Below are 57,671 nucleotides of genomic sequence, written 5' to 3'. Positions count from 1 at the left end.
TTCTTGTGCTGCGACTGCTAACTGTGGCGGATGGGAAAACCTTGACGGTTGCTGAGGCCGTTCGCGCAGGTGCACTATTTGATATGACCGAAAATAGCGTGCGCGTGACCATGGCGCGGTTGACGCAAGCAGGGCTGGTCGAGGCAGTCGATGCTGCTATTTATCGATTGGGTGCTAAAGGGCAAAAACTGGGTGCTGATGTAGCGGCATGGTCTACGGTGGATCAACGTGTGACAGAATGGGACAGCACATGGATCGCCGTTACCACGGGCGGTCTACCACGTAGCGACCGTAAAGTGCTCCGTGCCCGTGCACGCGCGCTCTCCTTGTTAGGCTTTCGAGAGCTAGATACCGGTCTTTATCTGCGCCCCAACAATCTATCGGGCGGCGTCGATACCGTACGCGCACGACTGTTAGATCTCGGCTTGGGAGAGGAAGCTGCCGTTTTTAAAGCCAGCGTCTTTGATAGCGTTCGACAGGAAAAAGCCTTATCACTTTGGTCTGATATGCAGCTGGAAGCAAGCTATAAAGAAATCTCACAACGATTGAATGACTGGTTGGCCACCAAAGATAAGCTACCACGTGAGGCTGCCTTGCGTGACGTCTATCTGCTCGGTGATGCCGGTATCCGCAGCGTAATTTTTGATCCGCTGCTGCCCGCACCGCTGGTCAATGAGACCGAACGGCAACAGTTCTTTGCTACCGTCAGACGCTTCAATAATGAAGGTCGCCGCCTGTGGTATGCGTTTTTTAAGGAAAGTAATTTATGAAAAGGGTCGTTTTAAAAGTGATATTTTAAAATCGAGACAAGCCAGCCGAGTGTACGCGATACATGAGTATGGCTGGCGAGTTTGATTTTGTGGCAGTTTTATAGTGGACAGACGATAAATTATTTAATGCCCAAAGGTTATTTAATACCTAGAAATTCTAAAAACTCTGGACTCTCAAAGCTCGCTTGATAGAGGACGCCATCTTCACGATAAATAGCAGGCGTGGCCATCACTGCCAGTCCCGCCGCTTTTTCGCGATTGGGCGTCACGTAATCAACATTACAGCTGGCAGCGGCTGGCGTCATTTTCCCAATTAACATGGCTTTATCAAGGGCTTTGCGGCGGCTGTCCTTATCAGCTTGGCACCAAATGGCACGCATTTGCGCAGGTGACTGTTCATATATCGGATAAGCGATGGTTTTTACTGTGACACCTTTGGTATTGAGCATAGGAAATTGTTGATGTAGCTTACGGCAATAAGGGCAATTGACATCGGTAGCCACATAAATAATGGCTTTTTCTGCGCTGATAGCGGGATAAGTAATCAATTGCGACTCATCTAAAGCCACGAATACTGATTGATTTTTGCGCATTTCAAACGCTTCATCAAGTCCGATAAATTGACCGTTTTCGATGACGGATATCTCACTGTCAGTGATGTATTGCGCATCGTCCGATAGCAAGAAAGGCACCCCTTCTAACGTTGCTCCCCAGATAACGCCCGGCACTGCCGTATAAAAGAAAGGTGTTTTAGCGCTCATATTTTTCAGCGCACTCATATTGGCGAGTAGCGATGACTTGACGGTAGCACTGACCGGCTTGCCTATTTGGTCACGATTACTACGGACTGGCGTTTTTGTCACGACCCGCTTGCTGGGGTTTTTCTGTAGCTCGCCTTGGATGACATAATTGCCATCCTTAGTGATATGCAGTGGTAGCTGCCCTACTAGGTTGACTTGATACATATTAGGCAACTTAGAAGGCACAATCGAGGTTATCTGTGTCTTAATCCCTGCTTGCGTTAGTAACTGGCGTAAGCGCTTGTCCACCGACTGGCCTACCGTACCAGCGGCTGGCGTGGTTTGCACGCTTGAGCTGAGTTTGTTATTAATGGCATCAGTGGCACTCGGCTGGGCACAGGCTGTCGTCGCCAATAGTATCGCGCTCATCAAACCAGCAGACTTTAATACAAGTTGTTTCACGGAGACAGTCCTATTTGTTATAAAAGAAGTGTTTTAACAGACGTGTTCGGCAAGTTTCTCTAACAAGCATCCACTTCATTATGCAAAAAAATAGATTAAAAAGATAACGGGACTTTAGCATATGCGCTAACTTTGACAGCGATTAAAAGGCCAAATTTGCAAAATTGCTACTGAGCTTTAAGAGACAGGCAATACAAATATAGATAAGTTAGGGTCTGTCGGCGTAGGCACAGCAAGCCCAAGAAATTTGTACCAGCTTCGTGCGTTATATCTTTTATCTATTTTATTCAGTATTGACGATAGCAGACAGACATAACAGGCAGCAAAAAGCAGCGCACTTTAATAGTGGCTGCTCATGTTAAATCTTATTTTCACAAATTATTTTAGGGTTCAATAAGGCGAAAATTTAGAATTTGGCGACTTCTTCTTCGGTTAAGAAGCGACTATCGCCTTTTTCCAAACCGTCTAAAGTGATATGACCAATACTGGCGCGATGCAGCTCAGTCACTCTATTACCAAAATAACCCATCATACGTTTTACTTGGTGATACTTGCCCTGCTCTAAAGTTAAACGCGCATGAGTCTCATCGATGAACTCAAGAACCGCAGGCTTGGTTTCTTCATGTTCGCCTTCTAATAAGATACCTTCAGCCACTTTTTTAACAGCATTGGCTTGAGCGTCGCTGTCCATCGCTTCAGCCAAGGTCAGCTCATAAATCTTGGCATGGGCATGTTTAGGGCTGGTGACACGGTGCAACCATTTGCCATCATCACTGATGAGCAACGCACCAGTCGTATCGACATCGAGGCGACCCGCAATACGTAAGCTGCCAAGCTCTGGTACCGAAATCAGCTCGGTGACGATAGGATGTTCTTTAACTTTTAAGGTACATTCAAAACCTTCAGGCTTATGCAGGAGTATATAGCGATTGCCCGCCGCGACCGATAGTGGCTCGCCTGCCCACATGACATCATCGTTGACGATATCGACATGGACGCCAGGATCTTTGATTATCTGATCATTGACCGTGATTTCACCCGCGTGCATAATCTTTTTGGATTCTTTGCGCGACAGCTCAGTGGCCTTACTAATAAATTTATCTAAACGCATACGATTGACTACCATCAGTGTTATGTTACCACTCCCAACTCTGCCGCTAACGGAATGAACTTAACGAAATCGCTAATTCTATCCGCCGCGCCAAGGCTACTAGATTAGCACTTAGGCGCGACTCGCTCGTTATCTTTAAGCGTGAGAAATGGTACTATAATGAAAAATTAAATGAACACTGCGCCAAATATGGACAACAGTGAAAGTTAGACAAGTTTACCATATCCTACCTAGACCTGATGAAATATGAGCTATCAAACGCTAAAACGTGCCGTCACTGCCCGCCTAGAAATCAAAAAATCTGATTTTATCGCTTATGCGTATCCGGTGCACTCACGTGAGCAAGCAATGTTTCACGTGGAACAACTACGTGAGAAATATGCCGATGCCCGTCACTACTGCTGGGCCTATATCATTGGTGACCCTGATAATACCACCAGCGCTGGATTTGACGACGATGGCGAGCCGAGTGGTACCGCAGGACGTCCGATATTAAATGTCTTACAACACAAATCTATTGGCAACGTCATCATCATTGTGGTGCGTTATTTTGGCGGGATTAAACTGGGCGCTGGCGGTCTGACCCGTGCCTATGCAGGTTCTGCGCAAGCGGCGGTCGACCAGATGATTTTAAGCCCTTATGTAGCCATGAGCCGAGTGCAAATACTCGCAGAATTTGCGACCGAAGCGCAATGCCGCTATGTGGTTGAGAGTCTAAACGGTCGTATTGATGAGGTCGCTTACAGTAAGCAAGTCACCTTGACCGTGACGCTTGCTGAGGCAGATATTGAGACTTTAAAAGAACGCCTTGCGATGGATGGGCGGGTATTGGATGAAACATGAATTCAACCTCAAACCATCAAAAAGCCATCAAAAATTTGAGTAACCATGCGTTCACTGAAAGTCTTTGGTTTTCAATATATCTATCGGTATTATACGCTTACTCTCAACACTAACGATAAGATCACGCCATGCAAACCTACAACCTCCCCGACCATTTCAACCCCACGCCTTTTAAGCCGCCATTTTGGCTCTCTAACCCGCATCTGCAAAGTATCTTGCCCAAGTTTTTTGCACCAGCAGCACCGACGTATCGTCGGATGGTGATGCAAGACTCTCTAGGTGAGACTGATATTGCTTATGACTTTTATGATGCGCACCCTATAAAAGCAATCGAAAATGATGAGCGTGAACAAACACCTTTAATCGTCTTGTTTCATGGTATGGAAGGCAGTAGCGACAGTCATTATGCGCGGGTTTTGGCGTATCAAATGCACGCGCAAGGCTGGCACTTTGTGGTGGCGCACTTTCGCAGTTGTGGCGGTATCCCTGCGAATGGTCGAGTCTTTTATAATGCCGGTGACACCGATGAAGTGCATCACGCGCTACAAAATCTCAGCGAGCGATATGCCAATATTTATGCGGCTGGGGTGTCACTAGGTGGCAATGCCTTGGCAAAATACATGGGCGAATATGGGGATAAAGCCATCTGCAAGGGTGCTGCGGTCATCTCTGCACCTGTCGATATGTCATCGGCGGCGCTCAATATGCACAGCTTTTTGAGCCATCGTATTTATACACCATATCTACTCAATCCTATCATCAAAAAAGCACTGGCAAACGACATCACCAAAGAAGAAATCGATGCCATCAAAGCGGTCAATCGTATCAGCGACTTTGATGACATCTTTACCGCACCGCGTCATGGCTACCGCTCCAACAATCACTATTACCAAGCGTCCTCTGCCCTTCCATACTTGATCAATGTGACCAAGCCTTTATTATTAATCAGTGCCAAAGACGACCCTTTTATTGGCTTTACCGCGACGCCAAATGATGTCTCTGACAGCGTCACTCTCATCGACACCGATCATGGCGGGCATATCGGTTATTTGCGATATCGTTCAGATAAAGATAAATCTACCCATCTTTATAAAAAATCAAGATTTGATATTAATTGGATACCTGAGACCGTCAGCGCTTACTTTCACTCTATTGGCGTGCCTTTTAATAATAAATGATACTCTAGTAAATGAGACTTTGGCACGCTAAATACTATTGTTCAACTTTTGAGACTGTTCTATGTATCCTTTTCTACGCTATAGCAAATCTATCGTGAGTGCGGTTATCGCGAACAAAAAAGGTCGGTCTTTAGATCTGGCGCAGACTAGTGAAGTGATGGTTCGTTGTAGCCTCACGGATCTCGATCCTATGCTAGAGATGAATAATGGTCGGGCATTAACCGTCTATGATATAGGACGTACTGATTTTATTATCCGTACTGGTCTTGGGCGTTTATTGCTCAAACAGCGTTGGGGTATGGTAGTGGCTGGCAGCACGATTCAGTACCGTAAACGTATTCGTCTGTTGGACAAAATCACAATTAGGACGCATATCGTCGGTATAGACGAGCGCTGGATATATCTGGAGCATTCTATGTGGGTAAAGGGCAAGCCATGCTCGTCTATGCTGCTAAGAACTGGCGTCACGGAAGGTGGTAGAGTGGTAGATACTGCACGGGTGTTAGAAGGACTAGGTAAAGCAGACTTAAAATTGCCACCGACTGGTTATGTGGCAGAGTGGATTGAGAGTGATGGTGACCGTCCGTGGCCGCCAGTGGGTTAGGTATCTACGTCGAAAAAGTTAGACAGTTGAGAGCGGAGTAACTTACTTATAAGTTTCTAGAAACCTTATAACGACTATTCTATAACAATACATTATATAAAAAAGAATAATAAATGCTAGGATAGTAGTCTGTTCAATAGTCAAAATAACTTATAAGGAGAATAATATGGTTAATAATACGGATTATGTCGGTACGCTATTTGATAATAGTGACTCAAACCCAAGTAAAATTACCTTAGCCTTTACCATGGCAGGCGTGGCACTTAAAAAAGGTCACTCTGCATCCGTGATATTGATGGTAGATGCGGTACATTTGGCATTACCCAACGCTTTAGATAACGTCAATATTGGCGCACCATTTGAACCTGTGGGCGAATTGCTAGAAGCCTTTATCGAAAAAGGCGGTAACGTGCTAGTTTGCGGCGCTTGCATGAAACATAATGGTGTCGAAGAATCCGCTATCGATAAGCGCTTCGAAGTGATTAGCGGTGATGATGTGGTTGAGCTGCTGATGCATGCGAAAGGGTCGTTGCAGTTGAATTGATGCTTAAATCTCAATAATTAAAAAGGTCATAACTTAGTCTCTAAAACTGAGTTATGACCTTTGTTTTATCTAAGCGTAATTAACGCGATACTCTTCGACCTTTTGTAAGATCTCATCTACAGTCCCTTTTAGCTCTGGTCCCATACGTAAATACTCTTGCTGACGTTCGTCTTTGAGTAATGAAACTGTAGCGTAGTAAATAGGTTTGAAATACTCTTTTATTCCAAATTTATCTAATATGTTCAGAATAGTTTCATATTGATTTTTAGCTAAAAGAAATAAAAGAATATCTTCAAAAAAAGTAATCCTTATCATATCCTCAGATAATTCTACTTTTGACATCGGTGGTTGGCTTAGTAATTGTTTTACAAAGACTTTATCTATAACTTCTATAAACTTCTCAAGCTCATTGTTCCATAAGCAATAAATACTATATAAACTCATAAAAGGTAAGTTCTCCCAAGAAGCACCTTCATCAAAGTTACTATTTTTCATAACTTGGAATAACTCCTTCTTATATCCATTAAGAGAGAAGTGGAAAACAGTTTCAAATATGTGTATACCTTCAATGAACCCAGTATTTTTTTCAGTGAATAATCTTAAAATTATATTTAATGAATCAAAGTATATTGAATCCAATACGAACAAATTATGTGAATACACTAAATACTCTAATATAGTTAGTTTATCTAAATTTTCTTCCAACAAGTCGAATAGCTTTCTATCTTCTCCCTGATCTGTGAGCCTTTTTATATTCTGTATAAGTTCTTCATACTCTGCATCCGTATCATGAAAATCTATTGACTTAACATTTTTAGATTGACTTAAAGCCATTATTTTTTTGATGTTATTATCTATTTTCTCAGATGCTAATAGTGCATCTAGAAGCATATGACTAGCTCTATTATCAGCTTGAGTTGATAATTTGTATGATACTTCTACTAATATATTTGATAAGTTTTTATCACCATACCAACTCTCTAAAAATCTTGTAAGCCATAACACACGACGCTTGTCATTCTGATTGCCATAGCGCATCAAATACCAAATATTAAAAAAACGCTCTTTAACTATATACAGGTGATTTTTAGTATCCGTTTCAACTTTATCAATTATCCACTGCTTTTGAAGTTTGACCAGTTGTGCGGATACTGTCTTACTCGGTAAGCGCGTTTGTTCCGCAATTTCTTTGGTGCTCATCGCATCCCAATTCATCGCTATCACATGTACAATCGCTTTTTGCTGCCGTGATAAATCATCCATCCGATGTTTATATAAAGGTGTCGTTTTATCTATGGTTTCTTCTAAATAAGCATAGCTACTCTCTTTTGCCCCTTCCATAATAATTTGAAATAGCAAAACAATGGTACGCGGTACACCATCCGTTAAGCGCCTGACTGCTTCTATACGTTCAGGATGCTCAGTAATGATTTCTTCAATCGTTTTCACTGCTTCTTCACCAGTTTGTTTCGCCAGAGAGCGTAACAACTCGTGCATTTCGTCTTCACTGATTGGTTTTAAATTAACCAATTTAAAGAATTGATAAAAGGGCGCTGCACCGTCAAAATGTGCTTCCAGCAACTGACTGGAACCACCAATTAGACGAATGTGTGGATGTAAACTCAGTACTTCACGAAGCTGTGCATGTTCAATGTCATCAAAATCTTTAAATAACTCTCCTAAATTATCAACGAAGACGATTATTTTTTGCTTATTTTTAACTAAATGGCTTTGTATCAATTCCCAAGCAATTTCGGCACTGTCATCTAAACTTGAGACTTGCTCAAATAGTTCCGTGTATATATCAGCACTTTGCTCTGCAAGCTTTTCAGTAATACGTAACCAAAAAGTGAATAGTGACAAGATGCCATACTCTTCTTCATTGAGTAGAATAGGAATTAACCAGCTATTTAACTCTTCATCTTCACCCACTTCATTTGCTAGGCGTGATAACAGTGTTGTCTTGCCAGCGCCACGTACACCTTGGATAAGATAATGTGTCTCGGGCTTCGCCATTGACCCTTTTTGAATATCTTTCCAAATTCGCTGATACTCTTTTTTACGTATGCTAAAACCTGCTTTTAACAGCTGGGCATCTATATTTTGCGTGTTATAAAGTAAGACTGAATGACTTTTCGTATTATTTTCCATAACGAATCCACCAGCGTTTTAGGAGAGGAGAGGTAAATTGATAGGTACTATCATCAGGTTGATAGAGGTAACCATCGTGTAGCAGGCAGTTAATGACATACCTACTATCCACTTGGTCTTTAAAGTCAGCCTGCTGTGATAGGTTAAATAACTCGCCATAAACCACACTGTTATTTACTTGGCTTACCAAGTCTAGAACTTGTTGGGCATAAGAACGCTCAATTTTTTCTAGTCGGTTTAATCTATCACGCCAATGAGAAAAGACGGTTTTCATTGCTGGACTAAACAAATTATCGATAGCTACTTTTACATCGCTATGTTCGATTTGGCGTTCTTCTTCATCAAAAATTTCAATAAGCTGTTCACATACTAACCCTAAATAATAGGGCATATTCCAACTCACTTCATCAATGATAGTTTGCTTAGTCTCTTTGTCTAGAACAATTTCTGGACAATGCTTTTTAATATAAAATTCTATAAACTCTATGGCTCGGTTATCTTTAAAAGGACGAACACTCATAGTCACTAGCATATTAATCAAGTCAGTAACTGCCAACTTTTCTGCTAATGTGTCTAACCCTATTGACCCTGTTAAGATAAACTGAACTTTCTCGTTGAACTCAGGGTCTTGACATAGTGCACGAATACCAGATAAAAACTGCTCTACACCTTTTTTGCCCTGTTCATTAAATATCTTTTCTAGTACATCAGGGAATTCATCAATCGCAATAATGATAGTCTCTTCACTCAATTTCAGACTCTCATACAATACATCTCGAATCATCTCATGAGTAATGATTTTGGTAACGCTCTGTTCTTTACTCATCCCAACTTCAATATTTGCTGGACTAACTGATAGGCTAAAATTTATGCTTTTTGCCCACTCTACAAGTTTGCCCTTTATCTTGTCAGATTTTTTTATGTGATTGGACTTATATATTTCACGTAACATTTTTTGATAAAAACTCTGCTCGTTATCACAAGCTTGTACGAAAACATATATAACAGCGTATCCTAATTTAGGCTGATCTTTAATATGAGTAATCAGTGAAGACTTTCCCACCCGTCTAGGTGCAAGCAATAAAACATGAGCACCATCTGACAAGTGTCTCCATAGTTTTTTTTCATCAGCAGGTCTTGGAAAGTAATTATCGCCTGTCGCTATGTTTCCTGTGCTCATCTCTCATCCAATTATGACTACGATTTTATAGTCATAATACTTAACTACAAAATCGTAGTCAAATATTTTAACTACAAAATCGTAGTCAAAATCCATCACCCTATTCAGCAACTAAATAAACACTATCCAACATACTCATTGCTTACCTCTGTTAAAGTAAGTGAGATAAAAAACCTAACAAAACAAAAAGGACGCCAGTCATGACCTTAATGAATACCCTTAATCTGATCCATCCCATCGTGCAAGCACCGATGGCAGGCGCAACCACCCCTGAGCTGGCAGCAACTGTCAGTAACTTTGGTGGACTGGGGTCGTTAGGGAGTGGGACGACCGCACCAGATGTTTTGCATGATCACATTAATAGCCTTAAATCGCTGACCGACCGCCCCTTTATGGTCAATCTAATGGTGTTGTCTGAGCATGATTCTACTACGTTGGATAGCGCAATTCCTGCTTGGCTAAGTGATTATTATCAAGAAAACAATATAGACATGGCGCTACCTGACCGCCCCGCGCCAAACTTTGCAGAGCAGCTAAAAGTGCTCTATGACAATCCTGTCCCTGTCGCTAGTTTTACCTTTGGCATTATTAGCGCCGAGCAAGTGCAAGGCTTAAAAGATTTAGGCACACGTGTCATCGGTACTGCCAATCACCCATTGGAAGCGAAAGCATGGGCAGAGATTGGCGTCGATGCGGTATGTGTGCAAGGGGTGGAGGCTGGTGGGCATCGCGGTGGTTGGTTGCCGCAAAGTGAAAACGATCCATTGGGATTATTGACGCTAATAAGTCAAACGCGTGCCTGCACCGATATTCCTTTAATTGCGGCTGGTGGCATTATGACGGGACAAGCGATCAAAGCAATTCAAACAGCCGGTGCCGAACTGGCGCAAATCGGCACGGCGTTTTTGACCACCGATACATGTGGTATCAATGACACTTATAAACAAGCATTGCTCGACGCTAGCGAGAATAAACGCAGTAGCGAGACGCGCTTAACACAACTATTCTCAGGTAAGCAGGCTCGCGGTTTATTGAACGATTATTTGCGTGACTTCGCTCAATTTGAAAGCGCGTATGAACTACCGCCCTACCCTCAATTAAATGCAATGACCAAAGTTTTACGTGCACATGCGAAACAAAACCTAGATGCAGAATATCAGTCTCTATGGGCAGGGCAAGGCGTGGCTTTGGTCAGACAAGAACGGACGATTGAATTATTAGAGCGGCTGGTAAAAGAGTGTTAGTTTTCTTGATGTAGAAACAATATTCTAACCAAAAAAAAGAAACACCAGTCTACCTGATGTTTCTTTTTTGGTTTAGAACAAGTATTTTTGACCTAAACAACTACTTCTTTAGTCCTTTTCGAAACGCTTTATAATCATCCGCTGTTTGGTCAAGCGCTTCGACCATCGGTACATGACCGACTTCTGGCATCATAATAATCTGTGATTGTGGGATGATTTCTTTTATCACCTTGACCGTTTCAGGCTTAATGACTTGATCTTTATCACCCCAAACCACTAGCGTCGGAATATTATATTGCGCGATGACTTTGGCACGTTCCTCGACACTATCTGTGACGATTTGCTCAAGGATTTTGGCGTGTAGCTCTTTATTAGCGATACGTTCTTGGGCAAATACTGCTTTGACAGACTTAGGCAAGTAAGGCGGCTTATACATCACAAAATCAAACATTTTGTAGAAGTCTTCTTTGTTATTGACCAGTAGCGGATTGTTCTCTAAAGTCGCGCCTTCTAGCGATTTAGAAATACCTGCTGACCAAAACCCTGCTGTGTCCACTAACCATAGACTTTTGACGTCTTTAGGGTACTTTGCCGCATAAGCGACACTGATCGCCCCGCCCATCGAATTGCCACCGACATGAATGTTTGACGCGACACCTTTGGCTTGCAGCAACTCATGCAAACGCGTGGCCTGCGCCTCCGAGCGATAATCTGCGGTCATAGGCTTGCTAGACTCACCAAAGCCCAGCAGATCAGGAATGATCAGATGATAGCCCTCTAGCTGACTGGCGATGCGCGTAAAGTTATCTTTATTACCGCCAAAGCCATGAATCAATAGTAACGGCTCGCCCGTCACATTCGCGTTTTCGGCATAAACCATTTTGTCGCCAGAAGCTAGGGTCAACGATTTGACTTCTAAATCTGACTTATTGCGCTCATACTGGATAATTTTTTGCGTGGTATTGACCGCTAAAGAATTGGGGGCAGTCGTACAACCCACCACTGATAGACTGAATAGAGCGGCAAGGCCTAAGCGTTTTAATAGCATCGAAACATCCTTATTAAGAGGTAATATGAAAGTGTCTTGTAGACCATGATTCTAACGGCAAACTTATGCTTATATTTTTTAATTGATAACTTTGCAGTCAAAACATTATCCCTTTGCATTTGATAAACAAGACTACCGCTTCCCTGATTACCTTTCTAATCAAGATGCCACACACATTGTCATTTATAATGAGCGTTTTTATTACATTAACGTTTATTTCATTAGGGTCTGTTGAACATTCAAATATCAGGACTGCTGATTGCTAAAATCGTCCCAAACCTTTTATCAAATCAGGCGTAAACCGACAATAATGTCGAGACCTTAGCTAGGTTTACAACAACGTTTGGGGTGATTTTAGTATCAGCCTTTCAGGGCAGGGCTATTTTTTGCCAATACATGGCTAAATTATCTAACCTAGAATGACTAGGCGTCAAAAATTTCACTGCGTATTGTCTAAAAAATAACCACTGCCAGTGCCACATTTGAATGTTCAACAGACCCTACTATTAGATTAGCTACTTAATCTTCTGTTAGGACTCTTTTTTACCATCAACCGAAGCCCATTTGGATGGCGCAAAAGGATGCACATTGAGCGACACTATTACTTCCACTGACAAATCGCGTGACCTTACCGAGGGGTCGATTGCCAAAACCATGCTGCTGTTTGCCTTGCCAACCCTTGGCTCCTCGGCACTACAGTCATTAAACGGCTCGATCAATGCTGTTTGGGTCGGCCGGTTTTTGGGGGAAGAGGCACTTGCCGCAACGGCGAACGGCAATATCTTAATGTTTATCATGATTTCATTCGTGTTTGGTTTCGGTATGGCGGCCACTATTTTTATTGGTCAAGCCATGGGTCAAAACGATGACGTTAAGGTTAAGCGTACCATGGGGACGGCGCTAGGGAGCATTATTCCAATCAGTATATTGTTATCAGCAATAGGCTGGATATTTGCCCCAACGCTACTCGATCTGCTCGGTACGCCGCCAACTGCTTTTGAGCTTGCTTTGACTTATCTGCGGATGATCTTTATTGCGATGCCCGTCACCCTAACCTTTACGCTGATGATGATGGCACTGCGCGGTACGGGGGATTCCACCACGCCGCTTTGGTTTATCGCGATGTCGGTCGTGATTGATCTGATTTTGACGCCGACGCTTATTTTGGGTTTAGGCCCTTTTCCTGAATGGGGTATCTTTGGCTCAGCCGTTGCAACGGCAGTTGCTAATACGTTAGCGCTTATCGGTATGGTCGTCACTATGTACTGGCGTGGTTCGGTGCTGACACTCAGTATGCCAGAGCTGCGCTTTTTGCGGGCAGACCTTGGCATCTTAAAGTCGATGTTTTCCAAGGGCTTGCCGATGGGTTTGCAGATGATCGTCATCTCTACGGCAGCGCTAACCATGCTATCGCTCATCAACCGCGAAGGCGTACAGACGACCGCTGCTTATAGCGCCACCCAGCAACTTTGGACTTACGTGCAGATGCCCGCCATGGCGCTAAGTGCCGCCGCTAGTGCGATGGTCGCTCAGAATATCGGTGCCAATCAATGGAGCCGAGTGGCAGGGATTACCCGCTGGGGGCTTATCTTTAACGTGATATTGACAGGCACTATGATTGGGATACTGACTATTTTTGATAAAACTATTTTAAGCTTGTTTTTGGGTAGTGACAGTGCGGCGGTGCCGGTCGGTCGGCATATCCAAACCATGGCGACGTGGGGCTTTCTCTTTTTTGGGATAGCGCAAGTGTTCTTTGGCACGATGCGTGCCAACGGCTATGTGATCTGGCCACTGTTAGTCATGGTAATTTCGATGTATCCTGTGCGACTTGGTTTTGCTTTTGGCATGTATCCACTACTGGGTGCCGATGCGCTTTGGTTATCATTCCCTGCAGGTATGGTAGCCACCGCGGTCATGGGGGCAGGATTATATCTATACGGTGGCTGGCGCAAAGGCGAAAACTTGTCAAAAGAAGAAGCCGCGCAAGGGTGCGAGGGCTATCGTGCTCAGATAGGCACTTCGGCGTCGTGCCGTGATCTGGCACCGACCACTTCATGGAAGCGCTTACCTTCACTCAGTGTTGCAAGCTTGCGCCAAAAATTTCAGGGTAGCGATTAAACGAATCATAATAAACAGTAGTAGTGATGATCTGGCTTTAATATTACCCAAGTAAAAACCTGACTGCCGCTGCTGCATGAATGGCAGTGGTATCAAAAACTGGAATCAGGCTGTCTGCTTGTTTAATGAGCAGTCCAATCTCGGTACAGCCCAAAATCACACCTTCGCATCCTTCATCCGCTAACTGCTCAATGACCTTTATATAATAGGCTCTTGAGCTGTCTTTGAATGCCCCTACGCAAAGCTCGTTCTTAATAATGCGATGCACTTCTGTACGCGCATCACTCTCTGGTATCGCTACTTGTAAGCCTGCGTCAAGCAAACGTTGCTTATAAAAATCCTCAGTCATCGTAAACTGAGTGCCCAGTAAGGCAATTTTCGTCAGACCTTGCGCCTTAATTGCTTGAATAGTGGCATCAGCGATATGAATCAAAGGTAAGTCGGTCACGTCTTGCACCGCATTAAACAGCTTGTGCATAGTATTAGAGGCGATCATTAATCCTTGGGCATCTGCGGCTTGTAAACGTTTGGCACTATTAGCCATGAGTACGCCCAACTCTTCCCACGCTCCTTGCTCTTGCAGCTCATTAATGGGGCCAAAGTCTACACTATGTATGAGCAAATCTGCTGAATGTAATCCGCCCAGCTTATCCTTTATCCCTTCATTAATCAGACGATAATAGCTCTCGGTACTTTCCCAACTCATACCGCCGATGATGCCTAATGTTTTTTGTTGAGAGTGTCGTTGCTTTTGAACGGCCATTTTACTGCCTTATTGGTTTGTGGTGATCGATTTTATCTTAGCAAAACTAGCAGGCTTTAGTACGCTAATTATCAAAAATATGCTTTCTCAAGAAAAAAACTAGAGTCGTTAAGATATGGCAAACTTTAAGATGAGTAATAACGATTTTACCAATGCCTCATCCCACGATATGATAGTCGCCAATAATTAATAAAGTGGCACAAAACCCTTTACTCCATCAAAAAATCATGCTGATTCAGCTATTTAAGCATGATGCTAACTGTGTAGGACTACATAATATTATGGCAGAGACCTCTACCTTTAAGATACGTACCCGTCGTAAGTACTATCGACTAATTTTTACTGGACTCATGGCATTGATGATGTCGCTCATTATCTCGACGGCATTGATATTGGTCAAAGTAGGCTTTATAGATGGTTTCTTTACGGAGCTCTTGCACTCATGGGGGCTGGCCTTTATTTTTGCTTGGCCCAGCGCTTATATCTGCGCCTACCTAGTGCAAGAGCATGTGTTGAGTAGAATTGAGTTTTATTGAATTAAACGAGCAAGATGAATTTTAAAACTTAAGTCCACCCCTACCATATAAAAACAGCTAAGATAAGCCATACCATTTTTATATAGAGGGCGCTATGACCCAATCAAGGCGTACAATCGAGCAGTTGCTCAGCCAAGGTACACTGCCCATAGAAAAGGCAGATACCGCCGCACTATTTTTAGACGTTTATCCCAGCAAGCGCACATGGCTGCAGTTTTTTGATAAAGCGCTATTGATTATCGGCGCGGTAGCGTTGGTATTATCCCTTGTGCTCTTTATTGCCTATAACTGGCTATATATGGGCAAATTGGCCAAGTTCGCTTTGGTCGAAGGCGCTTTGGTCATCACTATCGCGCTGTATGTGGCGCTGTCCTTTCGGCGTCGTTTTGCCTTTGTTCGGCAGTTGTTATTGCTGATCGCTAGCATCATTACTGGTAGCTTATTAGCGCTGTTTGGGCAGGTGTATCAGACTGGCGCTGATACGTGGCAGCTGTTCTTTGGTTGGGCCGTATTGATTACGCCTTGGGTCATCATCGCCCGTTTCCCTGCGCTTTGGCTGCTGTGGCTTGGGCTTATTAATTCTGTAACTTTGTTTTATATCGACACCTCATTGTTTTTTGGCATAGGTTACTACTATCAAGATTTTTGGCAATTCACCGTAATCACAGTTATTAATGTTATCGCTTTTTATTTATGGCTGATCTGCTTTGAAGACAAACGTGGTTCAGGACTTTCTAATTTAAAGACATCTAATTTAAGCCTTTCTGACTTGAGCCTGTCTAGCGTTACTACTGATATCACTACCAATAGCAAATTAGACACCTTCAATCTTGCCAGCACTGCCGCCAAATCCAGCCTACATTGGAGTACCTATGTCGTCGGTCTACTCAGTACGTATACCATCACTTATCTGACGATAAGCACTTTTTTTGATAATAAAAATATTCTGCTGTTCTTAGTCGCGATTTCTTTATGGCTAGGTTGGTGTGTGTTTATGCATTGGCGTTTTCGCAAGCGTACGACTGATTTGCTGATGTTGACTTACTTGTCAGGCTCAGTGATTGCGGTTGTTGTCTTTATTTTAGGCAAAGCACTGCTGAGTGATTTTGACGCTGGCGGTTTTTTATTATTAGGGCTGGTACTGATCGGTATGAGCTCCTACGCCGTCGTCTGGCTACGCAAAGTTGCTCGTCTTAAAAAAGAAAACAATGTGCCCCATACCATCGTTAAAGGGGAGCAATTATGACTAATGATATGAACGATGAGCAACGTCGTCGCCTTTTGCTATTACAACAGCACGGATTAATTAACAAGCAAAATGGGAACGATAGCTTGTTAAACCAGACTGAATCTGGAGAGCATACTCCTTGGTTTATCAACATCCTTTTTGGTTTTAGTGGGATATTTGCCAGTTTATTATTCATTGGGTTTTTGACGTTGATATTATTTGAGACTGAGATTTTTGACAGTATCATTGGAGTATTGCTTACTGGCAGCATATTGAGCGCTATTGGCTGGTCTTTATTTTATAATGCCCATTTACGTCATAGCCCATTCTGGAACAGCTTAGCCTTTGCGATTACTGTCGCTGGTCAAGCGTATATCGCCTTTGCCTTATTGACTAATGAGCTTGAACAGCCCGTAAATGTAGTCATCTTGCTACTTATACAGCTATTTATGACCATCGTCACGCCCAATTTTATTTACCGTCTATTAAGCGCTATGGTAGCGCTGGGCTGTGTCATCTATCTACTCAACTTCTATCACCTGCCCGAGTTAAGCTTAGGGCTACTGGCGCTTATGACTGCCGTTGCCAACTTACAACGCTATTCAATATTACAGCGCATTTCTGTTAAATGGCGGTCGGCGGCCTTTGATATTAGCAAAGCGCTCTCCTATGCCAGCGCTTTGATGTTGCTCAGCGTTTCGGTATATTTTATCGCCGCTGAATATGGGGGTAGCCCTGATAGCTTTGGCAGCCTTGATAGTTATGGCGACACCTTTAGCTATAATTACTACCTCGCACAAGGGTTACTGACGCTCGCCAGCCTTTATGCGGCTTTGCTTATCCTTAAGCGCTATCAAGTCAAACTGCTATCAGCAGCAGGGTTCATCATTATTTTCGCCATTGCTATATTGGGCGTTATGTCGATCTATGTCTCAGGATTGCTGACGACCAGCCTTATCATCGTCATCGCGGTTGCCAACAGTCAGCGCGTGCTATTAGGGCTAGGTATTACAGCATTAGTCGGCTATATATTTTGGTATTACTATCAGCTCGATACCTCTTTATTGATCAAATCCGCCTCCCTGCTAAGCATCGGTATCGGTTTACTATTGATGCGCTGGTTACTCATAAAACGTTATTTTGCGATTAGTAAAAGGAGTAGCGAAGCACTGACAGTGGCTAACGAGAAGGAGCGCTTGTCATGAGTAAGATAAATAATCCATTGCTGGGGCAAAAGTCTGTAGCCAAGCCGCTACCGTGGTGGCAAAAGCGTACATTTACCATCGGTGTTGCGCTACTGGGTTTGATCATAATATTAGTCATAATGACCGTTAATGTCGCAAAGTTTGAGACCCATTTAGCTACTGGCGACACCGTGCTATTAGAGCTTGCGCCCGTTGATCCGCGCAGCTTTATGCAAGGCGATTATATAACCCTGAGCTATGCGTTAGAAGGTGAGGTACTCAACGAATTAAACAAAAAATTTCCAGAAAACGAATACTATATTGATGCTAGTGAAGGCTACGTCATCGTCACTTTAGATGAAAATAACGTCGGTACGTTTACCCGTCTAGTCAATGTCATACCGAGCGATTTAGCCGCTAATGAGATGGCGCTTTACTACCGCGTGCGCAATAACGAATTGAAGCTGGCGACCAATGCTTTCTTCTTTCAAGAAGGTCATGCTGAAGCGTTTGAGATGGCAGAGTATGGATTGTTTCGCGTGAATGATAAGGGCGAGCCGCTACTCACAGATATGGTTGATGGAGTGTTTAAAGTGATTGAGCCTGAAGTTAACGACCTTGAGACCAATAATTTCGAGACTAATCGCTTTGACAATGAAAAAGTCTTTGATGATGACAAAACCTTTGATAATTAAGCCTGGTAAATGCTCAAAAATTTAACCTCTAAAACTAGTCTCTAAAAAACCAGTGACAACATCAGGTAACCAAAGTTGCCTTGTTAGTCCTCAGGACAACTTGCTAAGGTAATTGCTACTTATTTTTATTACTTATAATGATAATAAAGGAACATCTTATGCAAGCCTACCTTCTCCATAAAGCAGGCGGTATTGAAAACCTAATTTTGAGCGATGTTGATAAGCCGAAGCCAAAAGCCAATGAGCTATTGATTGAAGTCAAAGCTATTAGTATCAATCCCGTCGACGTAAAAATACGCGAGATGCCCAAGCTCCTCGATCAAGTCTATGGCACTGACAGACCGCTGATTTTAGGTTGGGATATCGCAGGCGTAGTCACTGCTATAGGAGACGACGTTACCAATTTTAAAGTGGGTGACAAGGTCTTCGGACTCGTCAATTTCCCTGGTCACGGCAATGCTTATGCCGAATATGTTGACGCGCCAGCTGAGCATTTAGTCAAGATACCTAATGGCACTTCCTTTGCAGAAGCGGCCGCTACCACACTCGCCGCTTTGACTGCACTACAAGTATTAAGCCCAAGGATAAAGGCGGGTGATAAAGTCCTCATTCATGCTGGTTCTGGCGGGGTTGGCCACTTTGCGATACAGATTGCCAAGGATATTGGCGCTTACGTTATCTCAACCTCTTCTGCTGATAATAAAGACTTTGTATTATCGTTAGGTGCGGATGAGCATATCGATTACGAAACTCAGGATTTTGAAGAGCTGGTCTCGGATCTAGATTTTGTATTAGATGCTATTGGCGGTGACGTGCTTGAGAAGTCATTACAAGTCACCAAGGATGGTAAATCGATCATCTCTTTACCGACGCCGCAGTTCTCCGATAAAGCAAAAAGCTATGCTAAGCAGCATGATATCGATATTGCGTTTTTTAACGTGACCTCAAACGGCGATGATATGCAGACGCTAAAAGAGATGCTGGAAAAAGGGACACTAAAACCACACGTATTCAAAACCTTTGCCTTTACCGATTTAGCACAAGCACACCGTCAAGTCGAGACCAATCGTACCGTAGGTAAGGTGGTGGTTGAGGTTTAAACCTTCAAACTGCTACTAATCTAAAAATACTTATAAACAATAAATAAAGGATTTATTATGCGTAGTGCAACTTATAACGAATTTGGCAAACCAACTGAGGTATTAAGCCTCGGTGACCGCCCTATCCCAGAGCCCAAGGCTAATGAAGTGCGTGTCAAAACCATTCTTGCCTCCATTCACAACCATGACTTACTCACCATTCGTGGTCAATATGGCTTCAAACCAGAATTGCCAGCGATTGGTGGCTCTGAGGCAGTTGGTATCATCGATGCAGTTGGCAGTGAAGTCAAAGGCTTAAAAGTCGGGCAGCGTGTGGCAGCGGCGAGCGTACAAGCGACGTGGGCGGAATACTTCGTCGCCTCAGCTAATATGATATTTCCTGTACCCGACAGTCTGAACGATGAGATGGCCGCGCAACTTATCGCGATGCCGCTCAGCGCTCTAATGATGATTGAATTCCTAGAATTACAACCGGGTCAGTGGGTCATCCATAACGCTGCTAATGGCGCGGTCGGCAAGTCACTTGCGATGCTGGCAGCGGCGCGCGGTATCAAAACCATTAACGTGGTGCGCAATAGTGACGCAATAAAAGAATTGGAAGCGTTGGGGATTAAAAACAATATCGATACCTCAGATGAAGACTGGCAGGATCAAGTCCGCCATATCGTCGGTGATGAGGCCATCAGTGCGGCGGTTGATTCCGTCGGCGGCGAGAACAGTGGCGAGCTATTATCCTTGCTGGGTCATTATGGTACTTTGGCCTCTTTTGGTCTGATGTCAGGTAAGCCCATGGCCATCAATCCTACCGATATGATTTTTAAACAAGCCACAATGAAAGGCTTCTGGGGCAGCAAACTCAGCCAAGAGATGAGCGTGAAGCATAAGCAGCGCCTAGTGAATGAACTCATCGAACGGGCGGTCGATGGCAAATTAAAGCTACCTGTTGAGGCCACTTTTGATTTGGCTGATATCACCAAAGCAGTCGATGGCGAATTGCAATCAGGCAAAAAAGGTAAAGTACTGCTAAAACCTTAAACTGTCGTTAACTTGTCATTTAGCCAGCCTTACTTTTATTGATAATGGCAGCGTTCTTTACAGTGAGAGCGCTGCCATTTTTTATGACAGTTTTTTATAGCTTACCGCTTATAACTTACCTAGTAGTATATTGATAAACAGCGGGCAACGTTCATTTACCAAAGTCAGGTTGCGGGTATCAAGCCCTACTTGTTAAGGTTGATGAGTGATTAATCATCATTTCAAAATGAACAATCAACGATATTTATCTAACAATAAAAAAGGATATAAAGATGCGCAGCGCAACCTACAACGAATTTGGCAAACCGTCAGACGTACTCACCATCACTGACAGCCCGATGCCAGAGCCAAAAGAAAACGAAGTCCGTATCAAGACTATTTTATCCTCCATCCATAACCACGACCTCATCACTATCCAAGGCCAATATGGCACCAAGCCAAAACTGCCCGCACTTGCTGGTAGCGAAGCCGTGGGTACTGTTGATGCTATCGGCGATGGCGTCAAAGGTATGGAAGCGGGTCAACGTGTGGTGGTCACCGGTGTCGAAGGCACGTGGGCCGAGTACTTCACCGCGCCTGCCAGTAGCGTCATTCCTATACCGGACGCCATCGATGATGAAATGGCCGCGCAGCTTATTGCCATGCCGATGAGCGCCTTGATGCTCATTGAGTTTTTAGAACTAGAAAAAGGTCAATGGGTCATTCAAAACGCCGCCAATGGCGCAGTTGGTGAATCGCTTGCGATGTTGGCAGCTGAGCGCGGTATCAATACCATCAACGTCGTGCGTAGTAAAGAGTCAGCAAACGAGCTGACCGAAATTGGTATCACCGAAAACAACGTGGTGAGCGATGATGATGACTGGAAAGATCAAGTCCGTCAACTTATCGGCGATGCAAAAATAAGCGGTGCGGTCGACTCTGTCGGCGGTCAGTCTGGTGGTGACTTACTAAGCTTGCTCGGTCATGGCGGCATCATAGCAGCAGTGGGTGCGATGTCTGGTCAGCCACTCGCGCTCAATCCGACTCATCTCATCTTTAAGCAAGCGACACTCAAAGGATTTTGGGGCGGTGCATTGATGCAAAAGATGGATGCGGATAATAAAAGCCGTTTAATAAAAGAGCTTATCGAGCGCGCCGCTAGCGGTAAGTTAAAGCTACCAACAGGCGGCATCTATACGCTGGATAATATTAAAGAAGCAGTATCTGGTAAGGTGCAATCTGGCAAAAAGGGCAAAGTATTGTTAAAACCTTAATATAGTTCGTTATAAATCCACTCAAATAAAAGAGCAATACAAGAGGATCCAGACAATGTCTAATAACAAAACCTTTAAAGCCTTAGTCGTCGAAGAAACCAGCGACGGTACGTTCGATAAAAGCATTCAAACACGTAACGTCAGTGATTTACCTGAAAATGATTTATTAATCGAAGTGCATTACTCATCGTTAAATTTCAAAGATGCGATGTCAGCCTCGGGAAATAAAAGAATCACCAAAAACTACCCGCACACCCCTGGTATTGATGCGGCAGGCGTCGTGGTCAGTGATAAGTCTGGCACATTTAAAGAGGGGCAAGAAGTCGTGGTCTTTGGCTATGATCTCGGCATGAATACCGATGGTGGCTTGGGGCAAATGATTTCTATCCCTGCCGATTGGGCGCTTCCCTGCCCGTCGTCGCTGACATTAAAAGAAGCGATGATTTACGGTACGGGCGGTCTAACCGCAGCATTAAGTGTGCAAAAGCTAGAAAAAATGGGCGCAAAACCAAGTGATGGCCCAGTCGCTGTCACAGGCGCAACGGGCGGCGTGGGCAGCATCAGTATCGCGATATTGAAGCAGCTCGGCTACGAGGTGATTGCATTCTCAGGTAAGCCAGAGCAAAGCGAGCACTTAAAAGAGCTTGGCGCAAGCGAAGTGCGTCATCGCGATACCATCAATGACATCGGTGACAAACCTATTGGTCGTGAACTGTGGGCAAATGCTATCGATACGATAGGCGGCGATTACTTAGCCAATTTACTTAAGCAAACCAAATCTGGCGGCGCGGTCACTAGTTGTGGTTTGGCTGGCGGTGCTGAGTTTTCGATGTCGGTCATGCCTTTTATTACTAGAGCCGTTTCTCTACTCGGTATCGATTCGGTCTATATTCCACTAGCGGATAAAAAGGCTATCTGGGAGCGTGTCGCCACTGATATGAAGCTACCTGATTTAGAGAAATATTGCGAAGAGATTACCCTTGAGCAAACGCCTGAGTACTTAGATCGCTTTATAGATAGTAAAACCGTGGGTCGTTATGTGGTGAATGTGCGGGGTTAGGTTTTTGGGTTAGAAGTTAAAACTTACAATTAGTATCGGCGGTGTTCTTTACTTTGAAGAGCGCCGCTGTTTTTTTATTTTAAGAGTAGTGAGAAAAACTTTATCAATCAATGTACAAGGTTATTGTAGTCAGTTCAACATAATTTGAATACAAGGAAGGCGATTGAAAGTACTACCAATGGTAGGCTAAGCGAGTCTGACATCGTATCCGATTTATATAGGATTGACTATATTGAGAATGAAAAGCAGAAAAACTATTTTCAACTATAGTAAACTCTTTTTTCTTAATAAAATAAGGAAGCCTCAGTGTTTGAAATAGGAAAAATTTATAACCGTCGTTCTGACATACACGGTATATACAAAGGCCAACAATATGGTGGTATAGCAACGCCTGCCGAGCATCCATATATATTTATTTTCACCGGCGATGCTGGTGGTGAGTACGGCTATATTGATGACTTTGATCCTAACGGTACTTTTAAATACACTGGTGAAGGGCAAGAAGGTGATATGAAAATGACCAAAGGTAATTTGGCAATTCGTGATCACCAAAGAAACAATAAAGAAATTCTACTTTTCGAATCAACATCACAAAGCTTTGTACGATTTTTAGGTTATTGTAATTACGTTTTCCATCATATTGAAGAGCGGCCAGATAGAAATGGCGAACTTCGTGACGCTATCGTTTTTCATCTAGATATAGTTAATAATCAAAATATCGATACAGCTCAAACTCTAACTTCCAAAGTAGTTGAAGCGCCTAAAGCTGTTTATATAACTAAGCCTAGTAAAGGTAAGACATTACAGCAGTTACGAGAGATTGCCTTGAGCTCAACACCAACCCACGCAAGCATTCAAGAAAAAATTCAATCTATTCAAAACCGTAGTACAGCAATTAAACTTTATGCCAAGAAAAGAGCTAACGGTATATGCGAAGGATGTGAGGAGACAGCTCCATTTGAAACTAAATCTGGACCTTATCTGGAAGTCCACCACCTAACTAGATTAGCAGATGGTGGTGCGGACTTGCCTCAAAATGTCATTGCGCTTTGCCCTACCTGTCATCGTAGAGCTCACTATTCAATAAATCATTTAGAGTTTAATAGTAAATTAATAGGTAAAGTTACTGCTATCGAAGCACTTCTTAGCCAGTAAAATAGTTAAGATTAAACTAAAGAAATACCCAATCAAGTTGAGTATTTTTTTAGTTCAGCTAAAGACTAAGTAGAAAGCTACTCCCACTCAATCGTCGCAGGTGGCTTGCTCGACACATCATAAGTCACACGTGACACTTCTTTATAGAAAAACTCACTATATAATCAAATACCAAGCAGGTGCAAATAGGTAGGTTATACCACCTGACATCATTATAAGCAGCAAAGTAACACCGATTGCGCCAACCCATGAAGTGCCGCCTTGCTTGATCAACTGCTGCTGAGCCATAGCTGGGTCTGCTGTAGCAGCAGTAATCTTTCTGATCTTTTCGACACTATATTTCCAATAAAAATAATTACCAAAAAACCCTGTAATCACTATCCATACAATCATGAAGGTATACTGGCCAAGCATGTTATATTTCTCCATGCCCAACAAATACATAAGTATTAAATCAATAACGGTTATTGCTAGTATTACAAAAAAGGCAAGTTTGTACATTTTTCGATAGCATAACCAAATGGCGCCTAAAAATAGACCAGCCACATTAGAGCTACTAAAATAAGAGTCTTTTTTATCAGTACCTAGATTAGGTATGCTGTCTTTAAACCATCTTTCACGATAATAACTGTCATATTTCTTACCGACAAAAGCTGCCAATAAAGCATCAGCACTTTCAGAGCTGGGAGCCGACTGGTTTTGTATGCTTTGCGCATCTTTAGAAATATTAACTGGCGTTAATGGTGGCGGCGTTTGGGCTTGAACGTCAGACAGGCGTTGTTCACAATTTGAGCAGACGATAGCATCATTCGAGTTTTCTTGACCGCAGTTATTACAAAGCATCTTATACCTTAGAGTTATCAATAGTTGCTATTCTCAGTTCCATTAGTCTTTAGCTTAAAAAAAACCAATTAAAGTCGGCACTATTATAAGTAATAAAAACAAGTGTTCAATAAAAAACTGAATTATTCCTGTCTTAATTATTTTAAGCAAAAAAAAACACCCAACAAGTTGAGTGCTTTTTTGTTTTCATACCGAGATAATTTACTTACTGATGAGCCGTATATCAATTCAAAAAATTTGAGTAGCGAGGAAAACGAGTCATAGCGCTCCAACATCAACCCACTACTTCTTCTTTTTCTCAGCACGTTTTTTCTCAATCAGGGTTTGAGCGGTAGTATTTTCTTCCCACCAATCGCCCATATCTTGCCAGTAGAGATAAGCCTGCTCTTTACCACCAATTTCGATACCATAACTATTGATACCCATACCGCGTGGTCTAGGATGACGCTTTTTAAGAATTTCATGCGCCACTTCAGGCAAGTTATCTTTTGCGATATCCCACTCTTTTTCAGCCTTATCTAATTTATCTTGATAACAGTAAGCCAGCACCTTACCGAAAGCGATATTTGCAAGCATATCCTCAGGATAGCGGTCACAAAGTTGAATGATTTTTTGGTATTGCTCGGTGAGCATATAAAAATCTATCATGCGTTCGCGAATGCCTAGATTATCATTAGGGCAGACTTGTAATAGCTTTTCACCTTCTACGCATGCTAAGTCAAATTGACCATTATCGGCATATAAGTTGACCAATTGAAACAATGCTCGCAGAAAAGGGCGGTTTTCTAGGATACCCCATGGTAGTTTGCTTTTTTTCCAATCAAACTTATTAGGAAAGCACTGTAAATAAAGACGCATACATTCGCGACTGCTCAGCAATGCCGTAAAGCTTTCACCAACTTGTTCACATAAATACGCTGAGTTAAAGTAGGCATCAGGATCATCTAGATTCTCTAATACCAAGAATTCTGCTAGCTCTAAAGCTGCCTCATAACCCTCTTTCTCCAAAATCATTTGGATCATTTGAAACGAGGTTGGCGGCTGCTCATCAAAGTCTTGCACGATTTCATGCTGAAACTTAGTCATGACTTCATTCATAATGTCATTGATATCACGACCCTTTTTTACCTCGGCATCCACAAATGCTTTTACTTTAATATTAAGTGCTCTACCAGCGCCAAGCACATTTGATCTATTGTCAGCCAAATTATCGCTAGCTTCATCTTCAAACATCCACTCGTTTTGTCCCACATGCACCAGTTTCATAGTCCATCACTCCTTTGCGTTGATATTACAATCATAGCATATGAATAATTATTCCCACTCAATAGTAGCCGGCGGCTTGCTCGACACATCATAAGTCACACGTGACACATCAGCGATTTCGTTCATGATGCGGTTCGATACCGTCTCGATCAAATCATACGGCAGATGGGCAAAGCGCGCCGTCATAAAGTCAACAGTCTCAACCGCACGTAGCGCGATTACCCACGCATAGCGGCGGCCATCACCGACCACGCCGACTGATTTGATTGGTTGGAATACGGCAAAGGCTTGCGCCGTTTTGTCATACCAGCCTGAACGCTCAAGCTCTTGCATAAAGATAGCATCAGCCAAACGCAAGACATCCGCGTATTCTTTTTTCACTTCACCCAAGATACGCACGCCCAAACCTGGACCTGGGAACGGATGACGATAGATCATTTTTGCTGGTAAGCCTAAAGTAACACCCAGTTTGCGCACTTCATCTTTGAACAAATCACGTAACGGCTCAATCAGCTTAAATGCCAAGTCATCTGGCAACCCACCGACGTTGTGGTGGCTCTTAATGACGTGGGCTTTGCCTTGATGTGATTTGGCAGATTCGATGACGTCTGGGTAAATCGTACCCTGTGCTAAGAACTCAACAACTTTACCATCGCTCTGCTCGCTCACTTGACGCGCACTATCAGCGAATACGTCGATGAAGGTTTTACCAATGATTTTGCGTTTCTTCTCTGGATCAGACTCGCCTGCTAGTGCATTTAAGAATAAATCTTCAGCATCAACACGGATGACTTTAACGCCCATGTTTTCTGCAAAGATTTGCATCACTTGGTCGCCTTCGTTCAGACGCAGCAAGCCGTTGTCTACAAATACACAGGTAAGCTGATCGCCGATTGCTTTATGCAATAACGCTGCTACCACTGAGCTATCAACACCGCCTGATAGACCGAGCAAAACTTGCTTGTCACCGATTTGCTCTTTTAACTGGGCGATACGCATATCAGCGATATTGTCTGGTGTCCAGTCGCCTGCACAGCCGCAAATCTGATGCACGAAACGACCAAGCAATTCTTGTCCTTGTAGCGTATGCGTGACTTCTGGGTGGAACTGTAAGCCGTAGTACTGCTTGCTGTCATCAGCCATAATCGCAATCGGACAGCTTGGCGTACTAGCAACGATGTCAAAACCTTCCGGTACTTCAATAACCTTGTCACCATGACTCATCCAGACATTGAGCTGAGTAGTCGCCTCTTCCGTCGTCTTGTCCTCTATGCCATCGGTCAGCTGCGAATGACCATTGACGTTAATCGTCGCTGCGCCAAATTCATGGATATCACTGGCATGAACTTGCCCACCAAAACGATCTGCCATCGCTTGCATACCGTAGCAGATACCCAGTACTGGCACGCCTAGCTCAAACACCGCATCATTGATACGTGGGCTGTTTTCTGCATGGACGCTCTCAGGGCCGCCTGACAAGATGACGCCTTTTGCGCCAAAATCGATGATGCGCTGAGTGTCGATATCATAAGGGAACATCTCACAAAACACCCCAGAATCGCGCACACGGCGGGCGATCAGCTGGCTATATTGCGAGCCAAAATCGAGGATTAAGATGCGGTCTTGCTTGATAGTCGGTATTGTAGAAGTGGCAGCGGCAGTGGTCATAAATCGATGTCCATCAATAAATAAATTGGTGGCCTATTTTAACAAGTTTACGCCCTCTATTGGCTATTAGATGGTTAATTATTGACGATTTTTGCTAGTTATCAATAGCGATGACCCGTTATTAGCGAATATTGACGATTATTTGAATGTCAGAAGGCAAGCGTGGGAAAAAAAGAGACAGCAAGCTCAATAAATAATTCTTAATAAATAAATAGCTAGGTGGAGATGACATTTATATTCGAGTAAGTCCTAATAATAGAACTGTTTAACAAAAATGATAATTTTTTATTATACAAATGACGAGTACGTATAAACGTTTTGTTTATATTGTGATATGCTCAAATGATAAGCAGTTTAACGTTAGCACGGTAGATATATAGTTATTCGCAAATGATATCAATATATATTAATACAAAGCAATCGAGTACAAGCTATACATTAGTACGGTCAGCGAGGTTGACGTTGTAATGATTTGATAGTAGGTAGGTTATAGCATCGCTAGCTGTCGCTCACTATCTGCCGTTAAGCGATCGTTATATTGGCTCTAATGATTAACACCAGATCTCTATCCAAACCTAAATAAAAGTGATAGTCGGTTCAGGATAATTTGGATACAGGGAAGACGAGTGAAGTGTCTACAGGATAGTAGACTGAGCGCGCCTGACCTCGCATCCGATTTATATAAAATGTGACTATATAATAAATCGAAAGGCTAAACTTCTATGAGCAAAATCAAATCCCTTATCCGTAAAAGCCCTAAATCTGACCAGTCTGCACCTATCGCCGTAAATTCTGATAATAAAAATATCGATAACATCAGTGTAGATAGCGTCTCAAAAGATAATACCTCCTTAAATACACCCATCGAGCAAACGCGCTGGAATGGCTGGGGCAATGTCAGTATCAATAAAAAAGTCTCACCACACGGTGCGAAATTAATCAAATCACACATCGGCAAAACCAATAAGCTAAAGTCTGTCAGCTTGCAGCAAGTACTTAAAACCGTCCCCAAATCACGACTCCCTGCTGAGCTTACCGATCTCAATATGGTATCGACCGATCAAGAGGTCAGACTCAGACACGCCCGTGGGCAAAGTTTTCCCGATTGGATCGCTATGCACGGTGGTGACTTTGAAGTCTTCCCTGATGGTGTCGCTTTCCCTGAATCGACTGATGATGTCGAGCAATTACTTAAATTAGCCCAAGAGCATGATCTTATCGTCATTCCTTTTGGTGGTGGTACTTCCGTCGTTGGTCATATCAATCCACAAAAGGGCTCGCGCCCCGTATTGACCGTCGCTATGAGCAAGATGGATCAGCTGATGGACTTAGATAATGAGAGTCAAATCGCAACCTTTGGTGCGGGTACGCAAGGGCCTGCGGTTGAGGCACAATTGGACGAGCATGGCTATCGCTTGGGACATTATCCGCAGTCTTGGGAGCTGTCAACCCTTGGCGGCTGGATTGCCGCGCGCTCTAGTGGTCAGCAGTCGTTGGGCTACGGGCGTATCGAGCAGATGTTTGCGGGTGGTACCTTAGTCACGCCACAAGGCGTACTAAATATCGCTGATATTCCCGCTTCATCCGCAGGGCCTGATTTGCGTGAGATGATGATGGGCACCGAAGGTCGCGCCGGCATCTTTACGACAGTAAAAATGCGCGTACAGTCACAACCAGAAGAAGAGCTATTTAAAGTTGCCTTTTTACCCAATTGGGCAGCAGGTAAAGCCGTACTAAAACAAGCGGTGCAGAGTAACATTCGCCTGTCTATGCTACGCCTAAGTAATGCGGTCGAGACCGATGCACACTTACATCTGGGCACTACGCCGAGTCAGTTTTTAGCGATTAGTACTTATCTAAAAGCACGCGGGCTTAGCTCAGATAAAGTCATGCTGACTTACGGCGTCTCAGGCGATAAAGCGCAGAATAAACTCGCGCTGACCCAGTTCAAAAAACTACTAAAGCAGCACGGTAGTGTCACGGGTAAGCTGACCGATATCATGGGCAATATCTGGGCACACGGGCGTTTTAAGTTTCCTTATCTTCGTGGCACTCTGTGGGAAAAAGGCATCATGGTCGATACCTTTGAGACCGCGACCAACTGGATTAATATCGATGAGCAAATGGCGCAGATGCAGGATGCGGTGAAAACTTCGCTCGCGGATGAAGGCGAGGAAGTCATGGCCTTTACTCATATCTCGCACGTTTATAAACAAGGTGCCAGTCTTTATACCACTTACTTTTTTAGAGCGGCAAAAGATCACGCTGCTACCTTAAAACGCTGGCAAAAAATCAAACATGCCGCCAGTGTTAGTTTGGCTAATGGTACAGCCACGATATCGCATCAGCATGGCGTTGGTCGTGATCACGCCCCTTATCTTGGCGCTGAAAAAGGCGCGCTTGGCCTACAAGTCACCAGCGATATGATCAAAAGCTTAGATCCTGAACAACGTATGAATCCGGGCGTTTTACTTGAAGAATGATTGCTTAAAAAGAGGAATGATAAGTACTATAGCGATATTTTTAAGCAGCCTCTTCTGGCGCAGCACGCAAGAAAAAATATTGCTGTCGCACACCGTAATCATGACGCTTTTTTGTTTAAAATTGCCTATGTCATATCAATGGATAACTAAGATGAATCACCTATGAACCAAACCAAACAACGTGAGCAAGCCCTAGCGCCCTTATCTCAAACGCAGCCTTGGGATATGCTCATTATCGGCGGTGGTATCACGGGCGCAGGCATTGCTCGTGAGGCGGCAAGGCGTGGTCTTGCGGTATTACTTATCGAGCAAAAAGACTTTGCTTGGGGCACGTCCAGCCGCTCTAGTAAAATGGTACATGGCGGACTACGCTATATTGCCTCGGGCGATTATAAAACGACTTTGCTTAGCGTGCGTGAACGTGAGCGCATGCTGAGTGAGGCTGGCGGCTTAGTCAACGAGATGCATTTCGTTATGCCGCATTATAAAGGCAAGTTCCCGCCGCCATGGATATTTAATACTTTGCTTCGCGTCTACGATAAGCTGGCAGGCAAGCGCTATTTTACCTACTTTAAAAAGGACGCTTTTTTGCGTCTGAATCCTCATATCAAGCAAAATAATTTTTTGGGTGCCAGTCAGTTTAGCGATGCGGTGACCGATGACTCGCGACTCGTGATGCGCGTGCTGGACGAAGCCATACATGACGGTGCGCAGGCGATTAACTACTTAAAAGCTGAGTCGTTACTCACTAATGAGCAGGGCTTAGTCGTTGGTGTAGATCTTAGAGATACCTCTTCTGAAAATAGCAATCAGACTTATAAAGTTCATGCCAAAGTCGTGGTTAGTGCCACAGGTGCTTGGGCGGACACCTTACGGATGCAAGCCAGTAAGCAAACGGAGCAAACCTTTAATAAGCAGATCCGTCCCTCACGCGGCAGTCATTTGGTAGTCAGTCAAGAGCGCTTGCCTATTCATCAGGCCTATACTTTTTTACACCCTGTCGATAAAAGAGCGGTGTTCGTCTTTCCGTGGGAAAACCGCACCGTCCTTGGCACCACCGATTTGGATCATCCACCATTAGGCGATGAAGAGGTCGGTATTACTAGCGAAGAGGTCGATTACCTACTAGCGGCGACCAATGCGCTGTTTGATGATGCCGATCTCAATCGAGAGGATGTCATCAGCACGTGGGCGGGCGTGCGTCCACTGATTTCAGAAGGTGGCGACGGTAAGCGCGTCAGTCCGAGCAAAGAAAAGCGCGATCATAGCGTGTGGCTAGATAATAATTTAGTGACCGTCAGCGGTGGTAAGCTCACGACCTTTCGCCTCATTGCGCTTGATGTCCTTAAAAAGTGTCAAGAAGTGCTCGCCCTTGATGAATCAGTTGTTCAAAACAACAACCTAGACAGCGACCAAGTCTTTAGCAATCAAATCCCAACCAACCCCAAATTCGCCACTTTACCAAAATCTCTACAACAGCGCTTACAAGGGTTTTACGGTCTACAACTTGATAGGTTGCTTGAACTTGCCCATGACGACGATTTGGCTTATGTCACCGACAGCAATACCATTTGGGCGGAGATTCGTTTTGCTGCACGCTATGAGCAAGTCATTCATTTGGATGACCTACTACTGCGTCGTACGCGCTTAGGGTTGATACTGCCGCATGGTGCGATGACGCCATTAATCAGTGCCAGACTGAAGCAAATTTGCCAGCAAGAGCTTGGTTGGGATGAGCAAAAGTGGCAGCAAGAAGTCGCTCGCTATCAAGACTTATGGCAGCATTATTATCATCTGCCTGCGGCTTAATGTTTTTTATCACCACATAGTTAAGGACGACTATGACCACCCTTGATGACCCTATTTATTTCTTAGCCATTGATAATGGTACCCAAAGCGTCAGAGCGCTTATCTTTGATCAATTTGGCACTGAGATCGCCAAAGCCCGTGTGCCTATCGAGCCGTATTTCTCCGAGCAGCCCAATTATGCCGAGCAGCACGCCGACTACTATTGGCAAAAGCTATGGGAGGCCTGCCAAAAGCTGTGGCAAAGCTGCGATATTAAACCTGAGCAAATCGCCGGCGTCAGTCTCGCCACTCAGCGTTATACGATGATTTGTTTGGATAAAGACAAACAGCCGCTTCGCCCCGCTATCGTCTGGATGGATTTGCGCCGCGCTGAAACTCATGACATTGGTTTTTTAAACCCGCTGACCAAAATCATCGGCATGGGCGAATTAGTCAAAGACGCCCAGCAAAAAGCGCGCTGTAATTGGCTGGCGCAAAACGAGCCTGAGATATGGGCAAAGACTGCGCACTACGTCAATCTCTCCGCCTACCTCACCTATCAACTCACAGGCGAACTCGCTGATTCGACAGGCCATTCGGTTGGCTACCTGCCTTATGACTACAAAGCGCAAAAGTGGTTAAAAGCCAAAGATTTAAAGTGGCGCTTATTCAGCTGTCGACCAGAGCAAATGCCCAAAATCGTCTCACCAGGCCAAACTCTCGGTGAGATAAGCGCCAAAGCTGCCAAAGTCACAGGTATCCCAGAGGGCACGCCAATGATTGCCGCCGCCAGTGACAAAGCCTGCGAAGCCCTAGGCGCAGCGGGACTGTCCGCCGATACCGCATGCCTTAGCTTTGGCACCACCGCCACCATCAACACCATCTCCCCCGATTATGTCGAGATTCTCAAACACATGCCCGCCTACACCGCCGCCGCCCCGCATTACTACAATCACGAGTACATGATTTATCGCGGCTTTTGGATGGTCAGCTGGTTTAAAGAACAATTCGCCCACTATGAGCAAGCGCTTGCCAAAACCCAAGGCATAGACACCGAAAAGCTCCTCGACGCCGCCGTCAAAGGCATTCCAGCAGGCAGCATGGGACTCATTATGCAGCCCTATTGGTCGCCGGGCGTGCGTCATCCTGGACTTGAAGGCAAAGGCTCGCTTATCGGTTTTGGCGATGTGCACACCCGCGCCCACGTCTATCGCGCTATCTTAGAAGGGCTGGCTTACGAGCTTAAGCTTGGATTTGATACGATTGAAAAGCGCACCGGCAAACCCATCAAACACCTGCGCGTCTCAGGCGGCGGCTCCCAAAGCGACGCCGCTATGCAGCTCACCGCCGACATCTTTGCCATGCCCGCCTACCGCCCGCACACTTTTGAAGCCACTGGCCTCGGCGCTGCCATCAACTGCGCGGTGGGTCTCGGCGTCTATCCTGACCACGCTGCTGCCAGCGACGCCATGACCCATTTAGGCGACGAATTCTTACCTATTGAAGCCAACGTGCAACTCTACAAGCGTCTGTATAACGAGGTCTATCTGAAGATGTACGAGCGCCTAAAACCCTTATACCAAAGCATTCAAGACATCACAGGCTACCCCGCCAAGTAGTCTGTGCAAGTTTGAGGTGTGGATGTATTGGGAGTGGCCAAAAGGTGGGATGCTTTTGGTTGGTATGTTGTGGGAGCTAATCGCGCCTTTTGCTTGTATCTGTACCCCTAAGCGTGGCGGGCACTAATGGCTGATGGCATTCCTGTATTCTCGATACTACCCTCAGCCAAGTGCCCGCAACCCGCTTAGTCGCACAGGATACCGCGTCAGTCACGGCTAAAACGCGTCACAAGACAACTATTATTCATCAGAAAGCACACGGGTTTGTAATCTTGTAGAGAGTATTTTCTTGCCAACTGGATTACCTTTTGGTCTTGTTGGCTTAATAACTTTCATTACTATTTGCTTAAGATTCAACTCGTGTATTAAAGCTCTATTTTCATCAGTGTTTTCAAACTCTACTGCTTGACCGTTAGCTAGTTTCTGATAAGGCTCGTCCAACTGTCTGAGTATTCCTAAGATTTCCTGCTTATCTAAATACTTAATTTGTTTTAACAGTAACTTTTTTAGCTCCTCAGAGTCAGCATGTTTAAGAAGCTGGTCATAAACAGGCAAAGACATTCTTTCACTTTCATATATTTCAATAATTTTCTTACGAACAATGTCATTACTTACTATAAGGTTGATAGCTTTAGACTCAGCTAAAACTTGCTTGTGCTGGTTAATAATTTCATCAGAACAAAATAAGGCTTCGATATCTTCTGGACGAAGCTCAATAGAATCCAAATCATGTATTACTGTTTGATGATATTTAACTAAAAAATCCAAGATCACTTCTTTTGATGCATATCCTTTGACTTGTTCCCAGTTTTCAGGAGTTAAACTTAGCTTTTCAAGAGATATTAGAGTCTGTATTTTTTCTTGGCTTATACCCTCTAGATCTGAATTATTCCAGTCATTATCAGTTATACCTATTAATTTTTCATATGCTTCATTACTTAACTGATAACTTAAAAAAAGATGTCTATCAAACTCAGTTTTAATACTCTGCCAGTCCTCATTTTCTAAAACGTCCAACTCTATATAATCAGTAGCTTGCAGATCACTCTTTCCATTTTCTAAGAACTTGATAAGTGCAGCATCTATTTCTCGATAAACACCTTGATCGTCTTGATCTTCATAAGACTCAGAAAAATATCTAAAGACATTTGACCACGAGTAATAAACTTTCAAATTTGCAACAAGATACTTTCGAATCTGCTCGTTCTCAACCTTGCTTATATCTTTAATTTTAGTAGAAGTGATGTCAATAAATCTCTCTATTATTGAATTTGGACTACCAAACACATTTAAGGCTTTTATATAGACATCTTCATCTTCAGAATACAAAGTATGCTCATCTGCATCTAACAAAATAATTCTTATGTATTCTGATAGGTTTTCAGACCAAACATCTTCAACTAAATAACCTATTTCAGAATGACATATCGTTGTTAATGGTGAATTTTTGAGCCTATTTTCTAGCTCATCTGATGGTAGTGATAAATTCGCCATCAAAGAAGCCTTGATTACATCCAACTCGACAGAGAAAAACCCTTGTTCACCAAGCCAGTTAAATAGATCAAGATTTGTAGCATCTAGGCGAGAGAATTTAGGTTGTATGGAAAGACTGATCTGTTTGAACTTTTCTTTACTTACTGATAGAGAGTCCATTAAAAAATCAATGTAGTCTTCCTTTTTAGATAAAAATCTATTGATTTTTTCAGATAGATAGCTAGAGGCTTCTAAAAAATCAATACCATATCTGATAATTTTTGAGTAATTATTAATTGTCTCTTCGTCTTCAATATCATCCAGTATCTCATCAAAAACAGTATCATCTTGCTCTATAAGTATAGGAATAAGTAAGCTTAGATAACTGATGTCCTTATTGAACAAAACAGCTAAAAACTCAACTGAAATATCTGATTTATCAGAAATTTTATATAAAAAATTCTGCTTATGCTTAACAAACTCAGTAGTCTGCAACAAATATCCCAGCATGCTAATATTTAAAACACTAGATGTACTCATCTCATTTTCTGATAAGTAACTTGATAACAGTTCGCTGTGATGGGTTAACTCTAGCTCAAACTTAGGCATTTGACGTCCATTAACAACCATCGCATAGTTTTTATCTGATCTCGATATAGACGACTCAAAAAATAGAGAAATATAATCAGGATAGTTCTCATTAATATAGCCATTTATAATAAAAAATATTAACTGTTCAGGAATATCTGGTATTTCTTCATCCTGAAGTAATTGTTTTATATCTATATCCTGAAGTAGATTCTTTATAGTATTATTTTTAATAGTGTAAAGCTCCTCCTTGAGTCTGCTTAAGCTATTAGATATATCTTTTTGCCCTTCGTTAGTTTTAGCTCTTATAATAGCTAAGCGCTCACTATAGATGAGCTGCGAATTAGTTGAATCCTCAACATCCGAAAAAGACACACCGCTAGAACTAAACCAGTGATAGCTAGCATTTTGAGAGTTAAATTCAATTTTATTATTTTTCAAGCTTTCAAGTTTTAGAAATACATTTTCGTCATACCCATCAATATCAACTGCCTCACCATCAACCTTTATGTATTTAACAACATCATGTTTCTTGCGAATCAAACTATTTAAATAGTAGCTATAAACAGCATTAAGCTCATCAATAGACAATAACATTTCATTTGAAAGTTCTGACTTACTTTCCTCTAGTTCATGAATATTCTCGGTAATTTGCGTTATACTCTTATCTATCAAACTGAGCTTTACATCATTAAATATATTGTATATCAGACCTCTGTTCGAATTCAGTTTTGAAAAATCGTTTGGATAGTAGTTTTTATATACAACTATAGCAAAAACTTGGTTCTTATCTAGCTGTAAATATTTTAAATGATTATCATAGTCTTGATATTCATTTAAAATATTTTTCACCAGTCTCATATCATCAAAATATAAACAAGCATTCCTCAGAAAACGTTTATCTATATCTTTTACCACTCCTTTATAATTCTTTTGGATTAAATCATATGCATTTGTTGAGTTAATAATCGGAATAATAGGGATGATATACTCAAAGAATTTACTTCTCTCAGTGTCAGTAAACATATCGTCTTTAATAGCATATAAGAAGACCACCCTATCTTCACAATATTTGTTTATCATAGAGTTGAGTTCGCGCAGCCTTACAAAAATTTCGTTATTATTGAACCGATCTAAATCTTCAATAATGACAACATTTTTTCCAGTAGCTTCAAAAAAATATAAAATTTCATCTAAGTGATCGTTAAGAATAGACTTTTCTTTTTCATTCTTTATATTAAATTCTGAGTTATGAAAGTTAAGCTTAATCTCAGATAACTCAAAAGATACACTTAATAACTTATATAACAATAATATAAAGCATATCAAAAAGCACCAAAATGCTAGTTTTGGTAGCCAATTAGGTAGAGAGTATACAGCTTCAATATAACCAACCTTATCAAAAAATACTAATCCACTTATAATTAGTGTTATTACTAGAAAGGCTGTAACCTTATTCGTTAAAGCATTACCAGTAATTCGTTTAAATCTTGATAAGGGAATTTTATTTTGAGGTACAGCATAAAAGAACTGTTGTAGTATGCTTCTTTCTATAAGCTGAATCTGCTCAGGCGTTAACTCCCCTTCTATTTTTATATCACTGTTTTTTTCATCAATAGCGTTCGAGTCTTTGTCGTCTGAAAAAGTATCTTTATTGATCTGAAAAGAAGAAAGAGAGATATCTAAAAAATCCCATTGGCTATTTTCTTTATATTTTTTCTTAAATGTATTTAAGACACTACTTTTCCCTGAACCATATATTCCTGTTACAGCTATATTGAAGATACTTTCTTCATTCAGTGCAGATATCAATCTATTTTCATACCTTTTATAGCTCTCTTTTCCTTCTCCTTCATCTAAGTTGTTTAAAGGAGATAGAGAATGAATTTGATGTTCATTCTCTACTTTAGAATTACTGATTTTTTCTAATTTTATTCTATGATTGAGTATTATTTTTTCCACTAATTGAATTTCCTTTTTCAGGGGCTTGCTATAGAATTTCAAAGAAAGGTTTAATTTCACTGCGTTACAAACTTAGCCTTATAAAAACAGTAAGTCTAAACCCCACCACTAAACGCCTCATAAACCCGATTTAACCCCTCACGTAGCAGCGCCTCAGGACACGCCACATTAATACGCATTTTTAGATGCCCCTCGCGACCGTATTTAATACCCGAGTTTAGCTCAACTTTCGCTTCTCGCAGTTTGTCATAAAGCGCCTGATCATCTTGCGCATAGGCCGAGCAATCGAGCCAAATCAAGTACGACGCTTCTGGGCGCATCACCTTGATATCAGGCAGATGCCCTGCTAAGAAGTCTAGCGTGATCTCGATATTTTTCTCAATATAAGTCAGTACCTGCTCTAGCCACTCTCCGCCCTCTTCATAAGCACTTTGCATCACCGTATAAGCAAATAAATTCAGCTCGTATTCATCATTTAAATTCTGCTGCTGACTGATTTTTTTCAGTAACGCTTCATCTTTAGCAAAGATCATCGAGCCTTTGACACCCGCTATATTAAAAGTTTTAGTCATGGATGTCAGGCTGACGACGTTATGCGCGTAGCTTTCGGCTTCTGCTAATTTCAATAAAGGCGTAAATTTATGACCATTTAACGTTAGATCTTGATGAATCTCATCACTGACAATCGCTACATTGTGCTTTTTACATAGCGTAAGCAGCGCTTTAAGCTCCTCTCTCGTCCACACCCGCCCGCCCGGATTGTGAGGATTGCACAGTAAATAAAGCTTAACATTATGCTCAATAATTTTAGCTTCGATATCGTCCAAATCCAGTTGATATTTACCGTCAATTTCCTTTAATGCCGACATCACTAGCGTACGATTATTTTGCTTCACCTTAGTCATAAAGGGCGTATAGATAGGATCATTGACCAGTACCGCCTCCCCTGTCTCGGTGAATATCTGCATCATTAGCGCAAGACTCGGCACGACACCCGGCGAAAATAAAATGTTCTGCTTATTCATCTGTAAACCATAACGACTGCCATGCCAGTTAATAATCGCATCAAACAAGGCCGCAGTGGGTTTGGTATAGCCCAATATGCCATGCTGTGCGACTTGCTCAACCGCGTTTAAGATTGGCGCGGCAGCCTTAAAATCCATATCCGCGACCCATAGCGGAATCGTGTCATCAAAGTAATGCCATTTGACCGATCCCGTATCTCGTCTGTCGATTATTTCATCAAAATTATATGGCACTGACATTTTCCTAAAAGATAGTGGACACTTATTATAAGTCTAGATAATAGCGTTGTCTTTACTGTTTAAATGATTAGGGCCTATCTTCAATCTGGACGAAAGCGCCTAAATGAGCTAAAAATGAGGACACGCCTTAGAAATCTAAGCTTTACTCAACCGTCATTATCTATCCATCGGCTTAAACGACCTTTGGAGGAATAATACTAACAATAGTTGAATTGCCCTTCACCATTAGTGCTACATTTAAACTGCGAACTCTGAATGGTTTTCAGTTGTTTACGTCAGAGTACGTTGATAGTGCGAGCGTTAAAATATACATCAACTCCAGCAAAACCAAACCAATTAGCCTTTTGGGCTTTTAAAAAGGATTTATCAATGAAAATGGACTTTTCACTACATTCAGCACTCAAAATGAGCGTGCTTACTCTCGCCGTTGCCGCGACCTCTGCATGTACAGCTATGACCACAGGCGCTGAGGCTCAACCTGTTACTGCAAACGCTCAAATGATGGCAAACGCTAACTCTACTGCCATTACTTTAGGCAATAGTGCTATGTCTAGCGGCACTAACGACACGGTTGCTATCGGTAATATGGCCAATGCAGGACTTAACTCTGCTACCGCTGTCGGTGGTCAAGCCAATGCCGCAGGCCTAGGCTCAACCTCTATCGGTTGGCAGTCAAAAGCCACTGCCGAACGCGCGCAAGCATTTGGTCATATAGCTAATGCTAGTGGCGTACGCTCTACGGCAGTCGGAGAAGCGGCAGCCGCACAAGGTGCAAACTCGGTCGCGCTAGGTAATAAATCTATGGCAGGCGGCATGAACAGCATCGCTATCGGTAACGGAACAATGGCAGCCAAAACCAATCAAGTGGTGTTAGGCAGCGCGGGACAAGTGCAATCTAGTACCGCAGCACAGTCAGGTACGGTCAGAATCGTCACTATCGATGACAATGGCACGTTAGGCACTATGATGGTTGATTACTACCAAAAAGCTCGATAATCGGTTGGTTGCTAATGTCAGCCAAGCTATAAGTCAGCAATCTCAGACAAAACTATAAGACCTCGCCACGGCGGGGTTTTTTTGTTTAGGTTAAAAGTGTTAGAAAGCTCTTAGAATATGGTTAGCACAGCGTAACGAGCCGAATAGGTTCGGAGTTATTTGAAAATCGAAGCTAAGTGTAATCATAATAAGGGGTTGGAGCTAATCCAGCCATCCGCTATTATCTGCTTAGCCAATGGAGTACGGACTAAAGTCGCTGGTAGCGTTGCTGTTGCCTCGACATCACTCCCAGCCACAGTCCGCAGCGCCATTGTCGTCAGCAGGATAGCCGCTACTGTCAGGGCTAAAACGCGTTTCAAGGCGGCTATTGATAACCTATTATGCTCAATCCATTATAAAAGAGTTACAGCGTTAACCTCGCTTGAAGTATTGCATATACATCTACACTCAGTTGTTTTGTACCACTTTCAAATTGGATTAGCTATAAGGTTGGTTAGTACAGTAATACCGAACGGACTAGACAAAGTCATATCACAACTAGACAATAATTTAGAAATAACATGGTTACAAAGTAGTAATTCAGATAGTATAAGAAAAAACGAAATAATTGGGTTCTATATGAAAGCTAAAGACTTAGTAGAAGCGGGCGAATTGAAGCATAAGATTCGTACGGTAAAAGATCTTGTCAACTATATAAGTATAAAAGAAAATAAAGAGACTTCAAACTACTCTATATTTTTAGGGGCAGGAGCTTCGAGGAGCTCTGGAATTTCAACTGCTTTTGAGCTTATAGTTGAGTGGATGGAGGAGCTTTATGAAAGATATAATTATAAGAAATTTGAACTAAATGACGGTAACGAAGATGATATACACATTCGTTACCGAGAGTTAAAAATATACTTTGAAAGAGAACAAGCTAGTTGGTTTGATGCGACTAACCCATACTCTTCACTTTTCGAGAAAAAATTTGATTTAGCACCTCAGCGTAGAAGATTTATTGAGAAAGAGGTAGACGGAAAACTGCCTTCTATAGGATATGCTTATTTGGTATCACTAGTTAAGAACAATTATTTCAATTCAATATTTACTACAAACTTTGATGATTTAATAAATGAAGCATTTTATCAACTATCTAATAGACGACCTATAGTATGTGCACATGATTCATCTGTTCACTCTATATCCGTAACATCTCAAAGACCTAAAATAATTAAACTACACGGGGACTACCTCTTTGAAGATATTAAGAGTACGTTAAGAGAAACTGAATCCTTAGAAAACAATATCAAAGACAAACTTATAGAATTCTGTAAAGAATATGGATTAATTGTAATCGGCTACTCTGGTAATGATCGCTCGATAATGGATACACTGGAATATCTTATAAAATCAGAATCGTATCTCAAAAATGGTATATATTGGTGCATCAGAGAAGATGATGAGATAAACCCTAAACTTAAAAGCTTTTTTTGGAAAGATGGAGTTTATCCAGTTATTATTAAGGGATTTGATGAGTTTTTCAACATCTTACATCAAGAGCTCTTAGGTTCTACTAGGGTTTTTAATACATATGGAGAGTCAAAACAACAGAAAATAATACAGCAAATAATCAATAATAAAAATAATTTCGATGATGAGGATATTAAGAAAGATATAGAGATTCTCGAATATGAAAGTGAGACTCAATCCTTATCAGCTATAATCTCTGAAGGTATTTATGAAGATAACGAATCTCCAGAAAACAGGGCTACAATACAAGATCATAAGAACTTTTTAGAAATTGACAAAGTTGCTAGTAATGACCTAAAGGAAGCATATAGGAGATCTGTAAATTATTATTTAGAAGCACAAAATGATTCACTAAAAACACTATGGTTAGCCAAGCTTATAGATTTCTCTAGAAGACTAAATTTAGATTTTGATCATGACAAATGGGCTGATGAACTTATAAAGCTTGATGTTAATAACTTCAACTACTATTTACCCAAAATTAGGTCCTTTAAAAACCTGAAAGAAAGAATGTTCGAAGTAGATCTTGATAGATATAAAGAGCACTTTCATAATGATTTTGAGTATTTAAATTATGTTATAAGTTTAAAGTTTGAGGTTATAAATAACTACAAAAGCTATAGTAAAGATAAAACATTTATCGATCAACTTACTATATTGACTGAGTCTAGTTTAAAAATAGAGCCTAGTTTAAGCAATAAATCATGGTTCCATAAAATTAATGCGTTACATTGTCTATATAAAATAGCTTCATCAGGAGATGAGAAAGATAAAATAAAGAAGAAAGCTATAGCTTTTCTAAATACTGCTAAAAATATTAATAATAATAGTATATATACATTAAACCTAGAAACAAACTATGCTAATTTTTTTGATGACAAAGACTATGCGAAAGTACTAATAGAAGACTTACGTTTAAGGTTCACAACCAGCTCCAAAGCAGATCAGCACTCAATAAAGAAATTAATTGACAAGCTTTTTACCAATACCGAATTAAGTTTTAGTAAAAATGACAGACAGGACTTCTATTTGAACCTAATTGATAGTAAGAACTTAGATGATCCTATTGAAGTTCTTGTTTCTAGAATACAATTTTTATTTCTATACAACTTCGACTCATCTTTAATTGAAGAGGAAATTACAAATATATTAAAAAATAGAAGAATTTTGGATCACATAGATAAAATCATCACTATCGCCAAATATATAAATAGTGAATTAATTGATAAAATAGATTTACTCTTGAAGGCTAAGGAAATAAACATAAGTCCTGTATATTTTAATGGTTTCATGTCTCTAATCAAAGAAGAGCAAGGTGATTTAGAGAAATCTATTATCTATCTCGAAAAAAAATATAGCTATAAACCTTTAGATAGTGACTACTATAGTAGAAAAAGTTTTTTATTACTAAAAAACAGAGAATATAGTAAGCTAGATGTACTTCTAAACGACTTCAAGAATAATGATTTTGACTTTGATTGTAGTGTTCTGATTATAAATGCTATGTATAGTTATAAGATAAACAATGATAAAAAGTACAACACGTCTGATTTATATTCAATTATTAGTAAAGCAAAACCAAAAGACAAACTAACATCGATTGCTGCTAAGTTAATTATTGGTAGCAATTACCAACAAGCACTATCAGACATTAAGAAATTAATTAACAATGATAGAGAATACTATCTAGTATTTAATGACTGGATTATATTGGAAGATATTGACAAAGCATCTTTGAGAGAGTTGATTAAAAAATAATTTTAATCGGGAGTTTCCCAAACTCTGTGTAACTGCTTATAATCCACTAACAGGAGAATAAGCAATGACTACTCAATCTGACCTTAAAAAACTGGCCGAGCAAATGGCTGGTAGCATGAACAGCTTTGATGACATCAAAGACTTTCAAAAGCAGCTCATGCAATCTTTTATCGACACTGCCTTAGAAGCTGAGATGGAAGACCATCTTGGATACCCCAAGCATGAAAAAGCAGACAAGCCTAATAAGCGCAACGGTCATACTAAAAAGACCGTCCGTAGCGACACAGGCGACCTTGAGATCTCCACTCCAAGAGACCGCGGTAGCAGCTTTGAACCTACACTAGTGCGCAAGCATCAAACCCGTATTAGTGGCCTTGATGATAAAATCATATTCCTTTACGCCAAAGGTCAAACCACCACTGAGATTGTAGAGAGTATCAAAGAGCTTTACGACGTCGATATCTCAAGCTCTCTTGTCTCAAGAGTCACTGACAACATCATAGACGACATCACCGCATGGCAGAACCGGCCGTTAAGCAGTGTTTATCCTATTGTCTATTTAGACTGTATTGTCGTCAAAGTACGTCAAGACAAGCAGATCATCAACAAGGCAATCTATCTGGCGCTAGGCGTGGGACTTGATGGTAGAAAAGAGCTGCTTGGCATGTGGCTATCAGAGAATGAAGGCGCTAAGTTCTGGCTTGGCGTTCTCACTGAACTACAAAACCGCGGGGTACAAGATATCCTAATCGCTTGTGTCGACGGTCTAAAGGGCTTTCCTGATGCCATCAATACGGTTTATCCAAACGCTCAGGTCCAGCTTTGCATTGTTCATATGGTGCGCTATTCGATGAAGTTCGTGCCGTGGACAGATAAGAAGGCAATAGCGGCTGATTTAAAGGCCATCTACGGCGCTGATACGCTTGAGATAGCAGAGGCCAATCTTGAACACTTTGATGAGGTGTGGGGCGATAAGTATCCGCATGTCATCAAGTCTTGGCGCAATAACTGGGAGGGCTTAACGGTGTTCTTTAATTACCCTAAAGACATCAGAAAAGTCATATATACCACCAATGCTATTGAGTCGCTAAACAGCGTGATTCGTACGGCGGTGAATAAGCGTAAGGTATTTCCCTCTGATCAGGCAGCGTTTAAAGTGGTATATCTAGCAACCCAGCAGGCCTCTAAAAAGTGGTCGATGCCAATCCGTAACTGGACGTCTGCTTTAAATCGCTTTATGATTATGTTTGATGACCGTATCAGCAAGCATTTAATCTAAACGGCAGTTACACAGAATTCGGGATGGTCTCTTTTAATCAACCTAGTTTTATATTACTCTGTAGGCGCTTGCAAAAGTACCAGTTCCTTCACTTCCTCTGACGAAATTACAAGGGCTAGCGATGACTTATGAAAGAGATTTTGTACAAGAATATATTTTAAAGCATATTCTTGTACACTCCATAGGTTTGATATTTTATCATTTTTTAATCTAACGCCCCGTAAAATCAGCCTCACGTCTCTCAACCATCGCCATTGCACCCTCTTTTGCATCTTCTGAATGAAATAAATGCGGCAGATAGCCATGAATATTGGCGAGTGCCGATTTTGCGCCATTACGGCTGGCATCTTGTGCTGATGACAGTAATCCTTGCACGCCAAGCGGTGCAGCGTTACAAATCTCTTTAGCGATAGTTAGCGCGCGCTCGTATTCTTCTCCATTTGCTACCACTTCACTGACTAAATTAAGTCTATCAGCCGTTTGCGCATCAAAGTTTTTACCAGTTAGCAAATACAGCATGGCTTTTTGCCAGCCTGCTGCCGCGACAAATCTTACCGTCGCCCCACCAAATGGCATGATGCCGCGTTGCACTTCCATTTGTGCAAAGTTGCAGTTATCACTAGCGATGACCACATCACTATTTAGCATCAGCTCAATGCCTGCGGTAAAGCAAGTGCCTTGTATTGCCACGACCACAGGTTTGGTCCGCAGTTTGCCACCGATACCCCACGGATCGATTTTATTATCATTGAATTCAAACGCGCCTTTATCCCATTTATCTTGTAGCTCCATCAAATCAAGACCAGCGGTAAAGTGCTCGCCATGGGCGAAGATAAGCGCACAACGCAGATTAGCGTCATTTTCATACTTGGTAAGCGCCTCAGAGAGTTGCTTGATCATATGGCTATCAAAGGCGTTGCGCTTGTCCGCACGATTGAGTCCGATTAGGCAGATATGGCCGTCAGTTTCATAGGTAATGCGCTTGCCAATAGCGTCAGTATCGTTTTGAATGCTCATGGTTTTATCCTTTTTATATTTGTAGTTGTGGTAGGGTGCGGTTAGTTTTATCAAGTTTTCGTAGAGAATAAAGATAAAATGTAACCCACCATTTAAACCTTATAAAAGTATAAGGCGGTGGGTTACGCTGCGTTAACCACACCCTACGCCAAAATTGTCTTATTTAAGTGAATACTACTGACTTTCAATATAGACATACGCTCTTTGCAACGCAAGCACCGTTTTAGCGTTTCCATCAACAGCTGACCTCAATATCAGTTGACCTGATTTGCGATAAGTGCAACTATTATTCAACCTAAGACATGACTCAGAGCTTTTTATGGAATTTTGGCACGGTTTTTTGCTGATTACCAGCGTTCATCTACTCGCTGCTGCCTCTCCAGGGCCTGATTTTGTCTTGGTATCACAGCAGACATTGGCAAAAGGTCGGCGCACAGGTTTGATTTGTAGCCTTGGTATTACCTTGGGTCTTGCTGTACACATTATCTATTCGGTGCTGGGACTGGCAACAGTGATCGCCCATTCACAGCCGCTATTGACCGCTATTAAATGGTTGGGTGGTAGCTATCTGATTTATCTCGGATGGCAAGGTATTCAAGCCAAACCGAAAAAACCATTAGATTTAGCAGCTTCAGAAAATGTAGGCATTGATACTTCAAACACTAAGTCTACCGAGCAAACACCGCTGCTTTCTACCAAAAAACCTTCTATGAATAGCGACTCAACTTTCGCCATTCTACGTCGTGGCTTTTTTTGTAATGTATTTAACCCAAAAGCGCCCGTCTATTTTGTCGCTATATTTACCTTGGTATTGTCACCTAATATACCACTTTGGCAGCTTTCCATTTATGGCGTATGGATGATGGTCTTACAGATGGCATGGTTTAGCACCGTAGTGATGTTACTCTCCATTCCTGCGATACATCGTCGCTTTCAACGCTTTGAGCATTGGATTGACCGCGTCTTAGGTACCGCGATGATCGTATTGGGATTAAACCTGATTTTACGTAGCCGATAAGACATTCGTTAGCCGCGAAATCTGCTAAAATGGTTGATTATATTCAAACATCAAAGCCCGATACTATGACCAGTAAGCCTATGAACCGTCGCCCGACCGCTAACAATCACAGAAACAGATCACCTGAGACTGCCAAAAAATTAGGCCAGCTGCATCCACGCAATCCGCACCAAGGCCGCTATGACTTTGCGGTATTGACCCGCGCTTTGCCTGAGCTTGCCAAGCATACGATTACCAATCCTAATGGCGAGCCAACGATTAACTTCTCTGATCATCAAGCGGTAAGAGTGCTTAATCAGGCGCTATTGGCCCATTATTATGGCGTTAAATTTTGGGACATTCCTGAAGGTTATTTGTGTCCACCGATTCCGGGGCGTGCCGATTATATTCATTACATCGCTGACTTATTGGCGCAAACCACGCACATGAATGACGATAATACACCGCCGATGGGTAAAGAAATCCATGCCTTAGATATTGGTACTGGTGCCAGTGCTATTTACCCTATTATCGGCAGCCAAAGCTACGGTTGGCGCTTTACCGCGAGCGATATCGACCCTATTTCGGTCAATACCGCGGCATTGATTTGTGAAGCCAATCCAAAGCTAAAAGGCGCAGTGAAAGTAAAACTACAACCCAATCCGAAGAAGTTTTTTGCAGGTATCATCGGTCGTCAAGATTACTTCGATGTGGTCGTGTGCAACCCGCCATTCCATGCGTCACTAGAAGAAGCGATGGAATCCAATACCCGCAAGCAGCATAATTTGCAACGCCATCGTGGCAAGAATGAAAACGAGCAAGTAAGCCGACATTCAACGAAATCTGGCAATGCGGCACAAAACCTAAACTTCGGCGGTCAGCATAAAGAGCTATGGAGTGAAGGTGGCGAGATTACCTTTTTGACTAAGATGATAAAAGAGAGCCAAGATTTCGCTGAGCATGTTGGCTGGTTTACTAGCTTAGTCTCGAAGTCTGAAAACGTAAAACCTTTACAGCTATTGCTAAAGCAGCTTGATGTCACACAGATGCGCATTATTGAGATGAGCCAAGGACAGAAAAACACCCGTATATTGGCATGGCGTTTTAACACTGATGAAGAATAGTAGTTACTGTTTTTAATTCTTAAAGTTTCACGTGAAACAAAAAAGCACCGCTCTGGAACCCAGAGCGGTGCTTTTTATTGAGAAAATAAGTCAAAATGGAATATAGTTAAATACCTTAAAACGCGACGGTATTGCTGATTTATCGATATTACTTTTCACTCATTATAGGGCGTGTTGAACATTCGATCGTGGCACTGACAGAGACTATTTTTTAGGCTGATGCTAAAATTGCCCCATACCGTGTTGCAATTCGAGCTAAGGTATCAACATAATCTTCGACTTGCGCCGTGTCTGGAACAATTTTAGCGATCATCAGTGTTCATTTATGAATGTTCAACATGCCCTAGTTATCTAGCCAAAAAACATGATTTTTATACCAATTAAAATAAGCACCAAACCACCTAATGCTTCGGCTTTATCCTCTAACCATGTACCAGAGCGCCAGCCTAGATAAACACCGAATAGCCCAAATATAGCCGTTACTACAGCGATAATTAAACATGCTAACCATGCATTCAATGCCAATAAATTAAGGGTAAACCCTGCCGCCATCGCATCAATACTGGTGGCAATGGCGAGCGTAAACATAGTGCGATGATTGATACTGCCGTTTCCACTGCCTATGGCGGCAACGGTATCACCAGTCGTATCAATAGCACCAGCCTTTAGGTGAAGCGCACTGTCTACCGCATCCTCCCCATCACCAGTAAACACCTCATAAAGCATCTTGCCACCGAGACCGATCAGTATAATGCCACCGATCCAAGGTGCAGCAGCAGCCAACCAGCCTAAAAGTGCTGCGCCTAACAAATATCCAATCAATGGCATCACGCCCTGCGCAATACCAAAATATAACGCCGCATAAACAGCTAAACGTAACAAATACTGCTTGCTTTGTTTTTGCGACTTAGCACCCAGCCCAATCGCGACAGCAAATGCATCCATGGCTAAAGCGATAGCCAGCAACACAACTTCAATCATTTTGGTGTCCACTTATTATAATGATTTATCTAGTGAAGTTTCACGTGAAACATCACATCGATTTAATCGTTTACCTTTTCCCAAAAACTACGCTTTTTGCCATGCTTATCTTTAAGCGTAATAACATATTTTTTATGGGTTGCAAGTTCGCTGTAAGGCTTAGACGATTGACTAATAACCGTATCAAGCTTTGTTAGACGGTTGAAGTAGCGAGCCGCGTGACCATAGGCTTTGCTGCGAGAGCTGTCTAGAATATCATTAAGTAAAGTGCGATAAATAATAACTTGAAGTAAATCAGTCTCAGCTGGCAACTCCTTTAACATGCCGGTTAGCGCTGTATAATGTACATCAGCAAACTGGCAATAACGGGCAACTGCGACCTGATTGGCAAGCTCAACCTCTCCTATTTCTAGCAGTAGTGATGTTGCCATAAATACATTTTCTTGTTGCTCTGCCAGCTCATAAGCTCTTTTTCGCCACTGAGCTTGCTGAGCAGGACTGGCCTCAGCCATGATAGCTTTTAGCCTTAAAGGGCTTGGTTGCAGCTCAAATACCTCGCCTAGCACTTCCATGAGCGCATTGGTATTTTTTTGCATGTGATATATGTGACTTAGCCAATCCAAGCGTCTGGTCTTATCTAACAGACCATCGCTTTGCCACTCTTCATTTAAGTAGTGTAGTGCCTTATCAAAAGCTCTTTGATTTAGCAAAAATGTTAGCAACTCTTCTAATCTTCGAGGATGAACTGGTCTAGTCTCTTGCATCTCAAAAAAGATGGTTTCAAAAAATCCCACATCACCTAGCGCCCTTGATAGATTTTTTATGGCGATCTCAATTACCATTTTTTCATAGTTAATCGAAAAAGCATCATCGCTTAAAGGGCTGTTTTGCCTTTCATTGAGCGTATCTTCGTTTGCCTTTTTTATTTGGATATTCTCACGCTCTTGTTGATAATCAGCGATCAATCCACGTATCTCAGGCTCAGATAACAGCTCATTAATATCTTCTAATAAACTATCTTTAGTACCATAATCATTATCGTCAGCCAGCAATTTTACTTTCTTTACCCAAGCATGGCTGAGTATATCGCGCTCATCAACCAGTATGTCTCGCTTTTCTTGCTCATAGCATGTGCTAGCCACTGTCAGCCAAGATGCAGTCAAACTCCTATAAATATCACCAATATAACCGTTAGAATCATCAGCACGCCCTAAGCTAGCATTAGTAGATTCTATAAATAACTCAAGTAACGTCAGGCATTCTTGTGGTTGCTCAGGATAAAGGCTCATTATGTCACTGGCTAAGTGCTGAAGCTCAGTAGCAAATTCGCTAGACTCCCAATAATCTACAAACTTCCTTCGTCTTCTAAGTCCTTTTAGTGTAGTGGTTAACTTTTTTATAAGTTTAGGCTTATCTGATTGTAATAGCAGACGCTCAATTTTTTTATCGAGCATTTTATCTACACCATACACATCAGAGACAAAATCAATTAAGGCCGTTTTTGATAGTTGTGACAAATACTTCTTTTGTTCTGCGTTTAGCATAGTGTTACCCTCACTATTTTACTGGTAATGTTTCATATGAAAAAAGCCACCTTGCGAGCAAGATGACTTTATACCAATAAATACTTATATTCAAACTTCAAGGTCTATAATCTCAAAGCTTAAAAGCTAAATATCCAAATTAGACACTGTTAGCGCATTTTCTTCGATAAAGATACGACGTGGCTCAACGTGATCACCCATTAGGCAGGTAAACATATGATCCGCCGCGATAGCATCTTCGATCGTGACGCGTAGCATGCGACGGTTTTCAGGATCCATAGTGGTATCCCAAAGCTGATCAGCGTTCATCTCCCCTAGCCCTTTATAGCGCTGGATTGCCAAACCACGACGCGCATCCAGCATCATCTGTTGCCAGAGATAATCAAAGTCACGCACTGGGATATCTTTGGTCGTACCTGCTGTTGCCTCACGACGAATAAAGGCATCTTCCTCAAGTAAGGTGTTCCATTCAGCCGATAATCGTAGCAACTTGGTATATTCACCTGAGTTGATAAAGCTTGCATCTAGCAGATAATGGTGGGCTAATTGATGCACATAAACAGTGATACGTGGCAACCATTGTGCCTTGGCTGATAACGCCTCACTATCAGACACTGTGCCATCTGCAATTTCTACCGCAGGCCTCATACCCAATAAGTCTGCAGCGGCAGCATCCATATTCTTTGGTTGCGGCGCATGAATATTGACCAATTCAATCTCAGGGCTCAGATCACTACCAAAGTGCTCAAGCTGAGTTTGCATGGCTTCTTGCCACGCTTGCATAGCAGACTTATCGTAAGTCATATCAGTGCTAAGCTTTGGCGTATGCGTTAAAGCATCCAAAATTACCGCTGGAAAACGAATTTGCAAACGGGCTTTGATCAGCTGCGTTTGGTTATAATCATTCAATAGCGTCTCTAATGCTTGCCCAGTAATGGCAGGCGCATCAGCACTAATATGCAGCTTGGTATTGTCAATCGTTGATGACAATAGATAAGCTTTTAAGGCTTCATCGTCCTTTAGATACAGCTCTTGACGACCTTTTTTCACTTTGTATAGCGGTGGCTGAGCGATATAAATATAGCCACGCTCGATCAGCTCTGGCGTTTGACGGAAGAAGAAGGTCAACAGCAAGGTACGAATGTGTGACCCATCAACGTCGGCATCGGTCATGATGATGATTTTGTGATAGCGTACTTTATCAGGATTATATTCATCAGGACCGATACCACAGCCAAGCGCAGTAATTAAGTTACCTACTTCCGCAGACGACAACATTTTGTCAAAACGCGCACGCTCAACGTTTAGGATTTTACCTTTTAGTGGCAAAATCGCTTGGGTCTTACGGCTACGACCCTGCTTGGCTGAACCACCCGCAGAGTCACCCTCCACGATATACAGCTCTGAAAGCGCTGGATCTTTTTCTTGGCAATCCGCCAACTTACCAGGCAAACCAGCGATATCCAAAGTGGTCTTACGACGTGTCATTTCACGTGCTTTGCGAGCAGCATCACGTGCTCGTGCTGCATCGATGATTTTATTCGCAATGGCTTTACTAGCCGTTGGATTCTCTAACAAAAAGTCGTTGAACTTATCATGCATGGCTGATTCAACAGCAGACTTTACTTCGCTTGAGACCAGCTTGTCTTTGGTTTGACTAGAGAATTTTGGATCAGGCACTTTAACCGAGACAATCGCCGTCAAACCTTCACGCGCATCATCGCCCGTCGCCGTCACTTTCTCTTTTTTGAATAAGTTTTCACGATCCATATAACTGTTTAGACAGCGGGTCAATGCCGAACGAAAGCCTGATAAATGCGTACCACCATCGCGCTGCGGGATGTTGTTGGTAAAGCACAATACTTTTTCGTTATAAGTGTCCGTCCATTGTAGGGCCACTTCGACACTGATGCCATCGTCTTGCTCACTATCAAAATGGAAGACTTCGTTGACGCCATCTTTGCCCGCATTAATATAGCTGACAAACTCTGACAATCCGCCTTTATGCTCAAACTCATGACGCTTATCGATACGCTCATCGGTCAAGACGATGCGTACACCTGAGTTCAAAAACGACAGCTCACGTAAACGCTTGGCTAAAATATCATATTCGAAGATAGTGCCAGTAAAGACATCGTTACTAGGATAAAAGCGGATTTGGGTGCCCGTTTTATCCGTTGCTTCCATTTGCTGAATGTCAGCATCAGGCACACCATCGGTATACGTCTGATGGTAGTGATAGCCTTCACGCCAGATATTCATTTCAAGCTTTTTGGACAAGGCGTTAACGACCGAGACGCCGACACCATGTAGACCGCCTGAGACTTTATAGCTGTTATCATCGAACTTACCACCTGCGTGCAGCACGGTCATGATAACCTGCGCCGCTGACACCCCCTCTTCTGGATGGATATCAACAGGGACGCCGCGACCATTGTCCATGACACTGACCGATTCGTCTTCGTGAATGACGATATCGATCTGATCACAATGACCGGCCAATGCTTCATCGATAGAGTTGTCCACCACCTCAAAGACCATATGATGCAAGCCGGTGCCGTCATCGGTATCACCGATATACATCCCAGGACGCACGCGCACGGCTTCTAAACCGCGTAAAACACGGATATCTTTGGAGCTGTAATCAGAGGGTAACCCTTGAACGGCGGCAGGGACAATCGTGTCAACGACAGTATCCGACACCATAGCATCTGAAACTGTCGTATCGGCCGTCAATTGCTCGTAATCGGTAGGTAATGAATCACTCATGTGCATTCCTTAATCTAGCCATTATCAGCCCATCACGGGCGCACCATTACGGTGACGCCTCACGATGTTATCTTAGACTTAACGTTTTATGGTCAAAGCCTGTCATGCGTATTATTAGCTAAACATTGTTAGCTACAACTTTGTGGCATGTCATTACAGACATAAAATTAGCGCTCGGTATTTTTAATACTAGCTTCTGTTCTTTTAAACATTATTAAAGCCAAGTAAAATAAATAAAACACATATTTATCAGCCACTTAGAATTTTATAGATAATAAAAAAACTCTATATCACGCCATAAGATAACTTACTGAGAATAGGACAAAAATAAAGCCCTATTTTAGCATTTTTTTGCTTCTAAGTCACTGTTTACTGGCAGTTTTATCGTTATCTATCAGGTATTTTAAGTCGGTAAGAATTACCGAAAAATAAGAGGGTAAATTATGGATGAAATGCAAAGTTGACGAGGAGGAATTAAAACAAAAATATCAATATTTATGCTTAGTTGTCAGGAGAAATTTGACCTTGTTTCACATGAAACATATTAGGTTTTGACCATAATGTATTGACTAGCGGTACGATATCATCGGTCAAACTGGTCATAAATACTTGACAAGGCAGCTGCGCTAGCGTTGACAATAAAATCTCAATCGCCCTATCATCAAGCTCTGCAGTGATATCGTCTAACAATACCACGGGCGTCACTCGCGATTTAAAATCATTGTTAGAGATATCCGCATCTTTTTCAGTATTAAGTAGCAGCGGCAACTGTGATAAGCGCAATGCGGTAATCAATAGCTTCTTTTCACCGCGCGATAACACATTAGCGGCCTGCTCTTTTAAAACGGGCAATTTCGTGTGTATATCGCCTTCTACTGTCGTGTTTTTAGTTTCCTGCCCTTCATGTATGGCTAGCGGCTCGCTAGAGCGCCAATGGACATGAATATCGGCACGGTGGTTACCGATGCGGGTATAGCCCAGCTGCAAATCCTGTTCTAAGCGCTCATTAAGCTGTACATCGAGCGCAACACTGGTGTCGTAACCGGCACTATAGCTCAAGCTCAATTGCTCGGCATAAGCAGGCAATAACTGAGCAATGCTTTGAGCAAAATAAGGCTGCCATTCGCTAAATATTCGTTCGCGATAGTGATGGATAAGTGCCGCATGACTGCTCAGACCTCTGTCCCATGCTCTAAGCTCAGCAAGTTGAACTTGGGTCAAGTGGCGTGATTTTTTTAGCAAACTATTGCGCTGTTTTAATAGCCGTTGATAAGCTACCCATTGTGGATGAAAGCCTTGTTTCATGTGAAACACCAACCAATCCAACAGCTGCCGACGACTGGCACTGCCCTGCTCTAACATATCCATAGTAGAGGGATCTATTAATAGTGTGGGGAGCTGTTCGGTTAAGATGCTTTGATTGTAAACGGTGCTTTGATTAAGACGTAGTATCGTCGTCGCATCAGCTTGCTTTTGAATCGCTAAAGTGCTGCTATCACTGAGTCTAGCATGTACGGTTGCGCTATTTTGATGGTGCTGAATATAGCGTTTAGGCTGGTGATGACGAAAGCTCTTACCTCGTGATAGCAAGAATATCGCTTCCAATAGCGAGGTTTTACCACTACCATTCGCGCCGATAATGACGTTGCAAGCAGTGGCAGGTAGATTGACTTGACTGAGGTTACGTAGGTGTGAAATTTGTAGACGTTCAATCATAATATCGACAGCCGCCTATTTTTACCATCCGATTATTAGCAGGCAAAAGTTTAATTAATTATAGATTTTGCGAGGTTGCAGAGGTTAGTTTTAAATATGAAAACGGGCTTAAAAACAATACTACAAAGACAGCGACCTCGTCTCACTGGACAAGTGCTACCGTCTAACTGCACCGTTTTCTACAAAAAAAAGCACTATATACGCATTGGCATGATGACATATTGATGGAATTCATCATTTAGCTGATTTACTAGTACTGAGGCGTTAGATTGGCTCATATGCATTTGCAGATCCCCTTGGATGACACTTAGCACATCTTGCAAATAGGCAGCATTAAAGGACAGCTCCATCGGCTCACCTTGATACTTAGCTTGTATCATCTCAACCGCTTCGTCTTGCTCAGCGTTATTAGCGCGTACTTCCACCATACCATCGCTGGCGAAATTAAAGACGACGCCACGTGATTTTTCGTTACTTAAAATCGCGACACGGCGTAGCACATCTGTCATTTTTTCTTGATTAAATAAGGCCAATTTATCGGTATTGCTTGGCATGACGCGACGATAGTCAGGAAACTTACCGTCGATTAAACGTGCGGTAAAGGTCACCATTAGATTATCACTCACCTGCCCTGCACTATCCACTTCACCGAACGGCAAGCTTACTTGCAAAAACTCGCGACCAAAGCTTAGCGTCACTGCGTTATCTTGATCACCCAACATCTTACCAAGCTCAGAAGCCAAACGCTCAAGCTCAATCACCGCTTTGCGCGGCAAGATGGCTTGCATATTCAAATCTGCACTGACATCAATGACACTACGCGCCAATGCCAATCTATGTCCATCAGTTGCAACGGTGGTTAGCTGCTGTTGTGAAACATCAAACAGCATACCAGTTAAATAATAGCGCACATCTTGAATGGCCATGGCGAACTGGGTTTTATGAATCAAATCCGTCAAACGGCTACGGCTAATGGTCAACGGCGTGATATTTTCGGGATTGCCCAAGCTTGGATAATCTTCACTAGGCAATGTACCCAAGGTAAAGCGGCTCTTACCACTCGTCAGCAAACAACGCTCGTTTTCTTGGGTGGCAAGCGTAACTTGTGCTTGTGCGGGTAAGGATTTGCAGATATCTCTCAGTTTTGTCGCAGGTAAAGTGGTTGTTCCTGCTTCAACACAAGCACCAGCAGGCAATTTCAACGTCGATGTCAGCTCTACCTCTAAGTCAGAGGCTGTCAAAATAAGCGCTGACTCAGACAACTGTAGCTTGATATTACCCAAGATAACCATATTGTGACGTTTGTCAGCGGCCTTGGCGATCAAGTTAATAGCTTTTAATAACGACTCTCGATTAATCGATAATTGCATGCTTGGTTACTCTTATTTGAATGATTCTTTTTATATAGATGTAAAATAATGGCTTAATAATACCCTGTCTACTGACGATAATCCACAAGGTATCTGCCGGTTGGTACTCGCAATATTATAAACCATATCAACCGACTAAAATACAGTGTAACCACGGCCTAAAAATAGCGTAGCTACAGCCTAAAATTAATCGTAACATATAGCTTTAACCTGCTTGTAACATCAGAGCAAGTGTCTTGTAATCTTTATCAAACGCTGGGTCGGCGGCGCGTAGCTCATTAACTTTATCACAAGCATGCATAACCGTCGTATGATCCCGTCCGCCAAAAGACTGTCCAATCTCCGGAAAGCTATCGCTGGTCAATTCACGTGATAATGCCATGGCTATTTGCCGTGGTCTAGCAATACTACGCGTACGCTTGCGTCCCATCATGTCTTTGATAGTCACATCGTAGTATTCAGCGACCACTTTGCGGATATTATCCATATTGACGGCTTGCACCCGCATCGCGACGATGTCTTTTAGCGCGTATTGCACCATTTCAAGAGTAATCTGTGCACCCGTCAAGTTAGCATTGGCAAATACTTGATTTAGAGCACCTTCTAAACGACGGACATTTGACACCACGTTTTGAGCGATAAATAAAGCGCATTCCTTAGGGAGCGTCATGCCGTGTGATGCTGCTTTTTTCTGTAAGATTTGTACTCGTGTATCAATCTCAGGCGGATCAACAGCCACCGTCAAACCCCAAGAAAAACGCGATCTAAAACGTTCATCAAATTCCGTCATCTGCGATGGATGACGATCTGATGCCAAAATCAGTTGCTTGTCACCACTGGTAAAATCCGCAAATAACGTTAAAAACTCATTACTACTCTTGGTCTTTCCTGCTAGTACATGAATATCATCTACAATTAATAAATCTACTTTTTTTATTTTCTTTTTAAAATCTTCTATTTTATTATTTCTTAATGAATAAACCAATTGATTAATAAATTTTTCAGAAGTGAAATAATAAAAACTTTGATTGTTTTTTAAATAGCGGTGCGCTACCGAATGCATTAAATGAGTTTTTCCCAATCCTGAAGGACCATATATAAATAAAGGATTGTGACGATTCTTTGATTGACGCTTACCAAGCTCATAACAAGCCTTGTACGCAAGGTTGTTAGACTTACCAGTGACAAAGGTCTCAAAGGTAAAATCAGGATTTAGATAGCTTAATGATTTGGCATCAGCAGATTCTGCTAGGGTAGCATGACGCATGTTGGCATCGATATCTGCGCGCGCATTATTCTGATGTATGGATTCAAATTTGTGCTCGTCAGGGGGAGGGGAGGGGTTATCTTCTACAAATAGCGAACCTGACTGCGACTGATTATTGTCGTTCGACTCACGACCTGCATTATCGACCCGCACGATCACTTCCTCGATACTACCTTGACTGTGCTTGGCCACCAGCTGCTGAATATCTTGCAAATGGTTTTTTTTGATATACGTTACAAAGTAATCGTTCGGTGCAAGAATAATGAGCGTCTGCGCTTCCTGATGGGCTGATAAGGGTCTTAACCACATCGTAAATACGTTATCTTTGACGTTATAACGCAAATCGTTTAGGCACTTATCCCAAATAGTTGCTGTGTCTATCAT

General features: G+C 42.3%; 42 protein-coding genes and 1 pseudogene (1 of these 43 running past the window's edge). 24 read left to right on the top strand and 19 right to left on the bottom strand.

What is annotated here, in order from left to right; genetic code table 11:
• Positions 1–770: the 3' portion of a PaaX family transcriptional regulator gene (locus ACSUPM_RS00215; protein WP_201567390.1), read on the top strand. Its footprint begins 52 nt before the window's first position; 770 of the gene's 822 nt are visible here — the last part of the coding sequence; its start codon lies off the left edge, out of view; its stop codon occupies positions 768–770.
• Between the two features lie 137 nt (positions 771–907).
• Here ACSUPM_RS00215 and ACSUPM_RS00210 read toward each other — a convergent pair whose 3' ends face one another.
• Both ACSUPM_RS00210 and ACSUPM_RS00205 read right to left on the bottom strand, forming a co-directional pair.
• Positions 908–1,972, bottom strand: a complete 1,065-nt coding sequence (locus ACSUPM_RS00210) for a thioredoxin fold domain-containing protein (RefSeq protein WP_201582638.1) — start codon at positions 1,970–1,972, stop codon at positions 908–910.
• 406 nt (positions 1,973–2,378) lie between these two features.
• Positions 2,379–3,083, bottom strand: a complete 705-nt coding sequence (locus tag ACSUPM_RS00205; RefSeq protein ID WP_101211929.1) for a pseudouridine synthase — start codon at positions 3,081–3,083, stop codon at positions 2,379–2,381.
• Between the two features lie 246 nt (positions 3,084–3,329).
• On the opposite strand from ACSUPM_RS00205, the gene ACSUPM_RS00200 reads away from it, so the two are divergent.
• The 4 genes from ACSUPM_RS00200 to ACSUPM_RS00185 all read left to right on the top strand — a co-directional run bounded on the left by ACSUPM_RS00200 (position 3,330) and on the right by ACSUPM_RS00185 (position 6,252).
• Entirely contained in the window at positions 3,330–3,926 is a 597-nt protein-coding gene (locus ACSUPM_RS00200) for a YigZ family protein (RefSeq protein ID WP_173239020.1), read from the top strand.
• Positions 3,927–4,054: 128 nt separating this feature from the next.
• Positions 4,055–5,104 (top strand): YheT family hydrolase, encoded by a 1,050-nt coding sequence (locus tag ACSUPM_RS00195; protein ID WP_201567392.1) that lies wholly within the window; start codon positions 4,055–4,057, stop codon positions 5,102–5,104.
• A 61-nt stretch (positions 5,105–5,165) separates the two neighbouring features.
• A complete protein-coding gene (locus ACSUPM_RS00190) occupies positions 5,166–5,708 on the top strand; it encodes an acyl-CoA thioesterase (RefSeq protein ID WP_201567394.1) in 543 nt (180 codons plus the stop codon).
• Between the two features lie 166 nt (positions 5,709–5,874).
• Entirely contained in the window at positions 5,875–6,252 is a 378-nt protein-coding gene (locus tag ACSUPM_RS00185; protein WP_201567396.1) for a DsrE family protein, read from the top strand.
• 69 nt (positions 6,253–6,321) lie between these two features.
• Here the strand turns inward: ACSUPM_RS00185 and ACSUPM_RS00180 are convergent, their stop codons facing one another.
• Together ACSUPM_RS00180 and ACSUPM_RS00175 are read right to left on the bottom strand one after the other, a co-directional pair.
• The gene (locus ACSUPM_RS00180) at positions 6,322–8,403 is read right to left on the bottom strand and encodes a MarR family transcriptional regulator (RefSeq protein WP_201567398.1); all 2,082 of its coding nucleotides are present in this window, start codon (positions 8,401–8,403) and stop codon (positions 6,322–6,324) included.
• The gene (locus ACSUPM_RS00175; protein WP_201567400.1) at positions 8,393–9,583 is read right to left on the bottom strand and encodes a hypothetical protein; all 1,191 of its coding nucleotides are present in this window, start codon (positions 9,581–9,583) and stop codon (positions 8,393–8,395) included. Before ACSUPM_RS00175 ends, ACSUPM_RS00180 begins: the two co-directional genes overlap by 11 nt.
• Positions 9,584–9,783: 200 nt before the next feature.
• Between ACSUPM_RS00175 and ACSUPM_RS00170 the strand changes: the two genes are divergently transcribed.
• Positions 9,784–10,827, top strand: a complete 1,044-nt coding sequence (locus tag ACSUPM_RS00170; RefSeq protein ID WP_201567402.1) for an NAD(P)H-dependent flavin oxidoreductase — start codon at positions 9,784–9,786, stop codon at positions 10,825–10,827.
• 100 nt (positions 10,828–10,927) lie between these two features.
• On the opposite strand, the gene ACSUPM_RS00165 is transcribed toward ACSUPM_RS00170, so the two are convergent.
• Positions 10,928–11,875, bottom strand: a complete 948-nt coding sequence (locus ACSUPM_RS00165) for an alpha/beta hydrolase (protein ID WP_201567404.1) — start codon at positions 11,873–11,875, stop codon at positions 10,928–10,930.
• A 588-nt stretch (positions 11,876–12,463) separates the two neighbouring features.
• Here ACSUPM_RS00165 and ACSUPM_RS00160 point away from each other — a divergent pair.
• Entirely contained in the window at positions 12,464–13,996 is a 1,533-nt protein-coding gene (locus ACSUPM_RS00160; protein WP_173239026.1) for an MATE family efflux transporter, read from the top strand.
• A 43-nt stretch (positions 13,997–14,039) separates the two neighbouring features.
• Here the strand turns inward: ACSUPM_RS00160 and ACSUPM_RS00155 are convergent, their stop codons facing one another.
• Complete coding sequence (locus ACSUPM_RS00155; protein ID WP_201576212.1) at positions 14,040–14,759, bottom strand: aspartate/glutamate racemase family protein; 720 nt, start codon at positions 14,757–14,759, stop codon at positions 14,040–14,042.
• Positions 14,760–15,040: 281 nt separating this feature from the next.
• On the opposite strand from ACSUPM_RS00155, the gene ACSUPM_RS00150 reads away from it, so the two are divergent.
• The 9 genes from ACSUPM_RS00150 (at position 15,041) to ACSUPM_RS00110 (ending at position 24,005) form a co-directional block, all read left to right on the top strand.
• On the top strand, positions 15,041–15,295 hold the full coding sequence (locus ACSUPM_RS00150) for a DUF2798 domain-containing protein (RefSeq protein ID WP_025652927.1): 255 nt from the start codon (positions 15,041–15,043) through the stop codon (positions 15,293–15,295).
• 94 nt (positions 15,296–15,389) lie between these two features.
• The gene (locus tag ACSUPM_RS00145) at positions 15,390–16,541 is read left to right on the top strand and encodes a DUF2157 domain-containing protein (protein WP_436880056.1); all 1,152 of its coding nucleotides are present in this window, start codon (positions 15,390–15,392) and stop codon (positions 16,539–16,541) included.
• On the top strand, positions 16,538–17,728 hold the full coding sequence (locus tag ACSUPM_RS00140; RefSeq protein WP_436880055.1) for a DUF4401 domain-containing protein: 1,191 nt from the start codon (positions 16,538–16,540) through the stop codon (positions 17,726–17,728). Before ACSUPM_RS00145 ends, ACSUPM_RS00140 begins: the two co-directional genes overlap by 4 nt.
• Positions 17,725–18,402 (top strand): GDYXXLXY domain-containing protein, encoded by a 678-nt coding sequence (locus tag ACSUPM_RS00135; protein WP_436880054.1) that lies wholly within the window; start codon positions 17,725–17,727, stop codon positions 18,400–18,402. Before ACSUPM_RS00140 ends, ACSUPM_RS00135 begins: the two co-directional genes overlap by 4 nt.
• Positions 18,403–18,560: 158 nt before the next feature.
• Positions 18,561–19,502 (top strand): NADP-dependent oxidoreductase, encoded by a 942-nt coding sequence (locus tag ACSUPM_RS00130; protein WP_201608583.1) that lies wholly within the window; start codon positions 18,561–18,563, stop codon positions 19,500–19,502.
• A gap of 57 nt (positions 19,503–19,559) precedes the next feature.
• Positions 19,560–20,537 (top strand): zinc-binding dehydrogenase, encoded by a 978-nt coding sequence (locus tag ACSUPM_RS00125; protein ID WP_436880053.1) that lies wholly within the window; start codon positions 19,560–19,562, stop codon positions 20,535–20,537.
• 272 nt (positions 20,538–20,809) lie between these two features.
• On the top strand, positions 20,810–21,790 hold the full coding sequence (locus ACSUPM_RS00120) for a zinc-binding dehydrogenase (RefSeq protein ID WP_436880052.1): 981 nt from the start codon (positions 20,810–20,812) through the stop codon (positions 21,788–21,790).
• Positions 21,791–21,845: 55 nt separating this feature from the next.
• Positions 21,846–22,850, top strand: a complete 1,005-nt coding sequence (locus tag ACSUPM_RS00115; RefSeq protein WP_436880051.1) for a YhdH/YhfP family quinone oxidoreductase — start codon at positions 21,846–21,848, stop codon at positions 22,848–22,850.
• A 306-nt stretch (positions 22,851–23,156) separates the two neighbouring features.
• The gene (locus tag ACSUPM_RS00110; protein WP_436880050.1) at positions 23,157–24,005 is read left to right on the top strand and encodes an HNH endonuclease; all 849 of its coding nucleotides are present in this window, start codon (positions 23,157–23,159) and stop codon (positions 24,003–24,005) included.
• Positions 24,006–24,082: 77 nt separating this feature from the next.
• Here the strand turns inward: ACSUPM_RS00110 and ACSUPM_RS00105 are convergent.
• The 4 genes and pseudogenes from ACSUPM_RS00105 to guaA form a co-directional block, all read right to left on the bottom strand.
• Positions 24,083–24,148, bottom strand: a pseudogene (locus ACSUPM_RS00105) (hypothetical protein); the annotation flags it as partial.
• A 13-nt stretch (positions 24,149–24,161) separates the two neighbouring features.
• The gene (locus tag ACSUPM_RS00100; RefSeq protein ID WP_436880049.1) at positions 24,162–24,848 is read right to left on the bottom strand and encodes a DUF2628 domain-containing protein; all 687 of its coding nucleotides are present in this window, start codon (positions 24,846–24,848) and stop codon (positions 24,162–24,164) included.
• Between the two features lie 282 nt (positions 24,849–25,130).
• Positions 25,131–26,114 carry a hypothetical protein gene (locus ACSUPM_RS00095; RefSeq protein ID WP_436880048.1) on the bottom strand — a complete coding sequence of 328 codons (984 nt, stop codon included), beginning with the start codon at positions 26,112–26,114 and terminating at the stop codon, positions 25,131–25,133.
• 48 nt (positions 26,115–26,162) lie between these two features.
• Positions 26,163–27,782 carry a glutamine-hydrolyzing GMP synthase gene (gene guaA, locus ACSUPM_RS00090; protein ID WP_436880047.1) on the bottom strand — a complete coding sequence of 540 codons (1,620 nt, stop codon included), beginning with the start codon at positions 27,780–27,782 and terminating at the stop codon, positions 26,163–26,165.
• Positions 27,783–28,504: 722 nt separating this feature from the next.
• Between guaA and ACSUPM_RS00085 the strand changes: the two genes are divergently transcribed.
• From ACSUPM_RS00085 to ACSUPM_RS00075, 3 genes are all read left to right on the top strand, one after another.
• On the top strand, positions 28,505–30,265 hold the full coding sequence (locus ACSUPM_RS00085; RefSeq protein ID WP_436880046.1) for an FAD-binding oxidoreductase: 1,761 nt from the start codon (positions 28,505–28,507) through the stop codon (positions 30,263–30,265).
• 162 nt (positions 30,266–30,427) lie between these two features.
• A complete protein-coding gene (locus tag ACSUPM_RS00080; RefSeq protein WP_352287455.1) occupies positions 30,428–32,074 on the top strand; it encodes a glycerol-3-phosphate dehydrogenase/oxidase in 1,647 nt (548 codons plus the stop codon).
• Positions 32,075–32,106: 32 nt separating this feature from the next.
• Positions 32,107–33,672 (top strand): FGGY-family carbohydrate kinase, encoded by a 1,566-nt coding sequence (locus ACSUPM_RS00075; RefSeq protein WP_436880045.1) that lies wholly within the window; start codon positions 32,107–32,109, stop codon positions 33,670–33,672.
• A gap of 240 nt (positions 33,673–33,912) precedes the next feature.
• Here the strand turns inward: ACSUPM_RS00075 and ACSUPM_RS00070 are convergent, their stop codons facing one another.
• Both ACSUPM_RS00070 and ACSUPM_RS00065 read right to left on the bottom strand, forming a co-directional pair.
• Positions 33,913–37,755: a YobI family P-loop NTPase gene (locus ACSUPM_RS00070; protein ID WP_436880044.1), complete on the bottom strand. Its 3,843-nt coding sequence runs from the start codon at positions 37,753–37,755 to the stop codon at positions 33,913–33,915.
• Between the two features lie 35 nt (positions 37,756–37,790).
• Positions 37,791–38,960: a MalY/PatB family protein gene (locus ACSUPM_RS00065; RefSeq protein WP_436880043.1), complete on the bottom strand. Its 1,170-nt coding sequence runs from the start codon at positions 38,958–38,960 to the stop codon at positions 37,791–37,793.
• Between the two features lie 369 nt (positions 38,961–39,329).
• Here ACSUPM_RS00065 and ACSUPM_RS00060 point away from each other — a divergent pair, with 369 nt between their 5' ends.
• The 3 genes from ACSUPM_RS00060 to ACSUPM_RS00050 all read left to right on the top strand — a co-directional run bounded on the left by ACSUPM_RS00060 (position 39,330) and on the right by ACSUPM_RS00050 (position 44,502).
• Entirely contained in the window at positions 39,330–39,956 is a 627-nt protein-coding gene (locus ACSUPM_RS00060; RefSeq protein WP_436880042.1) for a hypothetical protein, read from the top strand.
• 159 nt (positions 39,957–40,115) lie between these two features.
• Positions 40,116–43,223, top strand: a complete 3,108-nt coding sequence (locus ACSUPM_RS00055) for an SIR2 family protein (RefSeq protein ID WP_436880041.1) — start codon at positions 40,116–40,118, stop codon at positions 43,221–43,223.
• Between the two features lie 64 nt (positions 43,224–43,287).
• On the top strand, positions 43,288–44,502 hold the full coding sequence (locus tag ACSUPM_RS00050) for an IS256 family transposase (RefSeq protein ID WP_436880040.1): 1,215 nt from the start codon (positions 43,288–43,290) through the stop codon (positions 44,500–44,502).
• Positions 44,503–44,712: 210 nt separating this feature from the next.
• Here ACSUPM_RS00050 and ACSUPM_RS00045 read toward each other — a convergent pair whose 3' ends face one another.
• A complete protein-coding gene (locus tag ACSUPM_RS00045) occupies positions 44,713–45,519 on the bottom strand; it encodes a crotonase/enoyl-CoA hydratase family protein (RefSeq protein WP_436880039.1) in 807 nt (268 codons plus the stop codon).
• A gap of 319 nt (positions 45,520–45,838) precedes the next feature.
• On the opposite strand from ACSUPM_RS00045, the gene ACSUPM_RS00040 reads away from it, so the two are divergent.
• Together ACSUPM_RS00040 and rlmF are read left to right on the top strand one after the other, a co-directional pair.
• The gene (locus ACSUPM_RS00040; protein WP_436880038.1) at positions 45,839–46,537 is read left to right on the top strand and encodes a LysE family translocator; all 699 of its coding nucleotides are present in this window, start codon (positions 45,839–45,841) and stop codon (positions 46,535–46,537) included.
• 65 nt (positions 46,538–46,602) lie between these two features.
• On the top strand, positions 46,603–47,640 hold the full coding sequence (gene rlmF / locus ACSUPM_RS00035) for a 23S rRNA (adenine(1618)-N(6))-methyltransferase RlmF (protein ID WP_101211925.1): 1,038 nt from the start codon (positions 46,603–46,605) through the stop codon (positions 47,638–47,640).
• 351 nt (positions 47,641–47,991) lie between these two features.
• Here the strand turns inward: rlmF and ACSUPM_RS00030 are convergent, their stop codons facing one another.
• The 6 genes from ACSUPM_RS00030 to dnaA form a co-directional block, all read right to left on the bottom strand.
• On the bottom strand, positions 47,992–48,621 hold the full coding sequence (locus ACSUPM_RS00030) for a manganese efflux pump MntP (RefSeq protein ID WP_025651999.1): 630 nt from the start codon (positions 48,619–48,621) through the stop codon (positions 47,992–47,994).
• A gap of 62 nt (positions 48,622–48,683) precedes the next feature.
• Positions 48,684–50,165 (bottom strand): DUF6880 family protein, encoded by a 1,482-nt coding sequence (locus tag ACSUPM_RS00025; protein WP_436880037.1) that lies wholly within the window; start codon positions 50,163–50,165, stop codon positions 48,684–48,686.
• Between the two features lie 126 nt (positions 50,166–50,291).
• On the bottom strand, positions 50,292–52,871 hold the full coding sequence (gene gyrB, locus ACSUPM_RS00020; protein WP_051395163.1) for a DNA topoisomerase (ATP-hydrolyzing) subunit B: 2,580 nt from the start codon (positions 52,869–52,871) through the stop codon (positions 50,292–50,294).
• Between the two features lie 564 nt (positions 52,872–53,435).
• Positions 53,436–54,650: a DNA replication/repair protein RecF gene (gene recF, locus ACSUPM_RS00015; protein WP_025651996.1), complete on the bottom strand. Its 1,215-nt coding sequence runs from the start codon at positions 54,648–54,650 to the stop codon at positions 53,436–53,438.
• A 194-nt stretch (positions 54,651–54,844) separates the two neighbouring features.
• On the bottom strand, positions 54,845–56,020 hold the full coding sequence (dnaN, locus tag ACSUPM_RS00010; protein WP_025651995.1) for a DNA polymerase III subunit beta: 1,176 nt from the start codon (positions 56,018–56,020) through the stop codon (positions 54,845–54,847).
• A gap of 205 nt (positions 56,021–56,225) precedes the next feature.
• Entirely contained in the window at positions 56,226–57,671 is a 1,446-nt protein-coding gene (dnaA, locus tag ACSUPM_RS00005; protein WP_025651994.1) for a chromosomal replication initiator protein DnaA, read from the bottom strand.

It is taken from the genome of Psychrobacter okhotskensis, assembly GCF_965638355.1.
GTDB classification, from domain to species: domain Bacteria; phylum Pseudomonadota; class Gammaproteobacteria; order Pseudomonadales; family Moraxellaceae; genus Psychrobacter; species Psychrobacter okhotskensis.
This window is presented reverse-complemented; position numbering and strand designations above follow the sequence as displayed.

Excerpts from the sequence above, each read along its gene's own strand:
- ACSUPM_RS00170 (WP_201567402.1), top strand. The coding sequence starts at position 9,784 with ATGACCTTAATGAATACCCTTAATCTGATCCATCCCATCGTGCAAGCA.
- ACSUPM_RS00200 (WP_173239020.1), top strand. The coding sequence starts at position 3,330 with ATGAGCTATCAAACGCTAAAACGTGCCGTCACTGCCCGCCTAGAAATC.
- ACSUPM_RS00195 (WP_201567392.1), top strand. The coding sequence starts at position 4,055 with ATGCAAACCTACAACCTCCCCGACCATTTCAACCCCACGCCTTTTAAG.
- ACSUPM_RS00030 (WP_025651999.1), bottom strand. The coding sequence starts at position 48,621 with ATGATTGAAGTTGTGTTGCTGGCTATCGCTTTAGCCATGGATGCATTT.
- ACSUPM_RS00130 (WP_201608583.1), top strand. The coding sequence starts at position 18,561 with ATGCAAGCCTACCTTCTCCATAAAGCAGGCGGTATTGAAAACCTAATT.
- ACSUPM_RS00145 (WP_436880056.1), top strand. The coding sequence starts at position 15,390 with ATGACCCAATCAAGGCGTACAATCGAGCAGTTGCTCAGCCAAGGTACA.
- ACSUPM_RS00115 (WP_436880051.1), top strand. The coding sequence starts at position 21,846 with ATGTCTAATAACAAAACCTTTAAAGCCTTAGTCGTCGAAGAAACCAGC.
- ACSUPM_RS00080 (WP_352287455.1), top strand. The coding sequence starts at position 30,428 with ATGAACCAAACCAAACAACGTGAGCAAGCCCTAGCGCCCTTATCTCAA.
- ACSUPM_RS00065 (WP_436880043.1), bottom strand. The coding sequence starts at position 38,960 with ATGTCAGTGCCATATAATTTTGATGAAATAATCGACAGACGAGATACG.
- ACSUPM_RS00045 (WP_436880039.1), bottom strand. The coding sequence starts at position 45,519 with ATGAGCATTCAAAACGATACTGACGCTATTGGCAAGCGCATTACCTAT.
- ACSUPM_RS00175 (WP_201567400.1), bottom strand. The coding sequence starts at position 9,583 with ATGAGCACAGGAAACATAGCGACAGGCGATAATTACTTTCCAAGACCT.
- ACSUPM_RS00040 (WP_436880038.1), top strand. The coding sequence starts at position 45,839 with ATGGAATTTTGGCACGGTTTTTTGCTGATTACCAGCGTTCATCTACTC.
- ACSUPM_RS00140 (WP_436880055.1), top strand. The coding sequence starts at position 16,538 with ATGACTAATGATATGAACGATGAGCAACGTCGTCGCCTTTTGCTATTA.
- ACSUPM_RS00120 (WP_436880052.1), top strand. The coding sequence starts at position 20,810 with ATGCGCAGCGCAACCTACAACGAATTTGGCAAACCGTCAGACGTACTC.
- rlmF (WP_101211925.1), top strand. The coding sequence starts at position 46,603 with ATGACCAGTAAGCCTATGAACCGTCGCCCGACCGCTAACAATCACAGA.
- ACSUPM_RS00155 (WP_201576212.1), bottom strand. The coding sequence starts at position 14,759 with ATGGCCGTTCAAAAGCAACGACACTCTCAACAAAAAACATTAGGCATC.
- ACSUPM_RS00025 (WP_436880037.1), bottom strand. The coding sequence starts at position 50,165 with ATGCTAAACGCAGAACAAAAGAAGTATTTGTCACAACTATCAAAAACG.
- ACSUPM_RS00125 (WP_436880053.1), top strand. The coding sequence starts at position 19,560 with ATGCGTAGTGCAACTTATAACGAATTTGGCAAACCAACTGAGGTATTA.
- ACSUPM_RS00095 (WP_436880048.1), bottom strand. The coding sequence starts at position 26,114 with ATGAAACTGGTGCATGTGGGACAAAACGAGTGGATGTTTGAAGATGAA.
- ACSUPM_RS00180 (WP_201567398.1), bottom strand. The coding sequence starts at position 8,403 with ATGGAAAATAATACGAAAAGTCATTCAGTCTTACTTTATAACACGCAA.
- recF (WP_025651996.1), bottom strand. The coding sequence starts at position 54,650 with ATGATTGAACGTCTACAAATTTCACACCTACGTAACCTCAGTCAAGTC.
- ACSUPM_RS00050 (WP_436880040.1), top strand. The coding sequence starts at position 43,288 with ATGACTACTCAATCTGACCTTAAAAAACTGGCCGAGCAAATGGCTGGT.
- ACSUPM_RS00100 (WP_436880049.1), bottom strand. The coding sequence starts at position 24,848 with ATGCTTTGTAATAACTGCGGTCAAGAAAACTCGAATGATGCTATCGTC.
- gyrB (WP_051395163.1), bottom strand. The coding sequence starts at position 52,871 with ATGGTGTCGGATACTGTCGTTGACACGATTGTCCCTGCCGCCGTTCAA.
- ACSUPM_RS00135 (WP_436880054.1), top strand. The coding sequence starts at position 17,725 with ATGAGTAAGATAAATAATCCATTGCTGGGGCAAAAGTCTGTAGCCAAG.
- ACSUPM_RS00150 (WP_025652927.1), top strand. The coding sequence starts at position 15,041 with ATGGCAGAGACCTCTACCTTTAAGATACGTACCCGTCGTAAGTACTAT.
- ACSUPM_RS00185 (WP_201567396.1), top strand. The coding sequence starts at position 5,875 with ATGGTTAATAATACGGATTATGTCGGTACGCTATTTGATAATAGTGAC.
- ACSUPM_RS00075 (WP_436880045.1), top strand. The coding sequence starts at position 32,107 with ATGACCACCCTTGATGACCCTATTTATTTCTTAGCCATTGATAATGGT.
- ACSUPM_RS00165 (WP_201567404.1), bottom strand. The coding sequence starts at position 11,875 with ATGCTATTAAAACGCTTAGGCCTTGCCGCTCTATTCAGTCTATCAGTG.
- guaA (WP_436880047.1), bottom strand. The coding sequence starts at position 27,782 with ATGACCACTGCCGCTGCCACTTCTACAATACCGACTATCAAGCAAGAC.
- ACSUPM_RS00205 (WP_101211929.1), bottom strand. The coding sequence starts at position 3,083 with ATGCGTTTAGATAAATTTATTAGTAAGGCCACTGAGCTGTCGCGCAAA.
- dnaA (WP_025651994.1), bottom strand. The coding sequence starts at position 57,671 with ATGATAGACACAGCAACTATTTGGGATAAGTGCCTAAACGATTTGCGT.
- ACSUPM_RS00060 (WP_436880042.1), top strand. The coding sequence starts at position 39,330 with ATGAAAATGGACTTTTCACTACATTCAGCACTCAAAATGAGCGTGCTT.
- ACSUPM_RS00190 (WP_201567394.1), top strand. The coding sequence starts at position 5,166 with ATGTATCCTTTTCTACGCTATAGCAAATCTATCGTGAGTGCGGTTATC.
- dnaN (WP_025651995.1), bottom strand. The coding sequence starts at position 56,020 with ATGCAATTATCGATTAATCGAGAGTCGTTATTAAAAGCTATTAACTTG.
- ACSUPM_RS00085 (WP_436880046.1), top strand. The coding sequence starts at position 28,505 with ATGAGCAAAATCAAATCCCTTATCCGTAAAAGCCCTAAATCTGACCAG.